Origin of the sequence: Pseudoxanthomonas jiangsuensis (assembly GCF_010093185.1) — a bacterium.
Lineage (GTDB): Bacteria > Pseudomonadota > Gammaproteobacteria > Xanthomonadales > Xanthomonadaceae > Pseudoxanthomonas > Pseudoxanthomonas jiangsuensis.
Map to the genome: position 1 here is coordinate 1 of NZ_PDWL01000026.1, position 53817 is coordinate 53817.

The 53817-nt window shown below is 69.4% G+C and carries 53 protein-coding genes, 3 tRNA genes and 3 pseudogenes; 37 read left to right on the plus strand and 22 right to left on the minus strand.

What is annotated here, in order from left to right; all coding sequences use genetic code 11:
• Positions 1-2711 (plus strand): S8 family serine peptidase (locus CSC62_RS18215; RefSeq protein WP_343039611.1); only part of this gene is annotated, 2711 nt, incomplete at its 5' end.
• Between the two features lie 4 nt (positions 2712-2715).
• On the opposite strand, the gene CSC62_RS14340 is transcribed toward CSC62_RS18215, so the two are convergent.
• Together CSC62_RS14340 and CSC62_RS14345 are read right to left on the minus strand one after the other, a co-directional pair.
• The gene (locus CSC62_RS14340) at positions 2716-3900 is read right to left on the minus strand and encodes an isovaleryl-CoA dehydrogenase (RefSeq protein ID WP_425502034.1); all 1185 of its coding nucleotides are present in this window, start codon (positions 3898-3900) and stop codon (positions 2716-2718) included.
• A gap of 58 nt (positions 3901-3958) precedes the next feature.
• Entirely contained in the window at positions 3959-5059 is a 1101-nt protein-coding gene (locus CSC62_RS14345; protein WP_162407372.1) for a Glu/Leu/Phe/Val family dehydrogenase, read from the minus strand.
• 203 nt (positions 5060-5262) lie between these two features.
• Here CSC62_RS14345 and CSC62_RS14350 point away from each other — a divergent pair, with 203 nt between their 5' ends.
• The 5 genes from CSC62_RS14350 (at position 5263) to CSC62_RS14370 (ending at position 13999) form a co-directional block, all read left to right on the plus strand.
• Positions 5263-5895, plus strand: coding sequence for a TetR/AcrR family transcriptional regulator (locus tag CSC62_RS14350; RefSeq protein WP_162407373.1), 633 nt, complete (start codon positions 5263-5265; stop codon positions 5893-5895).
• Between the two features lie 17 nt (positions 5896-5912).
• Positions 5913-6851 (plus strand): alpha/beta hydrolase, encoded by a 939-nt coding sequence (locus CSC62_RS14355; RefSeq protein ID WP_162407374.1) that lies wholly within the window; start codon positions 5913-5915, stop codon positions 6849-6851.
• Positions 6852-7030: 179 nt separating this feature from the next.
• Complete coding sequence (locus CSC62_RS14360) at positions 7031-10732, plus strand: methylmalonyl-CoA mutase family protein (RefSeq protein ID WP_162407375.1); 3702 nt, start codon at positions 7031-7033, stop codon at positions 10730-10732.
• Between the two features lie 118 nt (positions 10733-10850).
• On the plus strand, positions 10851-12938 hold the full coding sequence (locus CSC62_RS14365; RefSeq protein WP_162407376.1) for a methyltransferase family protein: 2088 nt from the start codon (positions 10851-10853) through the stop codon (positions 12936-12938).
• 221 nt (positions 12939-13159) lie between these two features.
• Positions 13160-13999: a glycoside hydrolase family 11 protein gene (locus tag CSC62_RS14370; protein WP_246194464.1), complete on the plus strand. Its 840-nt coding sequence runs from the start codon at positions 13160-13162 to the stop codon at positions 13997-13999.
• 82 nt (positions 14000-14081) lie between these two features.
• Here the strand turns inward: CSC62_RS14370 and CSC62_RS14375 are convergent, their stop codons facing one another.
• The gene (locus CSC62_RS14375; protein WP_162407377.1) at positions 14082-14537 is read right to left on the minus strand and encodes a VOC family protein; all 456 of its coding nucleotides are present in this window, start codon (positions 14535-14537) and stop codon (positions 14082-14084) included.
• Between the two features lie 260 nt (positions 14538-14797).
• Here CSC62_RS14375 and CSC62_RS14380 point away from each other — a divergent pair, with 260 nt between their 5' ends.
• The 7 genes from CSC62_RS14380 to CSC62_RS14410 all read left to right on the plus strand — a co-directional run bounded on the left by CSC62_RS14380 (position 14798) and on the right by CSC62_RS14410 (position 21818).
• Positions 14798-16483 (plus strand): sensor domain-containing diguanylate cyclase, encoded by a 1686-nt coding sequence (locus tag CSC62_RS14380; protein ID WP_162407378.1) that lies wholly within the window; start codon positions 14798-14800, stop codon positions 16481-16483.
• Between the two features lie 61 nt (positions 16484-16544).
• The gene (locus CSC62_RS14385) at positions 16545-16895 is read left to right on the plus strand and encodes a hypothetical protein (protein ID WP_162407379.1); all 351 of its coding nucleotides are present in this window, start codon (positions 16545-16547) and stop codon (positions 16893-16895) included.
• Between the two features lie 401 nt (positions 16896-17296).
• Complete coding sequence (locus CSC62_RS14390; protein ID WP_162407380.1) at positions 17297-17794, plus strand: hypothetical protein; 498 nt, start codon at positions 17297-17299, stop codon at positions 17792-17794.
• An 88-nt stretch (positions 17795-17882) separates the two neighbouring features.
• Entirely contained in the window at positions 17883-18842 is a 960-nt protein-coding gene (locus CSC62_RS14395; protein WP_246194466.1) for a DUF4344 domain-containing metallopeptidase, read from the plus strand.
• Between the two features lie 87 nt (positions 18843-18929).
• Positions 18930-19781: a type II toxin-antitoxin system RelE/ParE family toxin gene (locus CSC62_RS14400; protein WP_162407381.1), complete on the plus strand. Its 852-nt coding sequence runs from the start codon at positions 18930-18932 to the stop codon at positions 19779-19781.
• Between the two features lie 121 nt (positions 19782-19902).
• Positions 19903-20649, plus strand: a complete 747-nt coding sequence (locus tag CSC62_RS14405; RefSeq protein ID WP_162407382.1) for a DUF72 domain-containing protein — start codon at positions 19903-19905, stop codon at positions 20647-20649.
• A 134-nt stretch (positions 20650-20783) separates the two neighbouring features.
• A complete protein-coding gene (locus CSC62_RS14410; RefSeq protein ID WP_162407383.1) occupies positions 20784-21818 on the plus strand; it encodes a glycoside hydrolase family 5 protein in 1035 nt (344 codons plus the stop codon).
• A 48-nt stretch (positions 21819-21866) separates the two neighbouring features.
• On the opposite strand, the gene CSC62_RS14415 is transcribed toward CSC62_RS14410, so the two are convergent.
• Positions 21867-22346: a VOC family protein gene (locus CSC62_RS14415; RefSeq protein ID WP_162407384.1), complete on the minus strand. Its 480-nt coding sequence runs from the start codon at positions 22344-22346 to the stop codon at positions 21867-21869.
• Positions 22347-22496: 150 nt separating this feature from the next.
• Between CSC62_RS14415 and CSC62_RS14420 the strand changes: the two genes are divergently transcribed.
• Positions 22497-23543: a S66 peptidase family protein gene (locus CSC62_RS14420; protein ID WP_162407385.1), complete on the plus strand. Its 1047-nt coding sequence runs from the start codon at positions 22497-22499 to the stop codon at positions 23541-23543.
• A 14-nt stretch (positions 23544-23557) separates the two neighbouring features.
• Here the strand turns inward: CSC62_RS14420 and CSC62_RS14425 are convergent, their stop codons facing one another.
• Complete coding sequence (locus CSC62_RS14425) at positions 23558-24628, minus strand: ROK family protein (protein WP_211369021.1); 1071 nt, start codon at positions 24626-24628, stop codon at positions 23558-23560.
• Positions 24629-24737: 109 nt separating this feature from the next.
• Here CSC62_RS14425 and CSC62_RS18110 point away from each other — a divergent pair.
• From CSC62_RS18110 to CSC62_RS14435, 3 genes and pseudogenes are all read left to right on the plus strand, one after another.
• Positions 24738-24800, plus strand: a pseudogene (locus tag CSC62_RS18110) (hypothetical protein); the annotation flags it as partial.
• Positions 24801-24903: 103 nt separating this feature from the next.
• On the plus strand, positions 24904-25434 hold the full coding sequence (locus CSC62_RS14430) for an ATP-binding protein (protein WP_246194468.1): 531 nt from the start codon (positions 24904-24906) through the stop codon (positions 25432-25434).
• Positions 25427-25792 carry a response regulator gene (locus tag CSC62_RS14435; protein WP_162407386.1) on the plus strand — a complete coding sequence of 122 codons (366 nt, stop codon included), beginning with the start codon at positions 25427-25429 and terminating at the stop codon, positions 25790-25792. Before CSC62_RS14430 ends, CSC62_RS14435 begins: the two co-directional genes overlap by 8 nt.
• Before the next feature lie 32 nt (positions 25793-25824).
• Here the strand turns inward: CSC62_RS14435 and CSC62_RS14440 are convergent, their stop codons facing one another.
• Positions 25825-26913 (minus strand): NAD(P)/FAD-dependent oxidoreductase, encoded by a 1089-nt coding sequence (locus CSC62_RS14440; protein WP_162407387.1) that lies wholly within the window; start codon positions 26911-26913, stop codon positions 25825-25827.
• A gap of 230 nt (positions 26914-27143) precedes the next feature.
• Here CSC62_RS14440 and CSC62_RS14445 point away from each other — a divergent pair, with 230 nt between their 5' ends.
• From CSC62_RS14445 to CSC62_RS14460, 4 genes are all read left to right on the plus strand, one after another.
• Positions 27144-27425, plus strand: coding sequence for a type II toxin-antitoxin system RelE/ParE family toxin (locus CSC62_RS14445; protein ID WP_162407388.1), 282 nt, complete (start codon positions 27144-27146; stop codon positions 27423-27425).
• A gap of 13 nt (positions 27426-27438) precedes the next feature.
• The gene (locus CSC62_RS14450; RefSeq protein ID WP_162407389.1) at positions 27439-27735 is read left to right on the plus strand and encodes a HigA family addiction module antitoxin; all 297 of its coding nucleotides are present in this window, start codon (positions 27439-27441) and stop codon (positions 27733-27735) included.
• Between the two features lie 107 nt (positions 27736-27842).
• Positions 27843-28745: an acyltransferase gene (locus tag CSC62_RS14455; protein WP_425502035.1), complete on the plus strand. Its 903-nt coding sequence runs from the start codon at positions 27843-27845 to the stop codon at positions 28743-28745.
• Positions 28738-29301, plus strand: coding sequence for a DUF2058 domain-containing protein (locus tag CSC62_RS14460; protein WP_162407390.1), 564 nt, complete (start codon positions 28738-28740; stop codon positions 29299-29301). The genes CSC62_RS14455 and CSC62_RS14460 overlap by 8 nt, the downstream gene beginning before the upstream one ends.
• On the opposite strand, the gene aga27 is transcribed toward CSC62_RS14460, so the two are convergent.
• On the minus strand, positions 29302-30513 hold the full coding sequence (gene aga27 / locus CSC62_RS14465; RefSeq protein ID WP_211369022.1) for an alpha-galactosidase Aga27: 1212 nt from the start codon (positions 30511-30513) through the stop codon (positions 29302-29304).
• Positions 30514-30757: 244 nt separating this feature from the next.
• Between aga27 and CSC62_RS14470 the strand changes: the two genes are divergently transcribed.
• Complete coding sequence (locus tag CSC62_RS14470; RefSeq protein WP_162407392.1) at positions 30758-31291, plus strand: riboflavin biosynthesis protein RibA; 534 nt, start codon at positions 30758-30760, stop codon at positions 31289-31291.
• An 86-nt stretch (positions 31292-31377) separates the two neighbouring features.
• On the opposite strand, the gene CSC62_RS14475 is transcribed toward CSC62_RS14470, so the two are convergent.
• Both CSC62_RS14475 and CSC62_RS14480 read right to left on the minus strand, forming a co-directional pair.
• Positions 31378-31599 (minus strand): hypothetical protein, encoded by a 222-nt coding sequence (locus tag CSC62_RS14475; RefSeq protein ID WP_162407393.1) that lies wholly within the window; start codon positions 31597-31599, stop codon positions 31378-31380.
• A 44-nt stretch (positions 31600-31643) separates the two neighbouring features.
• Positions 31644-31934: a YkgJ family cysteine cluster protein gene (locus CSC62_RS14480; RefSeq protein WP_162407394.1), complete on the minus strand. Its 291-nt coding sequence runs from the start codon at positions 31932-31934 to the stop codon at positions 31644-31646.
• A gap of 327 nt (positions 31935-32261) precedes the next feature.
• Here CSC62_RS14480 and CSC62_RS14485 point away from each other — a divergent pair, with 327 nt between their 5' ends.
• The 5 genes from CSC62_RS14485 (at position 32262) to CSC62_RS14505 (ending at position 39036) form a co-directional block, all read left to right on the plus strand.
• Entirely contained in the window at positions 32262-33185 is a 924-nt protein-coding gene (locus CSC62_RS14485) for a M14 family metallopeptidase (RefSeq protein ID WP_246194470.1), read from the plus strand.
• Positions 33186-33284: 99 nt separating this feature from the next.
• Positions 33285-34268, plus strand: coding sequence for an HDOD domain-containing protein (locus tag CSC62_RS14490; protein WP_246194472.1), 984 nt, complete (start codon positions 33285-33287; stop codon positions 34266-34268).
• A gap of 416 nt (positions 34269-34684) precedes the next feature.
• Positions 34685-37444: a TonB-dependent receptor gene (locus tag CSC62_RS14495; RefSeq protein ID WP_162407396.1), complete on the plus strand. Its 2760-nt coding sequence runs from the start codon at positions 34685-34687 to the stop codon at positions 37442-37444.
• A gap of 173 nt (positions 37445-37617) precedes the next feature.
• Positions 37618-38778: an NAD-dependent epimerase/dehydratase family protein gene (locus CSC62_RS14500; RefSeq protein WP_162407397.1), complete on the plus strand. Its 1161-nt coding sequence runs from the start codon at positions 37618-37620 to the stop codon at positions 38776-38778.
• A gap of 84 nt (positions 38779-38862) precedes the next feature.
• Positions 38863-39036: a DUF1328 domain-containing protein gene (locus tag CSC62_RS14505; RefSeq protein WP_162407398.1), complete on the plus strand. Its 174-nt coding sequence runs from the start codon at positions 38863-38865 to the stop codon at positions 39034-39036.
• An 18-nt stretch (positions 39037-39054) separates the two neighbouring features.
• On the opposite strand, the gene CSC62_RS14510 is transcribed toward CSC62_RS14505, so the two are convergent.
• On the minus strand, positions 39055-40026 hold the full coding sequence (locus CSC62_RS14510) for an SDR family NAD(P)-dependent oxidoreductase (protein WP_162407399.1): 972 nt from the start codon (positions 40024-40026) through the stop codon (positions 39055-39057).
• A 119-nt stretch (positions 40027-40145) separates the two neighbouring features.
• On the opposite strand from CSC62_RS14510, the gene CSC62_RS14515 reads away from it, so the two are divergent.
• On the plus strand, positions 40146-40718 hold the full coding sequence (locus CSC62_RS14515) for a lipocalin family protein (RefSeq protein ID WP_162407400.1): 573 nt from the start codon (positions 40146-40148) through the stop codon (positions 40716-40718).
• Between the two features lie 71 nt (positions 40719-40789).
• Positions 40790-41128: a zinc ribbon domain-containing protein YjdM gene (locus CSC62_RS14520; RefSeq protein ID WP_162407401.1), complete on the plus strand. Its 339-nt coding sequence runs from the start codon at positions 40790-40792 to the stop codon at positions 41126-41128.
• A gap of 10 nt (positions 41129-41138) precedes the next feature.
• On the opposite strand, the gene CSC62_RS14525 is transcribed toward CSC62_RS14520, so the two are convergent.
• Positions 41139-41378: a DUF2789 domain-containing protein gene (locus CSC62_RS14525; protein ID WP_162407402.1), complete on the minus strand. Its 240-nt coding sequence runs from the start codon at positions 41376-41378 to the stop codon at positions 41139-41141.
• A 135-nt stretch (positions 41379-41513) separates the two neighbouring features.
• Between CSC62_RS14525 and CSC62_RS14530 the strand changes: the two genes are divergently transcribed.
• Complete coding sequence (locus CSC62_RS14530) at positions 41514-41777, plus strand: DksA/TraR family C4-type zinc finger protein (RefSeq protein WP_162407403.1); 264 nt, start codon at positions 41514-41516, stop codon at positions 41775-41777.
• A 53-nt stretch (positions 41778-41830) separates the two neighbouring features.
• Here CSC62_RS14530 and CSC62_RS14535 read toward each other — a convergent pair whose 3' ends face one another.
• The 6 genes from CSC62_RS14535 to motA form a co-directional block, all read right to left on the minus strand.
• Positions 41831-42451, minus strand: coding sequence for a mechanosensitive ion channel domain-containing protein (locus CSC62_RS14535; protein WP_162407404.1), 621 nt, complete (start codon positions 42449-42451; stop codon positions 41831-41833).
• A gap of 124 nt (positions 42452-42575) precedes the next feature.
• Positions 42576-42722 (minus strand): hypothetical protein, encoded by a 147-nt coding sequence (locus tag CSC62_RS14540; RefSeq protein WP_162407405.1) that lies wholly within the window; start codon positions 42720-42722, stop codon positions 42576-42578.
• A gap of 16 nt (positions 42723-42738) precedes the next feature.
• A complete protein-coding gene (locus CSC62_RS14545; RefSeq protein ID WP_162407406.1) occupies positions 42739-42957 on the minus strand; it encodes an RNA-binding S4 domain-containing protein in 219 nt (72 codons plus the stop codon).
• Positions 42958-42966: 9 nt separating this feature from the next.
• Entirely contained in the window at positions 42967-44118 is a 1152-nt protein-coding gene (locus CSC62_RS14550; RefSeq protein ID WP_162407407.1) for a tetratricopeptide repeat protein, read from the minus strand.
• 51 nt (positions 44119-44169) lie between these two features.
• Positions 44170-45240 carry a flagellar motor protein MotB gene (gene motB, locus CSC62_RS14555; RefSeq protein ID WP_162407408.1) on the minus strand — a complete coding sequence of 357 codons (1071 nt, stop codon included), beginning with the start codon at positions 45238-45240 and terminating at the stop codon, positions 44170-44172.
• A 9-nt stretch (positions 45241-45249) separates the two neighbouring features.
• A complete protein-coding gene (motA, locus tag CSC62_RS14560; protein WP_162407409.1) occupies positions 45250-46104 on the minus strand; it encodes a flagellar motor stator protein MotA in 855 nt (284 codons plus the stop codon).
• A 199-nt stretch (positions 46105-46303) separates the two neighbouring features.
• On the opposite strand from motA, the gene CSC62_RS14565 reads away from it, so the two are divergent.
• Both CSC62_RS14565 and CSC62_RS14570 read left to right on the plus strand, forming a co-directional pair.
• Complete coding sequence (locus CSC62_RS14565; RefSeq protein ID WP_162407410.1) at positions 46304-46648, plus strand: RidA family protein; 345 nt, start codon at positions 46304-46306, stop codon at positions 46646-46648.
• Positions 46649-46689: 41 nt separating this feature from the next.
• Positions 46690-47277 carry a 2'-5' RNA ligase family protein gene (locus CSC62_RS14570; protein ID WP_162407411.1) on the plus strand — a complete coding sequence of 196 codons (588 nt, stop codon included), beginning with the start codon at positions 46690-46692 and terminating at the stop codon, positions 47275-47277.
• Positions 47278-47374: 97 nt separating this feature from the next.
• On the opposite strand, the gene CSC62_RS14575 is transcribed toward CSC62_RS14570, so the two are convergent.
• Positions 47375-48616 carry a TIGR03862 family flavoprotein gene (locus tag CSC62_RS14575; RefSeq protein ID WP_162407412.1) on the minus strand — a complete coding sequence of 414 codons (1242 nt, stop codon included), beginning with the start codon at positions 48614-48616 and terminating at the stop codon, positions 47375-47377.
• Positions 48617-48620: 4 nt separating this feature from the next.
• A complete protein-coding gene (locus CSC62_RS14580; protein WP_162407413.1) occupies positions 48621-49073 on the minus strand; it encodes an FKBP-type peptidyl-prolyl cis-trans isomerase in 453 nt (150 codons plus the stop codon).
• Between the two features lie 94 nt (positions 49074-49167).
• Here CSC62_RS14580 and CSC62_RS14585 point away from each other — a divergent pair, with 94 nt between their 5' ends.
• From CSC62_RS14585 to CSC62_RS14605, 5 genes are all read left to right on the plus strand, one after another.
• On the plus strand, positions 49168-49524 hold the full coding sequence (locus tag CSC62_RS14585) for a DUF6164 family protein (protein WP_162407414.1): 357 nt from the start codon (positions 49168-49170) through the stop codon (positions 49522-49524).
• Positions 49521-50315: a sulfurtransferase gene (locus CSC62_RS14590; RefSeq protein WP_162407415.1), complete on the plus strand. Its 795-nt coding sequence runs from the start codon at positions 49521-49523 to the stop codon at positions 50313-50315. The genes CSC62_RS14585 and CSC62_RS14590 overlap by 4 nt, the downstream gene beginning before the upstream one ends.
• Before the next feature lie 23 nt (positions 50316-50338).
• A tRNA-Ala gene (locus tag CSC62_RS14595) sits at positions 50339-50414 on the plus strand.
• Between the two features lie 35 nt (positions 50415-50449).
• A tRNA-Glu gene (locus tag CSC62_RS14600) sits at positions 50450-50525 on the plus strand.
• 49 nt (positions 50526-50574) lie between these two features.
• Positions 50575-50650 (plus strand) — tRNA-Ala (locus CSC62_RS14605).
• Positions 50651-50733: 83 nt separating this feature from the next.
• Here the strand turns inward: CSC62_RS14605 and CSC62_RS14610 are convergent.
• From CSC62_RS14610 to CSC62_RS14620, 3 genes and pseudogenes are all read right to left on the minus strand, one after another.
• On the minus strand, positions 50734-50901 hold the full coding sequence (locus CSC62_RS14610; protein WP_162407416.1) for a hypothetical protein: 168 nt from the start codon (positions 50899-50901) through the stop codon (positions 50734-50736).
• A gap of 148 nt (positions 50902-51049) precedes the next feature.
• Positions 51050-51997: pseudogene (locus tag CSC62_RS14615) on the minus strand (HAD-IC family P-type ATPase); the annotation flags it as partial.
• A gap of 141 nt (positions 51998-52138) precedes the next feature.
• A pseudogene (locus CSC62_RS14620) lies at positions 52139-53689 on the minus strand (Tn3 family transposase); the annotation flags it as partial.
• Positions 53690-53817: the final 128 nt, after the last annotated feature.

Consider the following 53817-nt stretch of genomic DNA (forward strand, 5'->3'; position numbering starts at 1 on the left):
GGTCAGCACCAGGTGCGCGTTGGCCGCCGCCTCCGACCCCGCAGCCGGCGGCCAACGCGCACCTGGTGCTGACCCACGCCACCGTCGCCGAGCGCCAGGGCTACACCGGCGCCGGCTACCGGATCGGGGTGATCGACACCGGCGTCAACCGCAACCACCCGGCGCTGGCCGGGCGGGTGGCGGCCAACCTCACCTATGTCTCCTCCAGCGGCAACAACCTCGCCGTCGACGACGTGGTCGGCCACGGCACCACCGTGGCCCAGCTCGCGGCGGGCGCGGCGGGGGGCGGCCGGCCGGGCGGCGGGGCCCCGGGCGCCACGATCCTCTCGGCGCGGATCATCAACGACGAGGAGCCCGACGACGACGGCTCGGGGCAGGGCAACGAGGTCACCGGCGCGATCGGGATCAAGGCGATCAACCAGGCATTGGCCGACCGCGGCATGCGGATCATGAACAACTCCTGGGGCGGCCTGTACTGGAACCAGGCCTCGGCCACCGCGGCGATCGCCGACGAGTACCGGTTCTTCATTCGCGACCATGACGGCCTGGTGGTGTTCGCCACCGGCAACGAGAGCCGTGCCGACCCGACCGACATGGCCGCCCTGCCGAGCCAGCCCGGCGCCAACGGCAGCCTGCCGGCGGCCGACCTGGCGCGCGGCTGGCTGGCGGTGGCGGCGCTGGACACCAGCAACCCGACCCAGCTGGCCTACTACTCCAACGCCTGCGGCATCGCCCGCGACTATTGCCTGGTCGCGCCGGGCACGGCGGTGTTCACCGGCCACGACGACACCGCCGGCAACCCCAGCTACTGGTACGGCAGCGGCACCTCGTACGCGGCGCCGCTGGTGTCGGGCGCGGCGGCGGTGGTCTGGGAGAAGTTCCCGTACTTCGACAACGCCCTGGTGCGGCAGACCCTGCTGGGCACGGCCACCGACCTGGGCGACCCGGGCGTGGACGCGGTGTTCGGCCACGGCCTGCTGAACCTGGGCAGGGCCCTGGGCGGGCCGGCGAGGTTCGACTGGGGCGATGTCGGCGTCGGCTTCGACGGCAGTTCGACCTGGAGCAACGCGATCGGCGGCGCCGGCGGCCTGGTCAAGCGCGGCCAGGGCACCCTGGCCATCGGCGACGGCGGCGTGGCGCTCGACTATCTCGGCGACACCCGGATCCAGGGCGGCACCCTTGAGATCCGCGGCGCCTTGTCGGCCTCGGACGTGTACGTGGACGCGGGCGGACGCCTGGCCGGGACCCGCCACCTGGGCGCGGACCTGGTCAACGCCGGCGTGGTCGAGATCGGCGCGGCGCAGGCGGCCGGGACCGGCCTGACCGTGGCCGGCGACTACCTGCAGCAGGACGGCGGCCGGCTGGCGATGACCCTGGGCTACGGCGCCCTGCAGGTGCAGGGCAAGGCCACGATCGAGGGCGGCGACGTGCACGTGCTGGGCGTGCGCGACGGCTACGTCACCCAGGTGCGCGAGGACGTGATCAGCGCGGCGGGCGGATTGAGCGGGCGCTTCGACGGCCTGACCAGCGCCGCGGGCGTGTTCCTGGATGCCTCGCTGCTGTACACCAGCACCCAGGCCTGGCTCGATGTGCGCCGCCTGGACGTCGGTGCGGCGGCGGCGAGCCTGCAGGGCATCACCCCGGCGGCGCTGGCCGCGGCGCAGCGGGTGGAGGCGGCGTTCGACCAGGTCGATGCGCAGCAGGCCGGGGAGGGCGGCACGATCGCCGAAGGTTTCGTGCGGGTCGCCGGGCAGTTCCAGCGCACCGCCGATGCCGGCGCCGCGGCCGCCTCGCTGCGCAGCCTGTCCGGCGAGGCGCACGCCGCGGCCGCGGCGGCCACCTTCGACAGCCTGGACCTGGGCCGGCGGGCGCTGTCGGCGCGTTTCGGCGAACTGGCCGGTGGTGACGCCATCGCCGGCGGCTGGGCGCAGGCGCTGGATGCGGCAGGCCCGGTGCAGGCCGGCATGGCCTCGCAGCTGGACGGCTGGATGATCGGCCAGGACCTGCGCAGCGGTGGCGCTGCCGTCGCCGGCCTGGCCTTCGGCGAGAGCCGCAGCGACGCGCGCAGCCAGGGCCTGGCCGACCGCAGCCGCGAACGCCAGACCCGCGCCCAGGCCTACCTGGGCACGCACTGGGACCGCGCCTACCTGCTGGGCCAGTTCGGCGCCGGCCAGTGGCAACGGCAGATCGACCGCGAGCTGCGGCTGGGCGAGGTGCGCTACGGCGTGCACAGCGATTACGCCGGCGACTTCGCCGTGGCCGGGCTGGAAGCGGGCTGGCGGCTGCCGGCCGGGGCCGGCGCGCTCGTGCCCTACCTGGCGTTCGAGCACGCACGGGTGGCCAGCGACGGTTTCCACGAGGCGGGCGCGGAGGGCTTCGGCCTGCGCAGCGACGGCAGCGTCGCCCGGCGCAGCCAGGCCATCGCCGGCCTGCGCGCGCAAGGCGAATGGGGATGGCTGCGTTTGCACGGTTACGCCGAGTGGCAGCAGACACTGGCCAGCGACGGGCTGGAGATCCAGGCCAGCTTCGTCGGCGTGGACACGTGGTCGCCTCTGTCCGGCCAGGATCCGGCGCGCTCGGGCGGACTGTTCGGGCTCTCGGCCCAGGCCTGGCTGTCGCCGCGCGCGAACCTGTCCCTGGCCTGGGACCAGCGCTTCGGCCCGCGCGGGGACGCGAGCCTGGTGTCGCTGCGCTACGCGTTCGGGTTCTGACCGCTCAGCCGCGGCCTTCGAACAGCTCGCGCCCGATCAGCATGCGCCGGATCTCGTTGGTGCCGGCGCCGATCGCGTACAGCTTGGCGTCGCGCAGCAGGCGGCCGGTGGCGAATTCGTTGATGTAGCCGTTGCCGCCCAGCGCCTGGATCGCCTCCAGCGCCACCTGGACCGCGGCCTCGGAGGCGTGCAGCAGGCAGCTGGCCGCGGCCGCGCGCGAGGCGTGGCCGCCGTCGTAGTCGCGCGCGACCTGGTAGGCGAAGGCGCGCGAGGACTGTAGCGCGGTGTACATGTCGGCCAGCTTGCCCTGCATCAGGCCGAAGCTGCCGATCGGCGCGTCGAACTGGCAGCGCTCGCGCACGTAGGGCAGGGCGATGTCGAGCGCGGCCTGCATCAGCCCGATCGGCCCGCCCGATAGCACCAGGCGCTCGGTGTTCAGGCCGCTCATCAGCACCCGCACGCCGTGGTTCACTTCGCCGAGCACGTTCTCCTGCGGGATCGCGCAGTCCTCGAACACCAGCTCGCAGGTGTTGGAGCCGCGCATGCCCAGCTTGTCCAGCTTCTGCGCGGTGGAGAAGCCCGGCATCCCGCGCTCGACGATGAAGGCGGTCATGCAGCGGCTGCCGGCGTCCTTGCCGGCGGTGCGCATGTACACCACCAGCACGTCGGCTTCCGGGCCGTTGGTGATCCACATCTTGTTGCCGTTGGCGATCCAGACGCCGTCCTTCAGCTCGGCCGAGCAGCGCATCGAGCCGACCACGTCCGAGCCGGCGCCCGGCTCGCTCATCGCCAGCGCGCCCTTCCATTGCCCGCTGCACAGCTTCGGAAGGTACTTCTCCCTCTGCGCGTCGCTGCCGTTGAGGAACAGGTTGGACACGCACAGGTTGGAATGGGCGCCGTAGCTCAGGCCGACCGAGCCGGAGGCGCGCGAGATCTCCTCCATCGCCACCAGGTGGGCCAGGTAGCCCATGCCGCTGCCGCCGTATTGCGGGTCCACGGTCATGCCCAGCAGGCCCAGTTCGCCCAGCTTGGGCCACAGGTCCTGGGGGAAGGCGTTGTCGTGGTCGATCCGTGCGGCGCGTGGTGCGATCTCGGCCTCGGCGAAGCGGCGTACCGCCTCGCGCAGCGCGTCGATGTCCTCCCCCAGCTGGAACATGCGGATCGGGCCCCTCCGCCCGGATGGTTTCATTTGAACCAGTCTAGTGGCGCGGCCGTCGCCGCACACGTGCGGGTGCAGCAATGGGGGCTCAGTGCTCCCCGCGCAGGTGCCGCATCCGCGGCTGGGCCCGGCCCATCGGCAGCTTGAGCCGGCCGATCGACTCCAGCCGCGCCTCGGCGATGCGGTCGGCCGCGTACTGCGGGCTGATGCCCTCGCGCTCGGACAGGTCGTAGATCCTGGAGACGTTGTGGTAGATGCTGCGGATCAGGCGCATCGCCCGCTCGCGGTTGTAGCCGTCGATCTCCAGCGAGACGTTCATCACCCCGCCGGCATTGACCGCGTAGTCGGGGGCGAACAGGATCCCGCGCCGGTGCAGCTCGTCGCCGATGGCGTGGCTGGCCAGCTGGTTGTTGGCCGAGCCGCAGACGATCTTCACCTTCAGCCGCTCCAGGGTCTGGGCGTCGATCGCCCCTTCCATGGCGCAGGGCGCGAACACGTCGGCGGCCACGTCGTAGATCTCGTCCGGGGCGACCGCCTCGGCGCCGTACTCGGCCACCGCGCGCTCGACCTTGGCCGGGTCCAGGTCGGAGACGAACAGCTTGGCGCCGCGCTCCTTGAGCAGCTTCACCAGCTCCATGCCGATGTGGCCCAGGCCCTGCACCGCGATGCTGGTCTTGGCCACCTCCTCGTGGCCCAGCTTGCGCTGCAGCGAGGCCATCAGCCCCTGCAGGGTGCCGTAGGCGGTGAACGGGGCCGGGTCGCCGGAGCCGCCGTGGACCTGGTGTACGCCGGTGACGAACTCGGTCTCCAGGTACAGCAGCTCCATGTCGTTGACGTCGGTGCCCACGTCCTCGGCGGTGATGTAGCGGCCGCCCAGGGCCTCGACCGCGCGGCCGAACGCGCGCAGCAGGGCCTCGCTCTTGTCGGCCTTGGGGTCGCCCAGGATCACCGCCTTGCCGCCGCCCACGTTCAGCCCGGCCAGGGCGTTCTTGTAGGTCATGGTCCGGCTCAGGCGCAGCACGTCGCGCACGGCGTCGGCCTCGTTGGCGTAGGGACGCATGCGCACGCCGCCCAGGGCCGGGCCGAGCACGGTGTTGTGCACGGCGATGATCGCCTTCAGGCCGGCGTCGGGGTTGTTGCAGAAAACGACCTGCTCGTGGCCGGAAGTGGCGAGGGTTTCGAAAAGCATGTCTGGCTCCGCGTCGTGTCGCATGCGGTGGCGGGCAGTGGCGACGTGGCCGGGTGGCGGTGGGCTGGGACCGGTCGGAAACAAAAAAGCGACACCGGGCCGGGGGAGGGGGCGTGGGTCGCGGTGCGCATTCTACCCCTGCCTTTGCGGCAGGTTCGCGGCACCGCTTGAATGAAACGAACGGTCGTGCTATTCAAGCCGCCATGAATCCGCCTCCCGCCACCGCCGCCACCCCCAAGGGCGCCAGCACCCGCGGCATGCTCCTGGACCGCGCCGCCGACATGGCCTCGCGGGTCGGCCTGGAGGGCGTGACCATCGGCGAGCTGGCGGCCATGGCCGGCATGTCCAAGAGCGGCGTGTTCGCCCATTTCGGCTCGCGCGAGGACCTGGTCCGGCAGACTTTGGACTGGGTGGCGGGGCAGTTCGTGGACGCGGTGTTCCTGCCGTCCCTGCGGCAGCCGCGCGGCCTGCCGCGGCTGCAGGCGATCGTCGAGGCCTGGATTGGCTGGATCGACGCGCATCCGGAAGGCTGCGTGTTCCTCGGCGCTGCGTTGGAGTACGACGGCCGCCCCGGGCCGATGCGCGAGCACGTGGCCGCGCTGACCGGGCGCTGGCACCAGGCCCTGGAGCAGGCGACCGCGATGGCGGTGGAGCAGGGCCACCTCGCCGCTGCCACCGATCCGGCCCTGGTCGCGTTCCAGCTGCAGGCGCTGATGGACGGCCTGCACCACGCCCGCCTGTACCGCCCGGCGGATGCGACCGCCCTGGCCCGGCGCGCGGTCGCCGACCTGCTGGCGCGCCACGCCGCCACCGCCGCGCCTTCCACCGCTTCCTGATCCTTGGAGAACCCGCCATGTCCACGGCCGCATCCCTGGCTTCGCCGAAGAAAAGCACGACCGTTCGATCCTCGGCCGCGTCGCGCCTGCTTCGCTGGGGCTTCGCCCTGGGCGGCTGGCTGATGCCGGAGGCCACCGTGCGCCAGGCCTCGCGCCTGTTCGGCACGCCTGCGCCGTCCTCGCGCAGCCGCGCCCAGGCGGCGGACTGCGGGGATGCTGTGCTGGGCGAGGTACGCAGCGAAGGCGAGGCGGTCGCCACCTACGTCTGGGGCGATCCAGCCCGGCAGCCGTATGTGCTGTTCGCCCACGGGTGGTCCAGCTTCGGCCTGCGCTGCCGGCCGTGGGTGCAACCACTGCGCGAGGCCGGCTACGCGGTGGTCGCGTTCGACCAGCCGGCGCACGGGCGCAACAGCGGCGGCCGGCCGTTCCTGCCGGCGTTCGCCGCCGCCTTGGCCGCGGTGGCGCGCCGGCATGGCCCGCCGGCCGCGGTGGTCGCCCATTCGATGGGCGGCGCCTCGACCCTGCTGGCGCTGGCCGCCGGCGTGCGCACCGATCGCGTGGTCCTGCTCGCCCCGGCCGCCGACCTGCGCGCAGCCGGCGGCCGCTTCGGCCAGGCGGTGGGCCTGGCGCCGGCGCTGGTGGCGCGGATGTTCGAGCGCTTCGAGCGCCAGGTCGGCGCCCCGGTCGACAGCTTCGCCGCGCACCTGCACGCACCGGCGATGGGCGTGCCGGCGCTGGTGGTGCACGACCTCGAGGACCCGGACGTGCCGTGGGAGGAGGGCGAGCGCTACGCGCGGCTGTGGCCCGGTGCGCGCCTGCTCAGCACCCGCGGCCTGGGCCACCACCGCATCGCCGGCGACCCGCAGGTGATCGAGGCGGCATTGCGCTTCCTGCGCGGCGAGACGGTGGGCGAGCGGGTGGTGTCGTCGCCGAACCTGCGCTTCGGCTTCGCCTAGGACGGCGGCGCCGCGGGCAGGCCCGCTTCCCGGTGGACGATCTCCCCAAGGCGTCCACGGCACGGGGAGCGGGCCTGCCCGCGGCGCTGCGAGGTTCCATGGGCCTACGCTGCACCGCACCCATCGGTTTCCCGTGCAAGTAATAGACTCGGGCCATCACGGTCCGGGACATCGCACGCATGAGCACGCCCGCCAGCCACCTTTCCGGTGCCCGCCCGGACGCCGGCGCCGCGACCTCGCCGCTGCGCTTCGTCACCGCCGCCAGCCTTTTCGACGGCCACGACGCGGCGATCAACATCATGCGCCGGCTGATCCAGGCGCAGGGCGTGGAGGTGATCCACCTAGGCCACAACCGCAGCGTCGAGGACGTGGTCCGCGCCGCCCTGCAGGAGGACGCCGACGCCATCGCCCTGTCCAGCTACCAGGGCGGCCACGTCGAGTACTTCAGGTACATGGTCGACATGCTGCGCGAGCGCGGCGCCGGCCACGTCCGCGTGTTCGGCGGCGGCGGCGGCACGATCACGCCGGAGGAGATCCGCGAACTGGAAGCCTACGGCGTCGAGCGCATCTACCACCCCAACGACGGCATGAAGATGGGCCTGGTGGAGATGATCGAGGACGTGGTTGCGCGCGCGGCGCGCAATCGTGATTCGTCATTGGTGATTGGTGATTTGAAAGGGCACTCGCATCCAGCCATCGATGACGAAATCGCGATCGGCCGCATGATGTCCGCCATCGAGGACGGCGCCATTTCCGAAGCCGAGCTGGCCCTCTTGCGAAAAGGCTGGACGAAGCCGCGCCCTTCCGAATCACCAGGCACCAATCACCAATCACCTCCGCCCACGCCAGTGGTCGGAATCACAGGCACCGGCGGCGCCGGCAAGTCCTCGGTCACCGACGAACTGCTCAACCGCTTCCTGGCCTGCTTCCCGGCCATGCGCATCGCCGTTGTCTCGGTCGACCCGACCCGCCGCCGCAGCGGGGGTGCCCTGCTGGGCGACCGCATCCGCATGAACGCCCTGCGCAGCCACCGCGTCTACATGCGCTCGATGGCCACCCGCCGCCAGAACGTGGCCACCAACGCGGTGCTCAAGGACTGTATTGCTTATCTCAAGTCCCTGGGCTTCGACCTGGTGATCGTGGAGACCGCCGGCATCGGCCAGTCCGACTCGGAGATCGTGGACCTGGTCGACCTGCCGGTGTACGTGATGACCTCCGACTACGGCGCGGCCAGCCAGCTGGAGAAGATCGACATGCTCGATTTCGCCGATCTGGTCGTGCTCAACAAGTACGACCGCCGCGGCGCCGAGGATGCCCTGCGCGACGTGCGCAAGCAGTGGAAGCGCAACCGCCAGGCGTTCCAGGCCCGGGACGAGGACATCCCGGTCTATCCGACCATCGCCAGCCAGTTCAACGACCCCGGCATCGGCTGGATGTTCGCCAACCTGTGCCGGCTGCTGCGCGACAAGACCGGTGCGGGCGAGGGCGGACGCTGCGACTTCCGGCCGGAGATCGACACCACGCTGAAGGAACCGCGCGCCACCGTGCTGATCCCCGGCAACCGCGCGCGCTACCTGGCCGAGATCGCCGAACAGGGCAGGGCGATCAACCGCCGCATCGAAACCGAGGCCGGGACCGCCAGCCGCGCGCAGTCGTACTGGGAATCGCTGCGCGAGCTGGGCGACGAACTGCTGCCTGCTCCCTTGGACCTGTACGCCCCCGACGCCCTGCTCCCCTCTCCCGTCGGGAGAGGGGCCTGGGGAGAGGGTACGCCGGCCGACGTATCCCGCAGTACTCCGAACCCTCACCCCAACCCCTCTCCCGAGGGGAGAGGGGCTCAAGTGACTGCGGACTACACCTTGCTGACTTTGCGCCAACGCTACAACGACGCCCTCCAGTCCCTCTCCAGCGAATCCCTGCGCCTGCTGCGCGAATGGCCCGCGCGCCTGAAGTCCATCACCGACGAGGCCACCGAATACCAGGTCCGCGGCAAGCCCATCCGGGTCGAGAACTACCGCGAATCCCTCAGCCACCAGAAGGTCCCCAAGATCGCCGCCCCCACCTACCGGAGCTGGGGCGAACTACTGACCTTCCTCGGCAAGGAGAACCTCCCCGGCAGCTATCCCTACACCGGCGGCGTCTCCCCCTACCGCCGCACCGGCGAAGACCCGATCCGCATGTTCGCCGGCGAGGGCACGCCCGAGCGCACCAACCGCCGCTTCCACTACCTGTCCGCCGGCCAGCCGGCCGCGCGCCTGTCCACCGCGTTCGACTCGGTCACCCTCTACGGCGAGGACCCGGCGCCGCGCCCGGACATCTACGGCAAGATCGGCAACTCCGGGGTCAACGTGCCCACCCTGGACGACATGAAGAAGCTGTACTCCGGCTTCGACCTGTGCGCCCCGACCACCAGCGTGTCGATGACCATCAACGGCCCGGCGCCGATCATCCTGGCGATGTTCATGAACACCGCCATCGACCAGCAGGTGGAGAAACACCTCAAGGCCGACCCGCAGCGCTGGGCGCAGGCGCAGAAGAAGATCGACGCGTTCTTCCAAGGCAGGGAGCGCCCGCGCTACCACGGCGACCTGCCGCCCGGCAGCGACGGCCTCGGCCTGGCCCTGCTCGGCCTCACCGGCGACCAGCTGCTCGACCCGGAGACCTACGCCCGGATCAAGGCGCAGACCCTGAAGACCGTGCGCGGCACCGTCCAGGCCGACATCCTCAAGGAGGACCAGGCCCAGAACACCTGCATCTTCAGCACCGAGTTCGCCCTGCGGATGATGGGCGACATCCAGCAGTACTTCGTCGACCACCAGGTCCGCAACTTCTACTCGGTGTCCATCTCCGGCTACCACATCGCCGAGGCCGGGGCGAACCCGATCAGCCAGCTCGCCTTTACCCTCTCCAACGGCTTCACCATCGTCGAGTACTACCTCGCGCGCGGCATGCACATCGACGACTTTGCGCCCAACCTGAGCTTCTTCTTCAGCAACGGCATGGACCCCGAGTACACCGTCATCGGCCGCGTCGCCCGCCGCATCTGGGCCCGCGCCATGCGCGAGCGCTATGGCGGCAACGAGCGCAGCCAGATGATGAAGTACCACATCCAGACCTCCGGCCGCTCCCTGCACGCCCAGGAGATCCAGTTCAACGACATCCGCACCACCCTGCAGGCCCTGTACGCCCTGTTCGACAACTGCAACAGCCTGCACACCAACGCCTACGACGAGGCCATCACCACGCCCACCGAAGAGAGCGTGCGCCGCGCGGTGGCCATCCAGATGATCATCAACAAGGAGCTGGGGCTGAACTTCTGCGAGAACCCTTGGCAGGGCAGCTTCGCGGTGGAGTACCTGACCGACCTGGTCGAGGAAGCGGTCTACAAGGAGTTCGAGGCCATCAGCGAGCGCGGCGGCGTGCTTGGCGCCATGGACACCATGTACCAGCGCGGCAAGATCCAGGAAGAGTCGATGTACTACGAGCACAAGAAGCACGACGGCTCGCTGCCGCTGGTGGGCGTCAACACCTTCCTGCCCAGGGAACACGCCGGCGAAGTCGCCACCGAGATCGAGCTGATCCGCTCCACCGAGGGCGAGAAGGCGCAGCAGATCGAGAACGTGCGGGGCTGGCAGGCCAACCGCAATCGCCTGGCCCCGGAAGGGGAGACCGCCACCGGCCATATCGCCGGGGCCGACGAATCAGGCAGCGGGCTGGCTGAACATGTTCACGACGGCCACGGCCTGGCGTATCTTCAGGACACGGCGCGCAGGCGGGGGAACGTCTTTGCGGCGCTGGTGGAAGCGGTCAAGACCCACAGCCTGGGGCAGATCAGCCATGCGCTGTATGGCTTGGGCGGGGAGTATCGGAGAAATATGTAATGCCGCCCGGGCCTTGAGTTGCGGGGCATCGTGGCAGCCGTCCTGGCAGCCGGTGCGAAGCCCAGCTGGATTCACCGTTGGGTGGCGTAAAAGATAACTAACTAGAGAGTCGCAGGATATGGATTCGGTTGTCATAGAAGGCTTCAGAAAGGTCTGTCAGTCACTGAAGCTCGCTCGTCGAGCCGAATTGGTAGATCCCGACAGTAACGATCTTTTGATCGACTCGCTGTATGTGGATCCGTTGCCTGGAAACGGTGTGCTCCAAAGTGCATTGGATCCACACACCACCTTTTTCATCGGAAGAAAGGGGTGTGGTAAGTCCACGGTATTCCAGAAGCTGCAGAGCGAAATACAGCAGAAGAGCGCGATCACGTCTGCGTACATAGATATTAAAACTGTGTTCGAGTCCTGCCAGATCGATCCGGCCCTTGCTCTGAAGTTAGCGGCAGCACCAGATGCTTTGCCCCCGGATGCTGTGGAGCGTCTTTTGCTTCAGCGAGCATTCCTCGAGTCATTGGTTTCTGAGCTTAGGGTTCAGCTAAAACGTAAATTCTCAGGCTCGCTCTGGGGAAGGTTGAAGGGGCTGTTTGGGTCGCACTCGGAGCTTGATGCTCAGTTAGATGAGCTTGTCAGGTCTCTTGAAATCCCGAGCTTTGACAACGTTGTGGCGTTACACAGGCCTAAGGTGGCCGTAAGTTCAGAGCACTCGAAGAAGGAGCAAGCTGAGATCGGGGCAAAAGTAAGTGCAACGAGCCCGGTGATCTCTTTCGGTGTTTCCGATGAATTCGTCAAATCGGGGGCGTCAGCAGAGGAATATACGCAAATATTTCTCCGTACGATGAATGTCAAGGCATTCATTGCAAGATTGCGCGAGTTTCTTGAGCGTGCGGGTTATACACGCCTTTATGTGCTCATCGATGATTTTTCAGAGCTCCCTCAGGAGAGCATGAAGTTCGTAGTTGATGTTCTATTGGCGCCATTGAATAACTGGTCGGAAGAGCTGGTAAAGTTCAAGATTGCGGCTTATCCAGGGCGTATTTATTTCGGTGACATAGATAAGACAAAGATTGACGAAGTTTATCTAGATCTGTTTAAGTTATATGGGAGTAGCGATGTTGGAACGATGGAAGAATCTGCCATCGATTTCACGCGGCGACTCGTCGAAGTTCGTTTCGATAAATTTCTAAAGAACCGGCTCGGCGAAGTGTTTGCCTTGGAGGATGGGGAAGTGTGGCGTCACCTCTTCTATGCGAGCATGGCAAACCCTAGAGTGCTCGGGTACGTACTGCATTTCTGCGCGGATCTCGCGCTTATTAAGGGCAAGAAAATTTCTGTTTCTGTCATTCAAGACGCCGCACAGAAATATTATGAAGAGAAAGTGGAGGAGTATTTTAGGCTTGGCAAATTTCTTCATGACACATTTGCAGAGAGATTGTCTCTATATAGCTTAAAAGAGCTTCTCGAGGATATCGTCAAGCGCAGTAAAGATCTTCGGCAGCATTCATCGGAGGTCTTTGCGACGTTCTCGGGCAATCCTTTCACGAGCCACTTTCATGTGCCAACAGAAATGGAGCAGCTCCTTCGGACGTTGGAGCTCAATTTCTTTGTGACGAAGTATTTCGAAATGTCCGATCGTTCGGGCCGAAAAGTTTCGATCTTTGCTCTCAATTATGGGCTTTGTAACAAGTACTCGATTCGCTTCGGTCGGCCGATTGGAAAGAGGGAGTGGCGCCTTTATCCCGTAGAGAGGGTGTTTGATTATTCTCCCATCGTTCTTGCCTTTCTTAATCGAAACCAAGAAATAAGTTGCGCTTCTTGTGGTGCAAAGTTTCCAGTTGAGATGCTCGAAGCAATTAAGATGTTCAAGATGCGTTGTCCGGAATGTGTGAGTGGTACTGTCTCCGTGGTCAATCTTTCAAAGAAGTACGCGAGAGATGTGGAGGCGATCTCGGGCGAGGTTCTACTGGATAAGTTGGAGCTCGGGATTCTAGCGGTCCTCAATTCGGAGGGTGATCAGATGAAGCCGGGTGATATTGCTATGGAGCTCGATTGTTCTCATCAGTTGGTTGGTAGGAGGGCAAGGACTTTGGCTGAGAGATCTTTAATTGATCGGCCTTATCAAGGTGCTCAGCGTGTCTATAGCCTTAGAGATCTGGCAAGGTCGGCGTATTTCTCGAGATCGTCCGCAGATGATCTGGACGTCTGATCTAGAAGCAAAGGTTGGAATGCGCTTTCGACGGAACCGGTGTCAGAGCGCACTTTCACTTGAGTTGGGTGCAACCTGAGATCGGAATGCGCTTTCTCGCGGGGTCGGGGTCGGCACCGCGGAATGCCATGGGACGCATGCCACTGGGGAAGGTCACACCAATGCGTGAACATAGCCGTGGTGGATGCTACGGTCGGTCTCTCCGTACAGAAATCCAAGGATTGCGACGTCCCCTCATGGCCTGCCGCCTCACCGCCTCGATCCTGACTTCCGCCCTGATCCTCGGCATCGCCAGCTGTGCGGCGCCCTCGGCGTCCGATGCGCCGCCTCCCCAATCTGCTGCTGCGGACCAAGGCAAGCCTCCGATCACCAAGTTCAAGGCCTACACCCAGCGCTTTGCCGGCGAGACGTTGCTCACCCAGAGCCATGCGACCGGCCACGTGGGCGACCTGTTCTTCACCCACTGGAAGGATGGAGGCGAAGCCTCGTTCAAGCTGGACGAGCAGGGCAACTTCAAGATCGACTGGATTGGCGGCAACTACAACTATGTCGGTGGCCCGGGCTGGGAAAGCGGCGACCGCAACCGTGTGATCGGCTACCGCCTCAACGAGGACGCCGGCGCGAGCTACGTGACCCTCTATGGCTGGGGCTACGAGAAGGCGATGGATCCGGCCGATCCCGCCCACCTGGTCGAGTACTACATCATCCAGCGCTGGGTCCGCACGCCAGCCCAGGGTGGTGAGCAGGGCATTTCCTTCGTCAGCGACGGAGTGGAGTACACCACCTGGCGCACCGTGCGCAGGGAAAAGCCCTCGATCAACAACACCGCCACGTTCTACCAGTACTGGAGCAAGCCCAAGGAGCAGATGCCGCTCGGGGTCGACCACAAGATCGTCTTTGCCGACCACGTGAAGGCCTGGGAAGCCAACGGCTGGAAGCTGCCCGACATGGACAACTTCGACGCCAGCGACGACCCCACCTACCAGGTCTTCGCGGTCGAGGTCTTCCTGGTGGAAAAAAGCGGCACCGCTTCAGGGCGGGTCTGGGATGCGGGCAGGTAATCGCTGCAGCGCCGGCCGCGCCCAAGGGCGCGCTCCGGCCGAACACTTCCTCGTGCTGGGGTGATGTCCGTGGAGGCCGTCGTCAGCCCGCATCCCCCTGCGACGGCTTCCACTCCGGCCCCGCATTGGTATTGACCATCCACGGGATCCCGAAGCGATCCACCAGCGAGCCGAACCCGGGCGACCAGAAAGTCTCGGCGAACGGCATGACCTGCTTGCCGCCGGCCGACAGCGCCTCGAACCAGCGCCTGGCCTCGTCGATGTCGTCGGTGTGCAGGGTGACGTCGAAGCCGTTCTTGGGCTTGTCGATGTTCGGCGCCCAAGCCAGGTCCATGTCCGCGCCCATCAGCGACTGGTCGCCGACCTCCAGCCAGGCATGCATCAGCCATTCCTTGTGCCTGGGGTCGGTGATCTCCATGCCGGGCATGCCGTCGCCGTAGGGGAAGGCGGCGGTGATGCGCCCGCCCAACACCTGGGCGTAGAACTCGAACGCTTCCCGGCATTGGCCCTGGAAGCTGAGGCTGGTGACGATCTTCATGTGCGCTCCTTGTGGTCGGTGTGGCCGGGGGCCGGCGATGGGCCGCGGTGCGTGGATGTCCCGGATTCAACCAGGCGACGGGCAGGCACGGCGTGGATCGACAGTGGTGCAGCGCCGTCGCCTGGGACGGGATGCCGATGACCGCCATCGTGCCCGGGCTGCCCGGGGCGGTAGGCCGTTGTCGCCGGCACCCACCTGGCGTTGCTGCGGCATGCTCCGTGGCGCTGGACTGGCCGCTCGTGCTTCGGTGACCATACCGCATGCCCACCTCCACCCCATCCGCGCACCTGCTGCAACTGCTGCCCGAGGCGGTGGTGCAGACCGATGCGCTGTGGGAAATCGCTTACCTGAACCCGGCTTGGCACACGCTCACCGGGCATCCGGTGGAGGCGGCGCTCGGCCGTTCCCTGCTCGAGTTCGTGCATCCCGACGATACCGGCACCTTGCGCTCGGGCATGCCGGTGTTCCGGCTGCGCTTCGCCGATGCGGGCTATCGCTGGATGCGCCTGCAGCTGCATCCGGAGACGGATGCGGCCGGCCGGGTGCTCAGCCGCCAGGGCGTGCTGATCGAGATCACCGAGGTCACCGAGCAGGTGCTGGTGGAAGTGCGCCAGCGCTTCCTGCGGCTGCTGGAAACCATCGATGGCGTGGTCTGGGAAGCCGAGATCGGGGTGGGCAACACCTTCCTGAGCCCCCAGGTCGAGCGGCTGTTCGGCTACACCGTGGAGGAGTGGCGCTCGGACCCGGGCTTCTGGCGGGCGCATGTGCACCCGGACGACCTGGCCGAGGCGCTGGTCATCGACGATGCCGCCTACAACGCCACCCACAGCCATGCCTACGAGATGAGCTACCGGCTGATCGCCAAGTGCGGCAAGGTCGTGTGGGTGCGCGACCTGTGCCGTGCGGTGGTCGAGCCGGGGCGGCCGAACCGGATGATCGGCCTGATGATCGACGTGACCCGGCAGAAGAACACGGAACTGGAGTTGCTGCGCTCGGACACCCGCTATGCGCTGGCCACCCGCGGTTCCAACGACGGCATCTGGGACTGGGACCTGCGGACGGACGCCCTGCACGTGTCCGGGCGCTTCCAGGAGATCGTCGGGCTGGGCGGCACCGATCGCGTGCATGACGGTGGCTGGGATTTCCTGCAACAGCTGATCGACCCCGATGACCGCGAGCGGGTGCAGGCGGCCTTCCGCCGGCACCTGTCGGGGGACAGCGCAAACTTCTCGGTCGATTTCCGCGCGTTCCACGGCTCGGGGCGGCGGGTGTGGGTCAACTGGCGCGGGGTGGCCCGGTTCGAGGACGGTGCGGCCGTGCGCATGGCCGGCTCGCTGAGCGACCTGGCCGAGCGCGGCAGTTCCTACGACGCCCTGACCAACCTGCCGGGCCGGCCGTTGTTCCGCGATCGCCTCGCGCATGCCATTGCGCTGCACCGGAACGAGGCGGAAGAAGAGGATGCCGCGTCGGCAACAGGCAGGAACACGATGTTCGCCGTGCTGCTGCTGGACCTCAACCGGTTCAAGGCGGTCAATGACACCCTCGGGCACCACGCGGGCGACCAATTGTTGCAGCAGGTGGCGCGCCGGCTCGAATCCTGCGTGCGCAGCGGCGACCTGGTCGCGCGCATGAGCGGCGATGAGTTCAACGTGCTGCTGGAATCCATCGAACCGGCCGAAGCCGCCGAACGTGCCCGGCAGATTGCCGTCGCCCTGCAAGAACCCTACGTGATCGAGGCGCACACCGTGGCCGGCGGCGCGAGCATCGGCCTGGTCTGCAGCGGCTCCGGCCTGACGACGGCCGATGACTACCTGCGGGCCGCGGACGCTGCCATGTACAGGGCCAAGAGCCAGGCGTCGGGCGTGTGCGTTTTTGTCGCGGAAGGGCGAAAAGACGCCAGGGACATTTTCCCTGAAACGGAGTGGGGTGATGCAAGGGCCGAGTAACGTAGCACGCGTGAAGGCGGTGGGCCCATTTGCGGCCAGTCAGCGTCGGTGGTGTGATTCGATGCGACTGGCGAAACTTGGGGTGCGAATGTTTAAGTACATGGTGCTCTGCGGCTTTCTGGTCGTTGGGTTCGTCCTCGTTCTTGATCCGTGGCCTCGTTACCTCGGACGCGTCCACGGCGAGGTGGTCAAAGTAGAAGGAGGAGGACGATTCTCGGGACCCTCCACCAACATCCAGGTGCGATTGAAAGAAGGCGCGATCATTCCTGTGACGATCGCAGACGCCGACGTAAAGAAGGGAGATGTGGTGGTACTTCTGGCATACGAGAGTCGCATCTTCACGCGGCGCAGCTATGACGTATCAATGGAAGGACTTGCGCGAAATACGGTCGATGGTGCGCCGAGGAAGTAGTTGATCTCGTGAGATCGGGAACGTGCATCAGCCAATCCTTGTGCCTGGGTCGGCGATCTCCATGCCCGGCATGTCGTCGCTGTAGGGGAAGGCAGCGGTGATGCGCCGCCAAACCTGGGCGTAGAACTCGAAGGCTTCGCGGCATTGGTCCTGGAGGCTGAGGCTTGGTGGCGATCTTCATGTGCGCTCCTCGTGCTCGGTATGGCGGGGAACCGACGATGTGCTGGGTGCGTGAATTGCCCCCGATTCAACCAGGCAACGGCGAGTACGGCGTGGATCGACAGTGGCGCAGCGCCGTCGCACAGGGTGCAATCGCCATCGCGCCAAGGCTGCCTCGGGGCGGCATGCCCGCGGCGCTATGATCCGGCCGGACCCGCCGCTCTTCCCGAAGGAGACGCACCATGAGGTTCCTGCAAGCCGCAGCTCTTGCCGGCGGGCTCGTCTTGGCCGCGCCTGCGAACGCCGGGGACCCGGCGCCGCCCTCGCTGGCCGGGCGCTGGGCACTGGAGGTGGACCGCATGAGCCAGCCGCCGGAAGCGCGCCCCAGGAGCGTGACCATCACTTTCAAGGACATCGGCCCGGCTTGGCGCATGGACGTGGCGATCACCGACCCGGCCGGCGCCGTCCTGCGCATGGGCACCGACCTGCCCGAGGACGGCGGTCCCGTCACCTTCGAGCGCAATCCGGAGGCCGACAGCGCCTCCATGCGCATGCCGTCGCCCGGGGTGATGGTGCTGGGCCTGGCCCGCGACGGTATCCCGGCCTCGACCCGCGTCTACAGCGTGTCCGCCGACGGCGCTGCCATGACCGAGGTCGCCTCCTACCTGGATGCGGCACGCAGGCCGTTCCTGCGCGTGAACCATTTCGTCCGTGTGCCGGAGGGCGAGGGGACGCGCTAGCCCGTCGACAGGCATGGTCGCGGCGTATCACGCGCGGCGTCCGATTCACCTACGCTTGTGCACCTCTGTCTGCCACCGCGGCGATCCGATGTCTCCCACCCCCTGCGTCGCCGCCTTGATGATGGCCCTGGCAGTGGCCTTCGCCGGCCGCGCCGGCGCTTCGCCGCCGGTGCCGGTCCGCGACGGACAGGTCGTGCTGCCGCAGGAGCAGGACGGGGCGATGCCGCGTTCGGTGGTCCAGCCCAGCGGGCAGGGCACGAAGGTGGGCGCACCTGCCTTCGAATACGACTACCTGCCGCCGGCCTCGCCCGGGCTGCAGGAGATCCACGAGCGCGTGCTCGAGGCCGACCTGTGGCGGCAGGTGCCGGAGGTGCAGGCGATCGACGGCATGTTCGCGCTGCCGCGCCGCCTGCGTTTCCTCACCGCCGAGTGCGGCGGGGCCGACGTCTTCTATCACCCGGACCGGGCCGAGATCGTGCTGTGCTACGAGACCCTGCGCGCGCTCTATGAGCAGGGGCAGGCGCACCAGTTGGCCATGGGGCTGGGCGAGGATCACCCGCTGCACTACGTGCGCGCCAACGTGCGCTTCATGGTGCTGCACGAGACCGGCCACGCCCTGGTGGAACTGCTGGACCTGCCCGTCACCGGCCGCCAGGAGGACGCGGTGGACCAGCTGGCGGCGATCCTGATGCTGCGCTTCGCCGGCCTGGACGAGACCCCGGCGCAGGTGATCGACCACCTGCGCCTGGCGGCGAACTGGATGCTCTCGCGCAGCACCGGCGCCTACGACCTGGACGCGTACGCCGACGAGCACGCGCTGGGTGAGCAGCGCTTCTTCAACCTGCAGTGCCTGATCTACGGCACCGACCCGGAAGGCTTCGCCGGCATGGTCGACGCCGGCGACCTGACCGCCGCGCGTGCCGCCAGCTGCCCCCGCGAGACCCGCAGCGCCAGCCGTGCCTGGGTGCGCCTGCTGGTGCCGCACCTGGCGCCGGGATACGAGGCGTACGGGGAGGAAGCCGCGCGCTATCTGGGGCGTGGCGGTTGAGGCGCCCGCGACCGGTTACGATGCCGTTCCCCCGCTTTGCCTTACCGACCCCATGAGGGCCCGCTTCCCCCACGCCCCCCGGGCGGCATGAGCCGCACCCCGGACCGCCCGCACGCCGGGCCCGAATCGCGCAGCGAACGCCTGCAGCCGTGGACCTCGGCGCTGCTGAGCGCCGTGCTGCACACGCTCCTGCTGGCGGTGCTGCTGTACGCCGCCAAGCCGGTCGTGACCGCCCCGCAGGGCGCGGCCAGCGGCGGCCGGGTGCGCGTGGACTTCGTCGGCAATCCGTCCGGGGAGACTCAGCCGGCGCCGGTGCAGCCGCGGCCCTCGCCGGAGCAGGCGCGCAAGCCGCCGTCCAAGGCCGTGGCGCGGGAGCGGGTGGAGCCGCGCAAGCCGGTGTTGCAGGCGCAGTTCGTCGAGCCGCCGCCGGCGCCGCAGCCCGAGTCCCAGCCCAGCCCGGACACGGCCGCGGAGCGGCCGGCGCAGGCGCCCGCCGCCAGCTCGCCGGCGCCTGCCCAGCGCCGGCCGGAGACCTGGACTGGGCGGCCGCCGGGCCTGCTGGAGGAGGACGTCGCCGACGACGACGGGCGCTCGCGCGGGCCGGTCAATACCGGCGGCTACTTCCGGGACATGGCCGCCGGCGAGCCGAGCATGCAGGTGGGCGGCTACCAGATCATCTACGACCTGCTCGCCGAGGCGCGGCTGCGGGCATGGATGGAGCATGGCATGAAGGAGCTGTCCATCCCTTTGCCGGGCACCCGCTACTACATGGTCTGCCCGGCGGAGGTGGCGCAGCGGCGCGAGTCGAGCAAGTGCCGGTTGCTCGATCCGGGCGACCCGGAGATGCAGGCCATCGGCGACGCGCGCCAGGTCGTGGCGATCATGGCGGTGTACAAGCAGGGCGAACTGGTCTGGCGCGGGCCGGGGCCGTACCGGTAAGCGCACGTGGCGGTGCGGTACGCGGCGAGGGTAGGCAGCCTTCGCGCTGCAGTCCTGCGCCTTCGCCCGGGTCTCACGCTGCCGCGCCGAAACTCGCCGGCAGTCGGCAGGCGGAGCAGGCATGACGGTCGGAACGGTCCGGATCGGCTGCGCGGGATGGTCGATCCCGCGCCAGCATGCGCACCTGTTCGGCGAGGGCGAGAGCGTGCTCGCCCGCTATGCGACGCGGTTCGACGCGGTCGAGGTGAACTCCTCCTTCTACCGGCCGCACCAGGCCAGGACCTACGAGCGCTGGGCGGCGAGCGTCCCGCGCGGCTTCCGGTTCTCGGTCAAGGTGCCCAAGGCGATCTCGCACGAGCTGCGGCTGCGGGCGGCCGGCGATGCGCTGGACCGCTTCCTGGGCGAGGCCGGGTCCCTGGGCGGAAAGCTGGGCGGCTACCTGCTGCAGCTGCCGCCCAGCCTGGCGCTGGATGCGCGCACGGCCTCGGCGTTCTTCCGCGCATTCCGCCGCCGGTGCCAGGCACCCCTGGCCTGCGAGCCGCGCCATGCCAGCTGGTTCACCGCCCAGGCCGAGGCGTTGCTTGTCCGGTATGCGGTCTCGCGGGTGGCGGCCGATCCGGCCCCGGTGTCGGAGGCGGCCACGCCGGCGGCGGACCCGGCCTGGCGCTACTGGCGATGGCATGGCTCGCCGCGGATGTACTACAGCGCCTACTCCGACGCGGCCCTGCGCGAACTGGCGCAACGCGCGATGCCGGGCAGGCGCGCTGCGACCTGGGTGATCTTCGACAACACCGCACAGGGATTCGCGGTGGCCGATGCCGCGAGGCTGCAGGCACTGCTCGATGGGGCTCTTCGCGGTAACGGCTGACCGCGTGGCCGACACCCGCAACAGGCAGGGCGACGTGCAGCCGGGCTGAAGCGATACCGGCAGGTTGTGGTCGCCCGACGCTGCGGCTAACGTTACCTCATTGGCCACAGGGGGCCGTGGAAGGGGACGCGTCGATGCTCAGGTCTGCGGTGTTGCTCGGGATGTGCCTGCTGCTGTGGGGCTTCGCGCCCGGCGTGGCGGCGCAGGAACGGTTCGTGGCGATCCCCGCCGCCGAGCAGGTCGCGCGGATGGGTACCGGGGTCAACATCCTCGGCTACGACCCGTACTGGCGCGAGGGCGGGCAGGGCAACTACCGCGAGGAACACTTCAAGGCCATCCACGACGCCGGGTTCCGCACGGTGCGGGTGGTGCTGTTCACCTTCCGTCACCTGGACGCGGGCGGCACGCTGGACCCGGCCTGGCTGGAAAAGCTCGACTGGGTGGTGGCGATGGGCCGCAAGCACGGCCTGGTCGTCATTCTCGACGTGCACGATTTCGACGATTGCGCCAAGGACATGGCCAACTGCGCGCCACGCCTGGAGCAGGTCTGGTCGCAGCTGGCCGCCCGCTATGCCGACCAGCCCGCCTCGCTGGTGTTCGAACTGCTCAACGAGCCGCACGGCCAGCTCGACGCGGCCGCCTGGAACGCGCTGTTCCCGCGGCTGCTGAAGGTCGTGCGTGCGAGCAACCCCACCCGCAACGTCGTGGTCGGGCCGGTGAACTGGAACAACTTCCGCGCGCTCGAGCAACTGGAGCTGCCCGCGGACGACCGCCACCTGATCGTCACCTTCCACTACTACGAGCCGTTCGACTTCACCCATCAGGGCGCGAGCTGGGTCGAGGAGCAGTTCTCGCGGCTGAAGGACGTGCCGTTCGGCACGCCGGAACAGGTCGCCCAGGTCGGCCGGGATTTCGACGCGGTCAAGGCCTGGTCGCTCGCCCACGACCGGCCGATCCTGCTGGGCGAGTTCGGCGCCTACGACAAGGCGCCGATGGACAGCCGCGTGCGCTGGACGGCGACGGTGGCCCGGGCCGCGGAGGCGCGCGGCTTCGCCCGGCTGTACTGGCAGTTCTCCAGCGACTTCCTGCTGTACGACTTCGGCCGCCAGGCCTGGGTCGAGCCGATCCTGCGCGCGGTGCTGCCCGATTCGCCGGAGCTGGAGCGCTGAGGCGCCGGGTCGGCCTGTTCCGGTCGCGCCGCTGCGGCCGCGCCGCCTTCAGCCCCGCCGCGCCGCCTCGATCGCGGCGACGTCGATCTTGCGCATCGTCATCATCGCTTCGAAGGCGCGCCGGGCGACTTCCGGGTCCGGATCGGCGATGGCCTCGGTCAGCACCCGCGGGGTGATCTGCCAGGACAGGCCCCAGCGGTCCTTGCACCAGCCGCAGTCGCTCTCCTGGCCGCCGTTGCCGACGATGGCGTTCCAGTAGCGGTCGGTCTCGGCCTGGTCCGCGGTGGCGACCTGGAAGGAGAACGCCTCGCTGTGGCGGAAGGCGGGGCCGCCGTTGAGGCCCAGGCAGGGGATGCCGAGCACGGTGAACTGCACCGTCAGCACATCGCCCTGCTTGCCGGCGGGGTAGTCGGAAGGCGCGCGGAAGATCGCGCCGACCGCGCTGTCGGGAAAGGTCCGGGCGTAGAAGGTGGCGGCGTCCAGCGCGGTGCCGTCGAACCAGAGGCAGATGGTGTTCCTGGCGATCATGGATTTTCCTGGGATGGATTGGACGGGGCCAGCGTAGGGCGCGGCGGTCGACGGCAGGTCAAGCCGCCGCCGGCCGATTGCGCGCCGCCGGGTTGTTGCGTTCCGGGCCGGCCATTACCTTGTCGATCCACGAAGCCGCGGATCGACATGATGCACAGGCGACAGTTCCTCGGAAGCACCGCCCTGGCCGCCGCCGCGCTGGCCTTGCCGCTGGCCCGCAACGGCCAGGCGCAGGCGGCGACGCCGTCGCGGATCCTGCCGCCGCCGCTGCAGCCGGGCGACACCATCGGCCTGGTCAGCCCATCGGCGGCCACCGACGACCCTTTTGACCTGCAGCTGGCGCGGGAGGCGATGGAGGCGCTGGGCCTGGAGGTGAAAGCCGCGCCGCACCTGGACGCGCGCCGCGGCCATCTCGCCGGCACCGATGCCGAACGCGCCGGCGACCTCAACGCGATGTTCGCCGACCGCCGGGTCAAGGCGATCGTCTGCGCCCGCGGCGGTTCCGGCGCCGCGCGCCTGCTGCCGCTGCTGGACTACCCGCTGATCCGGCGCAATCCCAAGGCGCTGCTCGGCTATTCGGACATCACGGCCTTGCACAACGCCCTGCTGTCGCAGGCCGGACTGGTCAGCTTCCACGGCCCGATCGGCTCGGGCAGCTGGAACACGTTCAATGCCGATCAGTTCCGGCGGGTGTTCTTCGGCCGCGAGCTGATGCAGTACCGCAACCTCTCCGAGCCGGGCGACGAACTGGTGCCGCGCCGCAACCGCACGGTCACCCTCACCGGCGGCACCGCCCGCGGCGAGCTGGTCGGCGGCAACCTCAGCGTGCTGGTCGCGCTGGCCGGCTCGCGCTACCTGCCGGATTTCCGCGGGAAGATCCTGTTCCTGGAGGACGTGGGCGAGGCGCCGTACCGGGTCGACCGCATGTTCAGCACGCTGCGGCTGATGGGCGCGCTGGAGCAGGTGGCCGGAGTGGTCTTCGGCGAATGCACCGAATGCGATCCCGGCGACGGCTACGGCTCGTTGACCGTGCCGCAGATCCTGGACGACTACCTCCGGCCGCTGGGCGTGCCCGCCTACCGCGGCGCGATGATCGGCCACATCCGCCAGCAGTTCATCCTGCCGGTGGGCGGCAAGGTGGAGCTGGATGCCGACGCCGGAACCCTGCGAATGCTGGAGCCGGTGTTCCAGGCCTGAGGCGTCCGCCGCGTTCATCGGTTGCTGTAGCTCGCGTTCCCCAGCCCGGTGCCGATGGTCAGCGCCGCCCAGCGCCGGGCCTTGCGCATCTTCCGGCGCTCGCTCAGGCCCTGGACCACGGCGTCGTTGTGCAGGACCACGCGCGGCGGAGTGCCGGCGATGGGGTCCAGGTGCGCGGCCAGCGCTTCGGCCAGGTGGAACGGCCGTTCCCAGTTGCCGGGCAGGTTCTGCGCGCCCTGCGAGATGCCGCCATCGGCCTCGATCCGGCCGGGACAGGCGATGCCGACGAAGGGTGCCAGCGGCAGGTCCAGGGTGCGCGCCTGCGCGGCCAGGCCGTTGAGCATCGCCGCCAGCCGGGCGACGGCCTCGGCGCGGTCCGGGCCATGGTCGGCGTGGCGCCACTTCAGGCGCTCGAGCACGCGCGCCTTGTGTCCGTCCGGCGCCTGCTCCAGGCGGTGCTCGACGATGCCGCAGCGGATGTTGGTGCCGCCCACGTCCACCGCCAGGAAGGCGCGATGGCGGTGTTCGGACTGCGGCAGCAGGGCGGTCCAGCCCAGCAATCCGCCCTCGTCGGCGTGGTGGCCGAGCAGTTGCAGCCGCGCTTCCACCTTGGCTAGTTCCAGTAGCCGCATCGCCCGGCGCACGGCCAGGCCGCCGGCGTCGTGCTCGGGGAAGCCGCCGCCCAGCACGATCCTTTCCACGCCTTCCCATTCCGGCTGGGCCAGGAACACCTGGATCACGTGCGCCAGGCGGCGGGCATGGTCCTCCACGGCCAGGTGCACCAGGTGCGCGGCGTCGGGATCGCTGCGGCGCAGGACCCGGTCGATGGCCTTCTTCTTCAGGTCTGCCGTGGGCACGTCGCCGAACGGATCCTTGCCGGTGCGATGGCGCTGGCGGGCGGCCTGCAGCAGGTCGCGGAACGCGCCCTGGCTGGCGCGGTCGCCGAGGAAGTCTTCCTGTCCCTCGGGATCGCGGACCAGCAGGTTGTAGTGGTCGATGTCCAGGCCGGGCAGGCGCATGGCGCCATGTTCCCCGCGCATGTCCGGGGCGGTGGACTTGCCGGTCTTGCCGGGTCGATCGGCCATGGGGGCGCCTGCGTGGATTTGGGCCTGCAGGCTAGGACCGGGCCGGTGAGCGCCGGGTGTCGGCAGGCGGGGTCGGCTGCTGCAGGGCGTCACCGACTACGCCATCTACATGCTCGACCCCGCCGGCCACATCCTCAGCTGGAACACCGGCGGCGAGCGGATCAAGGGCTATACCGACGCGGAGGTGATCGGCCAGCATTTCTCGCGCTTCTATCCGCCCGAGGACGTGGCCCTGGGCCTGCCGGGCGAGGGCCTCGCGATCGCCGCGCGCGAAGGTGCTGGCCTTCGCCCGCGGCCAGGATCTGGAGCCGGCCCTGCACGACGTCAACGCGCTGATCCGCGGCGCCGAGGAGGTCTACCGCCGCGCCGCCGGCCCAATCACGCAATGCACACTGGACCTGGCCGATGCTGACAGCCGGGTCATGGTCGATGCCGAACAGCTTGAGGCCCCCCTGGTGCACCTGGTGGCCAACGCCCGCGACGCCATGGACCATCCCGGCAGCATCCGCATCGCCACCCGCATCGCCCGCCCCAGCCTGCACCTGCACCCGGAAGCCATGCCAGAACGCGAGTATCTCTACGTGACCGTCGCCGACGACGGACCCGGCATGGTGGAGGACGTGAGGCTGCGGGCCATGGAGCCGTTCTTCACCACCAAGGACGTGGGCCGCGGCAGTGGGCTGGGGCTGAGCCAGGTATTCGGCTTCGCCAGCCAGTCCGGCGGATACGCCTTCATCGAGAGCGAGCCGGCGGAGGGCACCTGCGTGACCATGGCGATCCCGCTGCCGGAGGCGCCCGGTGCCTAGGCTGCTGTACGTGGAGGACGACAGCCTGCTGCGCACGGTGACCAGCATGGCCCTGGAGGATGCCGGCTACGAGGTGGTCGAGGCCCACGACGGCCACCAGGCGCGGCAGCTGCTGGAGGCGCACGGCGGCTTCGACTACGTGATCAGCGACATCAGCATGCCCGGCGGGATGAGCGGGCTGGAGGTGGCCCGCGCCGCGCTGGAGGCCCGGCCCGGGTGCCGGACGGTGCTGGTCTCCGGCTACGCCAGCGCGCAGCTGCCGTCGCTGCCGGCGTCGGTGGTCTACTTGGGCAAGCCGTTCCGGGTGAAGCAGCTGATCGGGATCCTGACCGACGAGGCCGCCTGGCCAGAGTCGTGATCCTGGGGAGGCCGCCGCGCCGCGCGCGGCCATCAGCTTGCGCGCTTGTGGAAGTACACCCGTTCGGCCGCCCAGCGCAGCGGCGGCGAATGCAGCAGAAGGTCGAACGGCCAGTCGAACTGGATGCGGTCGTAGGCCCAGCGCAAGGCGCGCTTGAAGCGGAAGCGCGGCGCGGCGGCGATCGCCACCTGCTCGGGCGGTGGGCCGCCGTCGCGCAGGTGGGCGGCGATCGCGCGGCCCACCGCCCAGCCATGCTCCCAGGCCGAGTGGATGCCGCCGGCGGTGACCGGCGAGACCACGCCGGCGGCGTCGCCGACCAGGATGGCGCGGTCGCGGGCCAGGTCGGGCACCGGGCCGCTGCAGGGGATCAGGCCGGCGCGTGTGGGCCCGGGCCGCAGGTGCCGCGGCAGCCCGCCGGCCAGGCCCACGCGCAGCAGGAAGCTGTCGATGTCGGGCAGCCGCGCGCGCGCCGGGTCGTGGCGCAGGGCCAGGCCGGCCTGGATGCCGGTGGGGTTCTGCGCGATCCAGCCGATGTAGCCGGGGGCGTAGCGCTTGCTGATGAAGCAGTGCAGGGCGTCGGGCTCGCCGAGCATCGCCCCGGGGAACTCGTACTCGATGCCGTACAGGAACTGGCGCACCTGGCCCAGGCCGCAGGCGCGGGCGACCCGCGAGCGCGCGCCGTCGGCGCCGACCAGGTAGCCGGTGGCGCCGAGGCCGTCGATCCGCCAGCCGCCGCCGTCGCGCTGGCAGCCGGTGAAGGCCTGGCCCAGGCGCAGGTCCACGCCGTGTTCGCGCATCTGCGCGGCCAGCCAGCGCATCACCCCCGGCGTGTCGGTGGTGAGGAAGTAGTAGCCGGGCGCGGCCAGGGCGACCTGCTTCAGGCTCGGCGCGTACAGGCGCACCTGGCCGATGCGCCGGGTCAGCGCCGGCGGCAGGCGTTCGAGCAGGGTCTGCTCGGCCGCTTCCTTGACGATGATCCCGGTGGTGTGCAGCTTCTCGCCGGGATCGCGTTTGCGCTCGAGCACGCACACGTGCAGCCCGCGCTGGGCCGCGGCGATCGCGCACGCGGCGCCGGCGAAGCTGGCGCCGACCACGACCAGGTCGGGACGGGAGGAGGACATCGGTGTTCCTGCGGCGGTGCGGGAGGCCGATGCTGGGACGGCGATGCGGGCCGACGGCGAAGCGGAGGTGAAGCGGGCGTGGGCGCCCGCCGGGCCGGCCGGGCGCCGACGCGGTGGCCTGGCCGCGGGCGGTGACCGGTAGAACCTGGCGATCGACGGCGGGCGGGTGAAGGATCGAGTTTCCTCCATGACGGATTGCGTTATATGACGGAATCCGTTATGGTCGGGCCGTGATCCGGAGCTTCATCGACAGGGAAGCCGAAAAGGTCTGGGAGGGCACGCCTTCCCGGAGGCTGCCCGGCGATATCCAGGCGGTGGCGCGGCGCAAGCTGCGCATGCTCCACAACGCCGCCACCCTGGACGACCTGCGGATTCCACCCGCCAATCGCCTGGAGGCCTTGAAGGGCGACCGCAAGGGGCGGCACAGCATCCGGATCAACGACCAGTGGCGGCTGTGCTTCCGTTGGGAGGCGGGAGACGCCTTCGAGGTCGGAATCGTCGATTACCACTGAGGAGTCTGCCGCGATGGCCAACCGGAAGCTGCCCAACATCCATCCTGGCGAGGTCCTGCTCGAGGAGTTCCTGCTGCCGCTGGGCATCAGCCAGAATGCACTGGCGCGTGCCGCGGGGGTGCCTCCGCGGCGGATCAACGAGATCGTGCTGGGCAAGCGCGGTGTGAGCGCCGATACCGCCGTGCGGTTGGCGGCCGCGCTCGGAACCAGCGAGCGGTTCTGGCTGGGCCTGCAGGCCGATTACGACCTGGAGGAGGCCCATCGCGCCCTGGGCGACGCGGTGGCCAGGATCGAACGCCTGGCGGCGTAGCGGGGCAGGGCACAGGCTGCGGCCATTGGCCGCGCACCGCAGGTTCGGGCCGTCGCCAGCGCCGATTTGCTACCCTGCGCCGCCCCGACCTTCTGGAAGTTCCGCCGGTGTCCCTCCTGCTGTGGCTGCGCATCGCCCTGGTCCTGCTGCTGATCGTGCTCAACACCCTGGTCCACGCGCTGCCGTTGCTGGCCGTGGGCGTGGTCAAGGCGGTGCTGCCCCTGGGTGCCGTGCGGCGGGCGTGCAATCCAGTGCTGACCGGGCTGGCGGAGAACTGGATCGCGGTCAACACCGCCATGATCGGCGCGTTCACCCGTACCCGCTTCGCCATCGAGGGCCTGGACGGCCTGCAGCGCGACGGCCATTACCTGGTGCTGGCCAACCACCAGAGCTGGGTCGACATCGTGGTCCTGCAGAAGGTGTTCAATCGCAGGATCCCTTTGCTGCGCTTCTTCCTCAAGCGCCAGCTGTTCTGGGTGCCGGTGCTGGGGCTGGCGTGGTGGGCGCTGGATTTCCCGTTCATGGGCCGCTACACCCGCAAGCAGATCGCGCGCAACCCGGAGCTGGGCCGGCGCGACATGGAGGCCACCCGCCGCGCCTGCGCCAAGTTCCGCGACATCCCGGTGTCGGTGATGAACTTCGTCGAGGGCACCCGCTTCACCCCGGCCAAGCATGACGGCCAGGCATCGCCGTACCGGCACCTGCTCAAGCCCAAGTCCGGCGGCGTGGCCTTCGTCCTGGACGCGATGGGCGATGGCCTGCAGGCGGTGCTGGACGTGAGCATCGCCTATCCGGGCGGACGCCCGACCCTGGTCGAGCTGATGGCCGATCGCGTCCCCGAGGTGCGGGTGAAAGTGCGGCAGAGGCCGATCCCCCCCGAGCTGGTGGCCGGCAACTATCAGGAGGACCGCGCCTTCCGCGCCCGCTTCCAGCAGTGGATGAACGCGGTGTGGCAGGAGAAGGACGCCGACCTGGCGCGGCTGCTGGAGAGGGAGCAGAGCCATGCGTAACGCCCTGCAGGAACAGCTGCTCAAGGCCGGCCTGGCGAAGAAGTCCAAGGTCGATCAGGTCGCGCGCGAGCAGGCGAAGCAGCGCCAGGGCAAGGCGCCGAAACCCGACGCCACGGCCGATGCGGACGCCGGTGTCGACATGGCGGCCGAGGCCGAGCGCCAGCGCCAGGCGAGGGTGGAGCGCGACCGCGCCCTGGCCGCCGAGCGCAACGCCCAGGCGCGCGCGGCCGAGCAGCGCGCCCAGGCCCGGCAGATCATCGAGCAGGGCCGGCTGCCGCCGGGCGGGGAAATCGAGTACCGCTTCACCGACGGCAAGGCGATCCGCAGCGTGCTGGTCACCTCCCAGGTGCGTGCGCAGCTGGCCAAGGGCGCGCTGGTGATCGTGCGTCTGGATCAGGGCTATGCCGTGGTGCCGCGCGCGGTCGCCGAGAAGGTCGAGGCCCGCGATGCCTCGCTGGTCGTGGTCGACCATGCCCGCACCCCGGAGCCGGCCGCCGATGCGGCCGACGACGCCTACTACAGCCGTTTCCAGGTGCCCGACGACCTGGTCTGGTGATCAGCGCGGCGCCAGCCGCAGGACCACCACGCCATGCGCCGGCAGGGTGGCGGTGAAGGCCTGCGCGGTACTGCCTTCGCCGCCGTGCCAGACGTCGCGCCAGGCGAAGCGCTGGTGGCCGAAGTCGATCTCGCGCTTGCTGATGTCGTCCTTCATGTAGTGGAAGGCCCAGTCCAGGGTGTATTCGCGCGCCGCATCGCCGCGGTTGAGGAACAGCAGCGCGTACTCGCCCTTGTCCAGCGGCTTGAGGTAGAGCTCGACCTCGCCCTCGTCGATCCACTTCATCGCCTGGATCCCGAGCCGGTCCTGGTTGATCGCGATCATGCCACGGTGGGTGAGGATGCGGCGGGTGGCCTCGCTCATCGAGCGCAGGTCGTTGCCGGCGATCAGCGGCGAGGCGAGCATGGCCCACAGCGAGAAGTGGGCGCGGTCCTCTTCCTCGGTCATGCCGTTGCCCACCTCCATCATGTCCATGTCGTTCCAGCGGCCGGGGCCTGCGTACTTGCGCAGCCCGGCCTGCTTGTCGAGGATCGGCAGTACCCCCAGCGACGACCACGAGCCGTGGTTGTGCTCGCAGCTCCAGCACGGATAGATGTCGCCGGTGGTGCGCCAGGAATGGCCGACGTCCAGCGCCCATTCCCAGGGCTTGTTGTCGCCCCACTCGCAGATGCTGAACAGCATCGGCCGGCCGGTCCTGGCGATCGCGTCGCGCATCGTGGCGTAGGCCGAGGCCGGGTTGATGTCCTTGGTGTCGCACCAGTCGTACTTGACGTAGTCGATGCCCCAGCGGGCGTAGGCCAGCGCGTCCTGGTACTCGTGGCCGCGGCTGCCGGGACGGCCGGCGCAGGTGGTGTTGCCGGCGTCGGAGTAGATGCCCAGCTTCAGGCCCCTGGCGTGCACGTAATCGGCCAGCGCCTTCATGCCCGACGGGAAGGTCTTCGGGTCGGGCCGGATGTTGCCGTCGGCATCGCGGGTGCCGTGCCAGCAGTCGTCGATGTTGATGTACTCGTAGCCGGCGTCCTTCATCCCGGAGGCGACCATGGCGTCGGCCATTTCCCGGATCATCCGCTCGTCGACGTTGCAGCCGAAGGTGTTCCAGCTGTTCCAGCCCATCTGCGGGGTGCGCGCCACCTGGTCGGACTTCTGCGCCGACGCCGGGAGCGGAATGCACAACGCGAGGGCGAGGAGGAGGAAGCGGAACGGCACGCGCATGGTCTGCATCCGGAATGGGAAGGTCCACCGCGGACTTTGCGAGCCAGGCGCGTACCGGGCAATCCCGGAATCGTTATAGGAGGTATCTCCACGCGGCGCGCACAGGAGATTCACAACCCGAACAGGAGGGTTAACGCGACCCCGCCAACCGCTGGACATGCGCAGCCGCACGCGTGGAAATCACGCCTGCTTGCCGCCGGGCTCCCTAGCGTCGCTGCATGGCCAGCACTCCAGGAGAACCGACGTGAACACCTTGTCCGCCCTGACCGGCGAGCGTTCCGACAGCAAGGTCGCCGCCGTATTCGAACGTGAATCCACCGCACGCGCGGTCGCGCGCCGGCTGCGCGAGCGCCTGGGCCTGCAGGCCTCCCAGGTGCAGTTGGTCACGCCCGCCGACAGCCATCCGGGACGCAAGCTGGAACCGGAAGGACATGGCATCTTCCGCACGATCATCGTGGCCCACTACAAGCTGGGGTTGGCCGGGCTGGCGGTGGGCGCGATGGTGTATGCGGCGATGTACTTGATCGGCCTGGACGGGGTGACCCGATCCCCGTGGCTGGCTGCGGCGCTGGTGATCGGCTACGGCGGTGTGTTCGGGCTGATGGCCGGCGGCCTGGTATCGCTCCGTCCGGACCATGATCCCTACATCGGCAAGGTGCAGGGCGCGCTCGAGGCAGGGCGCTGCGCGGTGGTGGTGCATGCCTTCGACAGCGGCCAGCGCGACCGCGCGGTCGAGGAACTGGCCGGGCAGGGCGGCGAACCGGTGAGGACGCTGTAGCGGCACGTAGTCGCATGCATGCCGCCGCCAGCCCTATGGTCCGCTGAAAAGACGCGGGCGCGGCGATCCGCCTCCCGCGTTTGCCGTCAGGCGCTCTTGCGGCGCTTGCCGTCGGTCTCGGGTGCGGTCGAGGGCGTGGCGATCCGGGTCAGCACAGGGGTGTTGCCCAGCACCTCGATCCGGCCGCCGGCCTTGCGGAAGGCGGCCAGGTCGTGGGAGATGCGCTCGCTGGTGAGCACGCCGGAGGACTTGCCGGTATCGGCGAGCTTGCGGGGATGCGGCATGGCTGCGTTCTTGCGGGCGGTCATGGATCTTCTCCTTTGCTCCTTGGGGGATCGGGACGCGGGCGTTCTCAGGCCAGGGACGACACGAGGTCGTCCAGCCTGCGCTCGCGGTAGGCGGTACGTACGTCCAGGCAGGCCGGGCCGCCCATCTCGAACTGGCGGCAGATCGCCGGCCTCTGCGGGTAGATCGTGCAGCGCAGGTGCAGCGGGTCGATCGCCGCGCACCAGCCGTCCTCGTCCTGGGCCATCACTTCCAGCCCGGAGGGATCGCGGTCGACCAGGTGCGGCGGCACCCGGTCGCCCGGCAGCAGCAGCACCGGCAGGCGGCAGCAGACCGCATCGCAGCGGGTGCAGGCCACGTCGGCGCAGGTCGCGCTCAGCGCGGCGCTCCCGTGGCGGGCAGGGGACGGATGCGGACGGGGCGGCGTGGGCGCCGCGATGGAGCGGAAATCCGGATGGCGATGCCTGGCGGAGGGCCCGCGGGAGCCGGCGCTGGTGCGGCCCGGGGCGCTGGGACATGCCGGAGTCCGGCATGCGGGAATGCGGAATGTGCCGGGATTTTACCCCGGATCGGGATGCGCCGCTGCCGCCGCCGTTCAGGTGGCCCAGGGCCTTGCGGGGCGCAGGATTCAGGCGGCTGCCGGGCGCTGCTAGAGTCCGCCATCCCGTCCCGGCAGGAGAATCCCGTGGTCGCCATCGAACGCTTCCATCCCATCGGCATCCCCGGCCAGGCCTGGGGCGAGGCCGAGCGCGCGCAGTGGCGCGCGGCCCAGGTGCGCCGCCGACGCCATGCCGACGGGGTGCTGGCGCCGGTCGAGGCGCTGCGCGGCGGCTGGGACGTGGTCGAGTACGGGGTGCTCGATTACCCGCCGCAGCGCTACCCTTTGCTCGCCCTGCGCAGCCGCGACTGGAACGACGCCCTGCCGGTGGCGCTGGTGACCGGCGGCGTGCACGGCTATGAGACCAGCGGCGTGCAGGGTGCATTGCAGTTTGCCCGCGACCACGGGCGCGATTACGACGGGCGCCTGAACCTGCTGGTGGTGCCCTGCGTCAGCCCGTGGGGCTACGAGCACGTCCAGCGCTGGAACCCGCAGGCCGTGGACCCGAACCGCTCGTTCCGCCAGCCCAGCCCGGCGCCGGAATCGGCCGCGCTGATGGCGTTGCTCGCGCCGCTGCGCGGGCGGGTGCTGGTGCACGTCGACCTGCACGAGACCACCGACAGCGACGAGAGCGAATTCCGCCCGGCGCTGGCCGCGCGCGACGGCAAGCCGTTCGAGCCCGGCGGCATTCCCGACGGCTTCTACCTGGTCGGCGACAGCGAAAACCCGCAGCCGGAATTCCAGCAGGCGGTCATCGCCGCGGTGGAGGAGGTCACCCATATCGCACCTGCCGATGCGGAGGGCCGCATGATCGGCTCGCCGGTGGTGGCCCGCGGCGTCATCAACTATCCGGTGCGGGAACTGGGCCTGTGCGCCGGGATCTCCGACGCGAAGTACGTCACCACCACCGAGGTCTATCCGGACAGTCCGCGGGCCACGCCGCAGCAGTGCGACGACGCCCAGGTCGCGGCGGTACGGGCGGCCCTCGACTACGCCCTCGCGCATCGCTGAGGGATCACGGCGGCGCCCTCGATATGCCTGGAACCCCGGCCGCCCGGTTACCATTGGCGTCTGGATCGGGCAAGCGGCGCAGTGCGCCAGCGGAGTCTCATGGCGGCATGGGGAGCGATGGCGCTGCTGGCGGCAGTGATGGCGCTGGCCGCCGGTGCGATGGCATGGTCGCGGCGCCGGCGCGGGGCAGAAACCAAGCCGGTGCATGAGCTCGATCCCGCGCCTGCCCCCCGGACGGCAACGGAGAAGGCCGCGGACGGAATCCACGGCGACTGGTATCTGGCCTTGGTCGAACTGGCGGCAGTGGCGCGCTCCGACGGGACGGATCGGGAAGGCGCCGCGCCGACCGAGGCGGTGGCTGCTACTGCACGGGCGTTGTCGCACTTCGATTCCGATCCGCAGCGCCTGCCGCGCAGGCCGCAGCTGTTGCCGCAACTGCTCGGCACGCTCAACGACGACGAGGCCGGCGGTCGCGAGATCGCGATGGTGATCGCGCGCGATCCGGTGCTGGCGGCGAACCTGCTGAAGCTGGCCAACAGTTCTGTTTACCGGGTGCAGTCCGAGCCGGTGGAAAGCCTGGATCGGGCGGTGGCCCTGATCGGCAGCCAGGGCCTGCGCCAGCTGGTGGCGGTGGCGCTGATGCAGCCGGTGATGCGCGCCAGCGGCAGCGCGCTGGGCCGCCTGCCCGACCTGGTCTGGGAACACACCCAGCATGCCAGCGCGGCTGCGGCGCGGTTCGCGCGCACGGTCGAGCGCGAGGATGCCTTTGCCGCGCAGCTCCTGGCACTGCTGCAGGGCCTGGGCATGATCGTGGTCTTGCAGGCGCTGGCGGGCGAATGCGCGCGCCTGTCGGCCCCGCCGCCGGATGCGGATGCGACCGCGGGCCTGCTGCGGCGATGGTCGGTGCGGATCGCCCGGCGGGTGGCCGAGGAATGGCAGTTGTCGGCACGCATGCTCCAGGCGCTGGACGAACAGGCCGGAACCGAGCTGGCACGGATGGGCGGATTGGGCCGTGCGCTTGCCGTTTCCGGCCCGGCGGCACTCGAGTCGCTGCGCCAGGCGCAGGCACCGCGCGGCGACTGACCAAGGTCGGCATCCCGGCCGCGCTGCTGCATCCATTCGCGCGATGGCCGCACAGGATGCGCGCATCGTTCGCGGTGCAGGATGCGACGCATGGCGCGGAAGTGCACGGCGGCATGGATGGCGTCGATCATTCTGCAACCTGCGATCCGCGACGTTTCTGACTTGCGCTGTCATCCCGGCCATTGGCAGACGGGCGGCCAATGGTGCATTGCATCGACAAGCGGACGGAGTTGCGCAGCGCCCAGGACCGGCCGTGGCGAAGCGCAATGAATACGTATGCAGAAGAACGCGCATCGCGTTTTGCGCCACTACCATTGCCGCACGTTCCGGGGTGACTTGCCCTGGCGTAGCAGGATCGGGCGATCGCGATGCGACGCACCCGGCCCACCGCATACAACGTCCTTGGAGAGGGGAACATGGTGCATCACAAGCGCAACCTGCTGAGCGCGGCGCTGGCGTCCGCCATCGCGCTGACCGCGACCGGCGTGCAAGCCCAGAACGCGGAAACCAACGAGAACCCGCAGGCGGTCGACCTGGATACGGTCACCGTCACCGGCATCCGCCGCGGCATCGAGAGCGCGATCTCGGTCAAGCGCGACGCCACCTCGATCGTCGAGGCGATCTCGGCCGAGGACATCGGCAAGCTGCCCGACGTGAGCATCGCCGAATCGATCGCCCGCCTGCCGGGCCTGGCCGCCCAGCGCGTGGCCGGCCGCGCCCAGGTGATCAGCGTGCGCGGCCTGTCGCCCGACTTCGCCACCACCACCCTCAACGGCCGCGAGATGGTTTCCACCGGCGACAACCGCAGCGTGGAGTTCGACCAGTACCCGTCCGAGCTGATCAGCGGCGTGACCGTGTACAAGACCCCCGACGCCGGCCTGGTCGGCCAGGGCCTGTCGGGCACGCTGGACATGCAGACCGTGCGCCCGCTCAGCTACAACGACCGGGTGATCGCCGTCAGCGGCCGCTACCAGAAGAACTCGCTGGGCGAGGCCGGCGGCGTGGACCCGTACGGCAACCGCTTCAACGTCAGCTACATCGACCAGTTCGCCGACCGCACGATCGGCCTGGCCATCGGCTACTCGCGTTCGGACATGGCCAAGCAGGAGAACCAGGTCGGCCTGTACGAGCCGTGGGAGGCCGTCGGTGACGGCTGGCGTCCCGGCGTGGATGCGGGCACCTACTACTCCAACGGCATCAAGGCCCTGCGCCGCACCGGCAACGCCAAGCGCGACGGCGTGATGGCGACCCTGCAGTTCCGTCCGGGCAACGGCTGGACCAGCACCCTGGACGGCTTCTACACCAAGGCCAAGGAATACGACACCGCCAACCAGTTCGAGGTGGGCCTGGGCGACTACAACGGCGGCTACGGGCGCCTGGACGTCACCGACGTGACCGTCAACGGCAACGGCAGTTTCGTCAGCGGCACCGCCAACAACGTCTATCCGCTGGTCCGCGGCATGTACAACTACCGTGAGGACGAGATCAAGGCGCTGGGCTGGAACAACGAGTTCAACGTCGGCGCGGTGAAGCTGGTGGCCGACGTCAGCTGGTCCAAGACCGAGCGCGACGAGACCAACCTGGAGAACAACCTGCAGCTGCTGCCGGCGCCGCAGCTGGATTCGGTGGTCCTGAACTACGGTGGCGGCGGCGATTTCGCCCAGCTGAATCCTGGCCTGGACTATTCCGACTACACCCAGCTGTACCTGGCCAACACCATCTACGGCTCCGGCTACGGCAAGACTCCGCACGTGGACGACGAGCTGAAGGGCTACAAGCTGGTCGCCAGCTTCCCGGCGCCGGAGGCGCTGGGCTGGTTCTCCGACATCGACGTCGGCATCAACTACGCCGAACGCGAGAAGAACAAGAGCCAGCCAGAAGGCAACATCACCCTCGGCGCGCAGGGCGAGACCACCATCGCCCCGGACCTGCAGTACGGCCTGGTCGACCTGCGCTTCGCCGGCGTCGGCTACATCCCCAGCTGGAACGTGCCCGAGGCCGTGGCCCGCTACATGGTGTTCAACCCGACCACCGCCGAGTCCTACCTGATCCCGAAGCAGTGGTCGGTGGAAGAGCAGATCACCACCACCTGGATCCGCGCCAACATCGACGCCGAGATCGGTTCGGTCGCGGTGCGCGGCAACGTCGGCGTCCAGGCCCAGAGCGTGGACCAGTCCTCGGCTTCCAACTACTGGGACGGCTCGCAGCCGGTCGGCAGCCAGGTGATCCCGATCGAGAAGGGCAAGAGCTACACCGACTACCTGCCCAGCCTGAACCTGGCGTTCGAGCTGCCGGCCGAGCAGACCGTCCGTTTCGCCCTGGCCCGCCAGGTCGCGCGTCCGCGCGTGGACGAGCTGCGCGCTTCGATGGAATTCGGCGTGGATACCAGTACCGGCCTGCCGGGCGCCAGCGGCGGCAACGCGGAACTGGATCCCTGGTCGGCCAACTCCATCGACCTGTCCTACGAGAAGTACTTCGGCACCAAGGCCTACGTCGCCGCCGCGGTCTTCTACAAGGACCTGCGCACCTACATCTATACCGAGAAGCGTGACGGCTACGACTTCACCGAGCAGGTGGAGAACTGGCTGGCGGCCAACGGCCAGACCCTGCCGGACGACGTGGAAGTCGAGATGACCGGCTTCTACACCGCCCCGGTCAACGGCAAGGGCGGCTCCATGCGCGGCGCCGAGCTCACCGCCTCGTTGCCGCTGGACATGTTCACCGAGGCCCTGCGTGGCTTCGGCATAGTCGCCAGCGCCAGCTTCAACGACAGCAACATCACCATCCCGCCGGATCCGGGCACCACTTCCAGCGTCGGCAGCGATCCGATCATGCTCCCGGGCCTGTCCAAGCGCGTGTACAACTTCACCGCCTACTACGAGAACAACGGCTTCGAAGTGCGCCTGAACCAGCGCAAGCGCTCGGACTTCATCGGCGAGATCGGCAACTTCGCCGGCAACCGCACCCTGCGCTACGTCGAGGGCGAGGACGTGCTCGACGCCCAGGTCAGCTACAGCTTCGGCGACGGCAGCGCGCTCAGCGGCCTGAGCCTGTACCTGCAGGGCAGCAACCTGACCAACTCCAAGTACCACACCTACGCCGAGACCAAGGACCGTCCGCTCGAGACCATCGAGTGGGGCAAGTCCTGGCAGGTGGGGCTGAGCTACCGCTTCTGATCGAACCTCCCGCTGCAACCTTCATGGCCCGCCGGCGCCCTGCCGGCGGGCTTCTTTTTGCCCCGGAAGTGGGGGCAGGGCATAGGCGGAAGGTCATGCCCACTTCCCGCAGGGGCCGGCGTGCCGGGGCGGTGCTATCAAGCGCCATCGCCCGCACCGGACCGGAGCCCGCCATGACCTTCACCCGCCGCGACCTGCTCAGGCTGGGCACGCTCGCCGCCGCCGGCCTGGCCCTGCCCGCGCTGGCCACGAACGCCGCCCCGGCCGGAATAGGGCGCGCAACGCGGCCCCTGCGCATCCTGATCCTCGGCGGCACTGGCTTCACCGGTCCGTTCCAGGTCAACTACGCTCTGGCACGCGGCCACAAGGTGACCCTGTTCAACCGCGGCAAGCGGCCTTCGCCCGAATGGCCGGGTGAGGTGGAGCAGCTGCACGGCGACCGCAACCAGGGCGACCTGGCGGCGCTCAAGGGCCGGCAGTGGGACGTGTGCATCGACAATCCCACCAGCCTGCCGTTCTGGGTGCGCGATGCGGCCCAGGTGCTGGCCGGCAACGTCGGCCATTACCTGTTCGTCTCCACGATCTCGGTGTATGCCGATGGCAGCCGCGCCGGCATCGACGAGGACGACGCGCTGGCCGACTACACCGGCGCCGATCCCATGGCCGAGACCCAGCAGACGCTGATGGCCGACGTGGAGCGGCTGTATGGGCCTTTGAAGGCACTGAGCGAGGCCGAGGCGCGGCGCCGGTTCGGCGAGCGGGTGACCATCGTCCGCCCCGGCTACATCGTCGGTCCGCGCGACGAGACCGACCGCTTCACCTATTGGCCGCACCGGGTGGCGCAAGGCGGCGAGATCCTGGTGCCCGGCGATGGCCTGGACCCGGTGCAGTTCATCGATGGCCGCGACCTGGGCGAATGGATGGTGCGCCTGGCCGAGGCCGGCACCTACGGCACCTTCAACGCGGTCGGCCCGGCGCAGGCGCTGACCCTGGACGGCCTGCTGCACGGCTGCCGGGCCGCTACCAGAACCCGCGAGCTGCAGCTGACTCACGTGAGCCCAGCATTCGTCGAACGCCAGCAGCTGGAGTTCCCGATCTGGGTGCCGCGCGGCAGCGGCCCGTATGCGGGCTACGGCCAGGTGGACAACGCCCGCGCCATCGCCGCCGGGTTGCAATTCCGGCCGTTGCAGGAAACGGTGGTCGACCTGCTGGCCTGGTTCCGCAACCTGCCGCCGGAACGGCAGGCCAAACTGCGTGCCGGCATCAGCCGCGAGCGCGAGGCCGAGGCGCTCGCGGCCTGGCATGCGCAGGCCGCGGGGCAGGCGCCCGCCTGACCGGTCGCGCCGGCCCCGCGCCGTTCACGCATGGCCGACGCCGGCCTGCGTAAGGTCGCGCCATCATCGGATGCGGAGTGCGACATGATCAAGTGGGCCATCATCTTCCTGGTCATCGGCCTCATTGCCGGCGCCCTCGGCCTGGGCGGCGTGGCGGGTGTGTCGATGGGAATCGCCAAGTTTCTGTTCATCGGCGCCTTGCTGATCGCCGTGGTGCTGTTCGTGCTGGGGCTGACCGTGTTCCGCAAGGTCACCTGAGGACCACGAACTCAACCGCTACGACCGCACCAGGTCGGCCGACACCCTCCACAGCCGCGCGGCCATTGCCGCGTCGCGCTGCTCGGCGCTCTGCTCGCCGGCGCGGAAATCGGCCAGGTACTGGCCGTTGACCCCGGCCAACGCTGGATGCACCGCCGCATAGCAGGGTGTGGCGGCGCCCTGGGTGGGCGTGCGGGCGTCGTCGCGGTAGTCGTTGCCGGTGCTGCGCAGGATCGCGGTACGGGTATGGCCCGGAGTGACGCAGTTGCTGGTGGCGCCGGTGCCCTGCAGGCGCCGGGCCAGTTCCAGCGAGAACAGGCCGTTGGCCAGCTTGGAGTGGGCGTAGCCGCGGGCGTTCCAGCCCTCGCCGGACAGGCGTCCGAACTGGATCCCGCCGGCCGGCGCCTGGCGGTGGCTGCCGCTGCCGACCACCACGACCCGGCCGCGGGCGGCGACCACCGTATCCAGCAACTGTTCGACCAGCAGGTAGTGGCCGAGGTGGTTGACCACGAACTGGCGCTCGATGCCGTTCACCCGCTGCCAGTCGCCCAGCACGATGCCGGCGTTGCAGACCAGCGCGTCCAGGCGCGGCGCCAGCTGCCGTACCTGTGCGGCGCAGGCGCGGACCGAGGCGAAGTCGGCCAGGTCCAGAACCACTGGCGTGGCCCGGCCGGTCACGGCGGCGCAAGCCTCGCGACCCTTGTCCGGCGAGCGCGCGGTGCCGATCACGTGCGCTCCGCGCAAGGCCAGCACCCGCATCGTTTCCAGGCCGATGCCGGAGTTGCAGCCGGTGACCAGCACCGTGCGTCCGCGCAGGTCCAGGCCGGCGGTGGCGCGTTCGGAGCTGGCGCCGGCGACCAGTCCGGGCGGCGGGGGCGGCACCGCCGAGGCGGCGAGGGCGGTTCGCGCCGTCAGCAAGGGAGCCATCGACAGCAAGGGGACGGACGCGCCGATCCGCAGCAGGCGACGCCGGTTGAGATTGAAGGACATGCGTGGACCGCTCCAGGCCGGGCTGGGCAGTATGCAAGGCGCATGCATCCGACGACAGCCACGCCATGCTCACGCCGCCACTGCCACCCTGCGCGCACTGCAACCGAGGGATCCTGCGCATGCGCGCGACATCACTGCTGCTGATCGCTTGCGGGATACTGGCGGCGCAGGCCGCCAGCGCCCAGCCCGAGGTGCCCAACAAGCCCGTGCCGGTGCTGGACCTGGAACGCTACGCCGGCACCTGGCACCAGATCGCGCACCTGCCGATGCGCCACCAGCGCAAGTGCGAGCGCGACACCACCGCCACCTACACGCCCCAGGCCGACGGCCGCATCCTGGTGCGCAACGCCTGCATCGACCGCGACGGCGAGCTGCGGGTCGCGACCGGCGTGGCCAAGACCGTCCCGGGAGCGCCGGGCTCGCTGCAGGTGCGCTTCGCCCCGGACTGGATGTCCTGGCTGCCGTTCGCCTGGGCGCCGTACTGGGTGATCGCGGTGGATCCGGACTACCGCTGGGCGATGGTCGGTGGCCCGGACCGCGAATACCTGTGGATCCTCGCCCGCGAGCCGGTCATGGCGCCGGAGCGCTACGCCGAACTGGTGTCGCAGGCGCGCGCCGCCGGCTATCCGGTCGACGGACTGATCCGCGAGCCGGCCGCATCGACGCCGCCGCCGGACGAGTCCGGGCGTTGACCGGCGGCGGCGCGGCGGCCGCCATGGGAGCCAGCGGCTAGAATGCGCACCCCCGTTCGCCGAGAGCCGCCATGCCCGCCAATCCCAGATGCCCGCAGTGCGGCCTGGACAACACCTATCCCGATGGCGCGCTGTGGGTCTGCGCCGACTGCGGGCACGAGTGGAGCGGGGAAGCCGCCGCCACCAGCGATGCGGTGGTGGTCCGCGACAGCAACGGCAACGTGCTGTCCGCCGGCGACACGGTGGTGGTGATCAAGGACCTCAAGGTCAAGGGTTCCTCGATCCCGCTCAAGCAGGGCACGGTGATCCGCAACATCCGCCTGGTCGAGGACGACGCCGAGCACATCGAGGGCCACTCGGACAAGATCAAGGGCCTGGTGCTGAAGACCCAGTTCCTGCGCAAGGCCTGAGCCGCGCGCCTTAGGCCGGCGCGCGCAGGGCCAGGTTGAGGCGGTCGACCACGATCGCCCAGTCGGCGTCGTCGATCCGCTCCTCACGCAGCAGCTGCGCCTGGGCCGGTGTCCAGAACGGCGCCTCCTCCAGCCGCACGTCCTCCGCCAGCGGCGCATGGCGGGCGATGAATGCCTGGATGCTCGGGGTGTCGCTGGGCAGGCCGAGCTGGGCGAACAGCTCGGAGAAGTGGTGCACGCTCGGTTCCATGGTCGCTCCGTGGGTGGGGTGGGCGCCAGCCTGCGCCGTCGCGCGTCAAGGCCGGGTCTGCACCGGCGCGCGCTATTCACGGCGGCGCCCGATGGGTGGAGAGTATCCTGCGGCCAAAGCGTGGAGGACAGTGCCATGGCCACCGGTTGGGCGGGCGACAACGCGGTCAACGAGCAGATCGAGGCGACGGTGAAGGAGGCGGTCGAGCGCGCCCGCCTGCGCCTGCCGCAGGGCCCCGGACTGGAGCGCTGCGAGGAGTGCGACGCCCCGATCCCGGAGGCGCGGCGCAAGGCCGTGCCCGGGGTGCGCCTGTGCGTGGCCTGCCAGGCCGCGCACGACGAGGAAGCCGGTTTCAGCGCCTACAACCGCCGCGGCAGCAAGGACAGCCAGCTGCGGTGAGGCCGCGCCCGGGCCTGCCGCGCGCGCCGTAAGGGGGCGCGCGACGACAGGCCCTAGCGCCGTTCCTGCGGGACCGGTTCCGGGTCTCGCACCGGCGGCGCCAGCCAGCGCGCCGGCACCTCGCTGCCGCGCCAGCGCCGGACCACCCGCTGGAAGAACAGGCTGTTGGGCACCTGCAGCACGCTGCCGCCGTCGCCGTTCTCCGGATCCACTTCCTGCAGGGTGGTGTAGATCAGGTTGAGGTCGACCACCCGGCCCTTGAGCCCGGGCTTGTCGCCGTTCTCCAGCAGTTCGATGTGGTCCTGCAGGCGGAACGGCCGGGTGGTGAAGATCAGGACCGTGCAGAAGATGTTGGACAGCACGCTCCAGGCGGCGAAGAAGGCCACCGCGCCGACCGCGGCGAAGCTGGTGAACGCGGTCCACAGCACCGTGCCCGACACCCCCAGCCGATCCAGCACCAGCAGCAGGGTGGCCACGGTCAGCAGGGTGGCCGAGACCCGGCGCAGCACCGAGGCCATCTCCGGCGGCAGGCCGCGGCGCAGGACCAGCCGGCGCACCAGCGCCCGGACCATGCGCTGCAGCAGCCAGGCGGTCAGCAGGATCAGCAGCACCTGGCCGATCGGCACGATCGTGCCCAGCCAGTCCTGCACCCAGGCGGGCAGGTGTTCCTTCATCGGTCCGGGATTCCTCGCATGCGCCGCATGCGTGCGGCCCCGCCATTCTATCCAGCCGATACCGCGAAGCCGCCGTGGTGGGCCCAAGCCGTTCACGATCGCGGATCTCTGCCGCTGCCGGCCCTCAGCCGCTGGCCACCTGGTTGCGCCCGGCGTGCCCCGGTGCCAGGTGCGGGCAGGGCAGGGCAGTCCCGGCCCACAGCGTCCACATCGGCCAGCCGGCGTCCTGCTCGCGCAGTACCGCGGCGACGGCGATCCCGCCCAGGCCCATGCCCGGGATCCGCAGGTCAGCCGGCCAGCACCCGGATCCGGGCGCCTTCCAGTTCCACCACCTGGCCGGCGCGGACCTTGCAGGTCTTGCGCAGTTCGACCACGCCGTCGACCCGGACCAGGCCCTCGGCGACGATCGCCTTGCCGGCGCCGCCGCTGTCGCACAGGCCGGCCAGCTTGAGCAGCTGGTTGAGTTCGACGTAGTCGCCGTCCAGCTCGAAATCGATGTCTTCCATCGCCACAGTCTAGCCGCGGGGGGCGGCGTGCGCGGCGGTGGCCTCGCGCCAGTGCCGCAGGTGCTCGAGCTTGCGCAGGTAGACCTGGCGCACCTGGGACGTGGTGCCCAGCTCGTGGGCGCGGACCAGCTCGCGGCGGGCGCGCTGCAGGTCGCCGGCGAGGAAATAGGCCCGGGCCAGGCCGAAATGGAACTGGTGCTGGCCGTCCTGGATGCGGATGGCGGTGCGGTAGTGGCGGATGGCGCAGGCGTAGTCGCCCCCGTTCTCGCAACGCACCGCGAGCATGAACTGGTGGAAGGGGTCGTTGCGCTGCACCCGCTCCTGGCGGCGGGCATAGCTGCGGGCCTTGCCGTCCTGGCCGCTGCGCCGGTACAGCGCGACCAGGTTGCTGAGCGCGGCCCCGTAGAACGGGCGCAGATCCAGGGCGGTGAGGAAGGCCTGCTCGGCGCCGCGCAGGTCCTCCTGGCGCTGCAGCAGCACGCCCAGGTTGTTCCAGGCGGCGACGAACCCGGCGTCGTCGGCCAGGGAGGCACGCAAAGCAGCCAGCGCCGCGGCCTCGTCGCCAGCCGCCAGCAGCTCGGCGCCACGGTTGTTGTGGTAATGGGCCATGGCCCGGGTGTCGCTGACGATGTGCGGGCGCTCGCGGCTGACCAGCACGTTGCGGTCCAGGTCGACGATCTTGGTCTGGCTGCCGACCCGCACGCCGACGTTGACGTGGTCGGCGTTGTAGACGATGCCCTGGTCCTCGTACCAGGCCAGGACCTCGCCGACCTCCTGCACATCCGCGTCCAGGCCGGCCTCGCGCGCCAGGGCCACGAACAGCAGGGAGAAGGACAGGCAGTTGGCGCGGCGGTCGCGCCAGGTCTCGGCGACGGTGCGGGTGGTCTGGTAGTCGTACTCCAGGGCCATGCCCCGTTCGCCGAAGATCAGCTCGACCAGCCGCTCCAGACGTGCGGTCGGTCCCGGGCCGGGCGCGACCACCCGCGCGTGCACCAGGGCGCGCAGCTCGTCGGGAATGCGCATCACCTCGGCCTGGGTCGGCGTCGCCGGAACCGCTGCGGCCGCGGGAACTGGGTCCGGGCTCAGGGGAGCGGCGAGGACCGGCAGGCCCGCTGCGGCCAAGGCCAGGAACAGGGTGGTGGCAAGTGTCCGCTGCAGCATGATCGCCCCTCCGCGTCTGCCATGCCGGGGCAGTGTATGCCTGTCGGGCCGCTACCGCGCCGGGGCCGGGCGCATGGCCACGCTGGACGAATCGACCGGGGCCGGCCCGACCGTGGGCGCCACCACCGGGCGGCTGCCGGCCACGGCAGGGGTGTTGCCGGTGGCGGTGGAAGCCGGGGCCAGGACCGGTGCGTCGCCTGGACCGGCATCCCTGCCGCTGCCGGGCGCCGCGGCCAGCGCGTCGGCAATGGCGTCGGATTCGCGGTTGAGCACCACCAGGCTTATCCGGCGGTTGGTCGGCGCGCGCGGGTCGGTGCGGTCGAACGGCACCGAGGACGCCAGGCCGACCACGCGCGCGATCCGGGCCTCCTGCAGGCCGCCTTCCAGCAGGGCGCGGCGGGCGGCGTTGGCGCGCTCGCTGGACAGCTCCCAGTTGCCGTAGCCGTGCGGGGCGTGGAACGGGGTCTCGTCGGTGTGCCCGGCCAGGGCGATCTGGTGGCTGTCCGACTCGGCCAGCAGCTTGCCCAGCTCGTGCATCACCTCGACCGTGTAGTCCTTCATCCGCGAGCCGCCCAGGTCGAACATCGGCCGGTTCAGGCGGTCGACGATCTGGATCCGCAGGCCCTCGGGAGTCAGGTCGATCAGCAGCTGGTCCTTGAACGGCGCCAGTGCCAGGCTCTTCTCGATCGCTTCCTCCAGGCCCTTGCGCAGTTCCTCCAGCTGGCGCCGATCCTCGGCCTTGGCCGCGGCGCGTGCGGCCGCGTCGGCCTCCGCCTTCGACTGCGGCCTCTGCGCCTGGCCCGGATCGCCCGGGCGCGGGCCGATGCCGCCGGGGATGGACAGGGCGTTGGCGGTGGGGATCAGCTTGTCCGAAGCGCCGCCCGGACCGAGCGAGCTGGAGCCGGGGATGGCCGCGGTGCCTTCCACCGCGCTGGGGTTCTTGAAGTATTCGGAGACGGCCGCCTTCTGCTCCTTGCTGGCGATGCCGACCAGCCACATCACCAGGAAGAACGCCATCATCGCGGTCACGAAGTCGGCGTAGGCGACCTTCCAGGCGCCGCCGTGGTGGCCGCCGGCGACCTTCTTGACCCGGCGGATGATGATCGGCTGCTTGGCTTCCATGGCGCCGGCTCAGCGGCTGCCGCGCAGGTGGGCTTCCAGGTCGGCGAAGGCCGGACGCACGTCGGAGAACAGCAGCTTGCGGGCGAACTCCACCGCCACCGTCGGCGGGTAGCCGCGCAGGCTGGAGACCAGGGCCATCTTGATGATCTCGAAGGCCTTGCCTTCCTCGTGGGCGCGGTGGCCCATGGCCGAGGCCAGCGGGCCGACGAAGCCGTAGCCCAGCAGGATGCCGAGGAAGGTGCCGACCAGCGCGGCGGCGACGTGGTGGCCGATCTCGGCGACCTCGCCGCCGATGGCGGCCATGGTGATGACGATGCCCAGCACCGCGGCGACGATGCCGAAGCCGGGCAGGGAGTCGGCCAGCACCTGCAGGGCGTGGGCCGGTTCGTGCGCCTCCTGGTGGTGGGTCTCGACCTCGACCTCCAGCAACTGCTCCAGCTCGTGCGGCTCCATGTTGCCGCTGACCATCAGCCGCAGGCAGTCGGTGGTGAACTCCATCAGGTGGTGGTCGGCCAGCAGCTTGGGGTACTTGGAGAACACCGCGCTGGAGCCCGGATTGTCGATGTCCTTCTCGATCCCGATCATGCCTTCCTTGCGCGCCTTGACCAGCACGTCGTAGACCATCGACAGGATGTCGATGTAGTCGGCGCGCTTGTAGCGGGCGCCCTTGAGGGTGCCGGGGATGCCCTTGAGCACCGCCTTGACCACCTTCATCGGGTTGGCGACCAGGAACGCGCCGAACGCCGCGCCGCCGATGATCAGCACCTCGTAGGGCTGCCAGAGCGCGGCGATGTTGCCGTGCGACAGCACGTACCCGCCGACCACGCTGAGGATGACGACGATGAAGCCGATGATGATGAGCATGAAGGCGGGCGCGCGCGGGGTTGACACCGTATCGGCAGTGGCCGGGCGAAATTGAGAGCGTCCGGAAAAGGCCCTGGAGACCGCCGGCCGGGCCTGGCGCGCGGCCGCGGTTCCGGCTGAAACCGTGTCGGGGCGGGCGGGCGCAGGTGTATCCTGCGCCGCCGCCGGAACGGCGCCCCCCACTGCCAGGAGTCCCCGCATGATCCAGCGTTTCGAAGTCGGTCCGCGCATGTCCGAGCTCGCCGTCCACAACGGCGTGGCCTATCTCGCCGGGCAGGTGCCCGAGGACGCCTCGCAGGACATCACCGGCCAGACCCGGCAGGTGCTGGAGGCGATCGACGCCCTGCTGGCCCAGGCCGGCACCGACAAGACCCGGATCCTGCGCGCGCAGATCTTCCTGGCCGACGTGGCCGACTTCGCCGGCATGAACCAGGCCTGGGACGCCTGGGTCGTGGCCGGCCACACCCCGCCGCGCGCCACCGTGCAGGCGGTCCTGGCCAAGCCGGAATGGAAGGTCGAGATCGTGGTCACCGCCGCGGTCTGAGCCGCGGCGTCGCCATCCCGGGTCGGCGGGGAGGCGTGGCGATGAGCGCCGCTGCCGGCGGCGACCTGTTCGCCGCGCCCGCCGGGCTCCACAGCCTGTTCTTCGCCCTGTTGCCGGATCCGGCGACGGTGGCCGCGCTGGGCTTGGCGCGGACGGCGCTGGAAGCCACGCTGCCGCCGCAGCGTGGCGCAGGTATCCCCGAGGCGCGGCTGCACCTGACCCTGCACTGGCTGGGCGAGTGGTCGCAGCTGCCGCCGCAGGCGGTCGCCGCGGCCAGGCAGGCGGCCGTGTTGGTGCAGGGAGAAGCCTTCACCCTGCGCCTGGACCAGGCCGACTGCTTCGGCCACGCCGAGGCGATCTGGGTGCTGCGGCCGTCCGCATCGCCGGCCGCGCTGTCGGCGCTGCACCGCGACCTGGCCGCCGCGCTGGCGCGGCAGCGCCTCCGCCTGCCGGGCGGTCCGGCCTTCGCTCCGCACGTGAGCCTGCGCCGGCGCGCCACCGCGCGCTTCGCGGCCCGGTCGCTGCCGCCGGTGGAGTGGCCGGTGGACGGCTTCGCCCTGGTCCACAGCGAGCGTGAGGCCGGGCGCACCGCCTACCACCTCATCGACCGCTGGCCGCTTCCTTTGTAGGAGCCGGTCTTGCCGGCGACCGTGGAGGCGGACGCATCAATGGCATCCGGTTTCATGCAAACGCTTCGGCCATGGCGGTCGCCGGCAAGACCGGCTCCTACATGGATTGCAGATGAGCGGCCGCGGCCAGGCCGGCCCGGCGGCCGCTGGCGAAGCAGGCGGTGAGCAGGTAGCCGCCGGTCGGCGCTTCCCAGTCCAGCATCTCGCCGGCGAAGAACACGCCGGGCAAGGTGGTGCCCATCAGCGCGCTGTCCAGCGCTTCCAGGCGCACGCCGCCGCCGCTGCTGATCGCCTCGGCGATCGGCCGCGGGCGCAGCAGCCGCAAGGGCAGGCGCTTGAGCGTGGCGGCGATCCGGTCCATGTCGGCCAGCTCGCCGGGCCCGAGCACCTCGCGCAGCAGCGCGGCCTTGACCCCGCCCACCCCGGCCTGGCGGCGCAGATGCTCGCTCAGGCTGCGGCCCTGGCGGGGCTTGCCCAGCTCGCTGCGCAGGCGTTCCAGGCTGCGGCCGGGCACCAGGTCCAGCCACAGGGTGGCGTGGCCGTCGCGGGCGATAGCCTCGCGCAGGGGCCCCGACAGCGCATAGACCAGGCTGCCTTCGACGCCGTCGGCGCTGACCACGCATTCGCCCTGCAGGGAATGCTCGCCGCCGGCGGCGTCGCGCCAGTGCGCGACCACCGGCTTCAGCGGCGCGCCGGCGTGGCGTTCGGCGAAATGCGCGCTCCAGCCGGCGTCGAAGCCGCAGTTGGAGGGCAGCAGGGGCGCCACGTCCACGCCACGGGCGGCTACCGCCTCGACCCAGGCGCCGTCCGAGCCCAGCTGCGGCCAGCTGCCGCCGCCGAGCGCGAGCACGGTAGCCGCGGCGCGGATCCGGCGTTCGCCTTCGGGCGTGGCCAGGCGCAGCGCGCCGTCCGCGTCCCAGCCCTGCCAGCGGTGCTGGACGTGGAAACGCACGCCCTGGTCCTTCAGCCGCCGCACCCAGCCGCGCAGCAAAGGTGCGGCCTTGCGGTCCAGCGGGAACACCCGGTCGGAGCTGCCGACATAGGTCTCCACGCCCAGTCCGCGCGCCCACTGGCGCAGGTCGTCGGCGCCGAAGTCGCGCAGCCAGGCGGCGACCTCGGCCTGGCGCGCGCCGTAGCGGGCGGCGAAGCCGGGCATCGGTTCGGCATGGGTGAGGTTGAGGCCGCCCTTGCCGGCGATCAGGAACTTGCGCCCGACCGAGCCCTTGGCCTCGAACAGGTCGACCTCGCAGCCGGCCGCGCGCGCGGCCTCGGCGGCCATCAGGCCGGCCGGCCCGCCGCCGATGATGGCCAGGCCGGGAAGGGTGTCGGGTACGGACATGGCCTCAGTGCGGCGTCGCGCCCAGCAGTTCGACCTCGAACACCAGCGAGGCATGCGGCGGAATGACGTTGCCGGCGCCGCGGCGGCCGTAGGCCTGCTCGGCCGGGATCAGCAGGGTGCGCCTGCCGCCCACCCGCATCCCGGCCACGCCCTCGTCCCAGCCGCGGATGACCTGGCCGGCGCCGAGCAGGAAGGTGAACGGCTGGCCGCGGTCGCGCGAGCTGTCGAACTTCGCGCCGCGGCGGTCGGCGTTGCGCTCGTCGTAGAGCCAGCCGGTGTAGTGCACGGTGACGTCCTGGCCGGCGCTGGCGGTCTCGCCGGTGCCGATGGCGTCGTCGATCCTCTGCAGCTCGGCGACGCTGCCGCCGGGCGGCGGGCCGGGTTCGGCGCAGGCCGCCAGCAGCAGCGCGCACAGCAGGGCCGGCAGGAGGAGGAGCGGGGCGGGGCGACGGAGCATGGCGGCGGGGGTGTGCAGGCGTTCGGGCGCGCAAGGGTAACCGACCGGCCGAGTCCCCGGCGGAGGCGGCCGGCGCACGGCTTATCATGCGCGCATGGCCAAGCTGCTGTTCAACCTGCGCAACGTGCCCGACGACGAGGCCGACGAGGTGCGTGCGCTGCTCGATGCGCACGCGCTGGACTGGTACGAGACCCGGCCCGGTCCGTGGGGCGTCTCCGCCGGCGGGCTGTGGCTGCGCGATGCCGGGGCCTACCCACGGGCCCGGCAACTTCTGGACGACTATCAGCGCGAACGCCGCTCGCGGGCACGCGAGGCTGAAGCGCACGAGGGTCGGCAGACGTTCCTCGAACTGCTGCGGACCCGTCCCGGGTTCGTGCTGCCGCGGCTGCTGGCGATCCTGGCGGTGATCGCGCTGACCCTGGCCCTGCCGTGGTGGTTGCTGCGCGTATGATCCTGAATGTCGCTGCCTACCATTTCACCCCGGTCGCCGAACCGCAGGCGCTGGCCGACTGGCTGCGCCTGCAGTGCGGGGAGGCCGGACTGCTCGGCACCGTGCTGGTGGCGCCGGAGGGCGTCAACCTGTTCCTGGCCGGCGACGAGGCCGGGTTGCGCGGCGTGCTCGAGCGCCTGCGCGGGTGGCCGGGGCTGGAACGCCTGCAGTGCAAGTTCAGCTACAGCCGCTCCCAGCCGTTCGCCCGGCTGAAGGTGAAGGTCAAGGCCGAGATCATCAGCTTCCGCCATTCGCAGGCCACGCCGCTGGCTGCCGGCGAACGCGCGCCGGCGGTCGATCCGCCGACCCTGGCGCGCTGGCTGGCCCAGGGCGGGCGCGACGACGCCGGCCGCCCGGTGGTGATGCTCGACACCCGCAACGTTCAGGAAGTCGGGCACGGCACCTTCGCCGGCGCGCTGACCCTGCCGATCAGCCGCTTCACCGAACTGCCGGCCGCGCTCGAGCCGCACCGGGAGGCTTTGAAGGACGCCACCGTGGTCAGCTTCTGCACCGGCGGCATCCGCTGCGAGAAGGCGGCGTTGTGGATGCGCCAGCACGGCATGGACAACGTGCTGCAGCTGGACGGCGGGATCCTCGGCTATTTCGAGCAGGTCGGCGGCCTGGGCTACGAGGGCGGCTGCTTCGTATTCGACGCGCGCGTGGCGCTGGATCCGCAGCTGCGCCCACTGGTCGATGAAGCAACCGGCGGCGATGCGGAGGAAACGCTTGCGCCCATCTTGGCGACTGGATAAGATGCGCGCCCTCAGCTTCATGTGGGGCCATAGCTCAGCTGGGAGAGCGCCTGCATGGCATGCAGGAGGTCGGCGGTTCGATCCCGCCTGGCTCCACCACTCCGGCGCAGGCCGGGCGAACTGAGATGCTTCAAGTCCCCATCGTCTAGAGGCCTAGGACATTACCCTTTCACGGTAGCGACCGGGGTTCGAATCCCCGTGGGGACGCCACCTTCCACGATCCGGCTGCATCAGGGCCGTCTCGTTTCCAGCTTCACGCGGGGCCATAGCTCAGCTGGGAGAGCGCCTGCATGGCATGCAGGAGGTCGGCGGTTCGATCCCGCCTGGCTCCACCAAGATGCAAACGACGGGCCCGCAATGCGGGCCCGTTCTTTTTGCACCCTAGCGGGGCGTCGGATGCAGTGGCGCCAATGTGGCGTCAGCGCTGCTGGCGGTGCTGCTCGTCCTGCGGTTTCTGCTGCGGGTCACGGCCCTTCTGCTGGTCGTTCTGGTCCCACTGTTGCTGCTGCTGGCGGTTCTGGTCCTGATCGCGCTGCGGGTTCGGGCTCTGGCGCTGCGGATCGTTCTGGTTCTTGTGGTTGGCCATGGTCGTGCTCCATCGCGCGGCCGATTTGACCGCACGCACAGGCTAGGTGCGGGCGGGTAAAACGGCGGTGGACAGTTCGCTAGCGTGGCGTGACGGGTTCACCTTCGTGCACGGGCGGGTGAAGCGTTCATGGCAGGTGCGAGCCGCCTCAGCCACTTGCCAGCCTCAGCCGCAGGGCGTTGCCGACCACCGACACCGAGCTCAGGCTCATCGCCAAGGCCGCCAGCATCGGCGACATCACCAGGCCGGTGAACGGATACAGCACGCCGGCGGCGATCGGCACGCCCAGCGCGTTGTAGAGCAGGGCGAAGCCCAGGTTCTGGCGCATGTTGCGCACGGCCGCGCCGGAGATGGCGATGGCCTGGGCGATCCCGCGCAGGTCGCCCTTGACCAGGGTCACCTGGGCCGAGGACATGGCCACGTCGGTGCCGGTGCCCATGGCGATGCCGACCTCGGCGGCAGCCAGCGCCGGCGCGTCGTTGATGCCGTCGCCGGCCATCGCCACGCGCCGGCCTTCGCCGTGCAGGCGCGCGACCAGTTCGACCTTGGCGTCCGGGGTCATCTCGCCGTGGACCTCGTCGATGCCCAGCTGCGCGGCCACCGCCTGCGCGGTGGCGCGGCCGTCGCCGCTGGCCATGACGATGCGCAGGCCGGCCGCGTGCAGGCGCGCGATCGCCTCGGGCGTGCCGGCCTTGACCGGATCGGCCACCGCCAGCAGCCCGGCGGCGAGGCCGTCGACGGCCAGGAATACCACGCTGGCGCCCTCCCGGCGCAAAGCCTCGGCGCGCGGTTCCAGCGTCGCGGTGTCGACCGCCTCGGCGCGCATCAGCGCCGGCGATCCCAGCAGCAGGGCATGGTCCTCGACCCGGCCGCGCACGCCGGTGCCTGTGCCGGACTCGAAATCCTCCGCCGGCGCCAGTGCGATTCCACGCCGGTGTGCCTCGGCGACGATGGCGCTGGCCAGCGGATGCTCGCTGCCCACGTCCAGGCTGGCGGCCAGCCGCAGCACCTGGTCGGCATCGGCGTGGGGCAGGGCGATGGTCTCGCGGAACAGCGGCCGGCCCTCGGTGAGGGTGCCGGTCTTGTCGACCACCACGAGGGTCGGCAGGGATTCGTGAGAAATACAGCCGAATCCGCTTTAAGTTTTTGATGTTGCGTGCTTTTCTTCTTCATACGCCGCTGAGGCCACGAAGTGGCCTATTAGCACTTCGCGTCGAAACTGAATAGACAGAGTCCGCTACCCTCTCGGCTCGGCGATCTGCGTCCAGTGGGGCTCCAAAACGATCTCGGTGAATTGGAGAGGCGCGACCTTACGTTCCAGGTCGAGCGTGTAGTCTCCGAACCGATTGATGTGGCTGGTCCGATACGGCGACAAGCCGCCCAGAACCTCGGGATTCAACTCCATCCCCTCCTCCTGCAGGCTGGCCAACGTGCGTGTCATCTGGTCTACGTTGTGCAGGATGATCATATTGGCCACGAGCTGGTTGTACTTCACGACCTTTCGCTGCTCATGAAGCACGTTCTCGGCAATGATCCCTTCTCCGCCGAAGAAAACCCATTTGACGAAGCCATTGAACTCTTCGCTTTTGTTGGTGGCCGCCTGGATAGTCCGACGCATGTCCACGTCATCGATGTAGCGCAGCAAGAACAGCGTGCGAATGACCTTCCCAAGCTCCCGGAAGGCGAAGTACAACTTGTTCTTCCGGCTGTAGGTTCCCAGCCGGCGAAGGATCGTCGAAGCGGTGATCTTGCCCAACTTGATCGACACCGTGACCCGCAGCATGTCGTGCAGATGCGTTTCGATCAGGCCCCAGTCGATGCTGTCGCCGAACAGCGCCTGGATGTTCTTGTACGGGCGACCCGCCTCCGCGCGGAAGAAGGTCAGATCCTTGATGTTGCGAATACGTGGCATCAACTGAATGCCCAACAGGTAGGACAAACCAAAGACCGGATAACTCTGGGCCTGGGTATCCCCATGCACGATTTCAGGCTGGATATCAGACGTGTTGGCCAGCAATCCGTCCAGAATGTAGATCGCTTCGTGCACACCGCACGGAATGAAGTGACTGAACAGCGCCACGTACTTGTCAGAGACGTGGTAGTAGCCGATGCCGCCATAACCACCGTAGCGGATGTGGTACTCCGAGAGCAGGTTCTGCTCGTACATGCTCCACTTGGTGCCATCGGCCGACGCACTCTTGCCCGAGCCCCAGTAGCCAGGCAGATCGAACTTGTTGAACGTATTGATCACCTGCACGATCGCCTTGTCCAACGTGTCTTCAGTGACGTACTTGAGGTTAAGCCAGGAAATCTGGCGCCGACTGAAGCCCTTGATTGAGCGCGCAGTCTGGGTCGGGCCCAGGTTGCACCCGTAGCAGAACAGCGTAGTGATCACCCGGCGCATGAGATCGTCCACGCGCGCATTGGTGCCCGCAATCGGCCGGAAATTACGGTGCAGCTTGAGCCATTGAGCCGCATCGATCAGCACGTCTACGATACTCATCGCCGGCAGCCTCTCGGTGATAAGAGCATCGACCGTGGCAATGGCGCTGGAGATCTCAGGCCGTTGCAGCTTCCGGAGCACCAGGCGCCCATCCACCACATCGGCGTGGACGTTCTCCGGAAAACGTGCATCCACCGTGTCGGCCAGTGAGCTCAGCTCTTGCTGCAAATGGCGCACGAACTCGCTGGCCTCGGTGGCCAGACCAGATACCTCACCGTAGGCCTCCAGTTCCTGGGCGAATGTGGCCTCATCCACCAGTTGCTCTCGGTAATCGTCGTAGCGCTCCCTGGACCGGCCAGAGTTCCGTAGACACTCAGTTGCCGCGTTGCGCGTAGCGCCGTTCGAACTCTACCGGTGACACCCCGCCAGCGGAACCATGCCGGCGGATCGGGTTGTAGAACATCTCGATGTAG

Excerpts from the sequence above, each read along its gene's own strand:
- CSC62_RS14340 (WP_425502034.1), bottom strand. The coding sequence starts at position 3,900 with ATGAAACCATCCGGGCGGAGGGGCCCGATCCGCATGTTCCAGCTGGGG.
- CSC62_RS14345 (WP_162407372.1), bottom strand. The coding sequence starts at position 5,059 with ATGCTTTTCGAAACCCTCGCCACTTCCGGCCACGAGCAGGTCGTTTTC.
- CSC62_RS14350 (WP_162407373.1), top strand. The coding sequence starts at position 5,263 with ATGAATCCGCCTCCCGCCACCGCCGCCACCCCCAAGGGCGCCAGCACC.
- CSC62_RS14355 (WP_162407374.1), top strand. The coding sequence starts at position 5,913 with ATGTCCACGGCCGCATCCCTGGCTTCGCCGAAGAAAAGCACGACCGTT.
- CSC62_RS14360 (WP_162407375.1), top strand. The coding sequence starts at position 7,031 with ATGAGCACGCCCGCCAGCCACCTTTCCGGTGCCCGCCCGGACGCCGGC.
- CSC62_RS14365 (WP_162407376.1), top strand. The coding sequence starts at position 10,851 with ATGGATTCGGTTGTCATAGAAGGCTTCAGAAAGGTCTGTCAGTCACTG.
- CSC62_RS14375 (WP_162407377.1), bottom strand. The coding sequence starts at position 14,537 with ATGAAGATCGTCACCAGCCTCAGCTTCCAGGGCCAATGCCGGGAAGCG.
- CSC62_RS14380 (WP_162407378.1), top strand. The coding sequence starts at position 14,798 with ATGCCCACCTCCACCCCATCCGCGCACCTGCTGCAACTGCTGCCCGAG.
- CSC62_RS14385 (WP_162407379.1), top strand. The coding sequence starts at position 16,545 with ATGCGACTGGCGAAACTTGGGGTGCGAATGTTTAAGTACATGGTGCTC.
- CSC62_RS14390 (WP_162407380.1), top strand. The coding sequence starts at position 17,297 with ATGAGGTTCCTGCAAGCCGCAGCTCTTGCCGGCGGGCTCGTCTTGGCC.
- CSC62_RS14395 (WP_246194466.1), top strand. The coding sequence starts at position 17,883 with ATGTCTCCCACCCCCTGCGTCGCCGCCTTGATGATGGCCCTGGCAGTG.
- CSC62_RS14400 (WP_162407381.1), top strand. The coding sequence starts at position 18,930 with ATGAGCCGCACCCCGGACCGCCCGCACGCCGGGCCCGAATCGCGCAGC.
- CSC62_RS14405 (WP_162407382.1), top strand. The coding sequence starts at position 19,903 with ATGACGGTCGGAACGGTCCGGATCGGCTGCGCGGGATGGTCGATCCCG.
- CSC62_RS14410 (WP_162407383.1), top strand. The coding sequence starts at position 20,784 with ATGCTCAGGTCTGCGGTGTTGCTCGGGATGTGCCTGCTGCTGTGGGGC.
- CSC62_RS14415 (WP_162407384.1), bottom strand. The coding sequence starts at position 22,346 with ATGATCGCCAGGAACACCATCTGCCTCTGGTTCGACGGCACCGCGCTG.
- CSC62_RS14420 (WP_162407385.1), top strand. The coding sequence starts at position 22,497 with ATGCACAGGCGACAGTTCCTCGGAAGCACCGCCCTGGCCGCCGCCGCG.
- CSC62_RS14425 (WP_211369021.1), bottom strand. The coding sequence starts at position 24,628 with ATGGCCGATCGACCCGGCAAGACCGGCAAGTCCACCGCCCCGGACATG.
- CSC62_RS14440 (WP_162407387.1), bottom strand. The coding sequence starts at position 26,913 with ATGTCCTCCTCCCGTCCCGACCTGGTCGTGGTCGGCGCCAGCTTCGCC.
- CSC62_RS14450 (WP_162407389.1), top strand. The coding sequence starts at position 27,439 with ATGGCCAACCGGAAGCTGCCCAACATCCATCCTGGCGAGGTCCTGCTC.
- CSC62_RS14460 (WP_162407390.1), top strand. The coding sequence starts at position 28,738 with ATGCGTAACGCCCTGCAGGAACAGCTGCTCAAGGCCGGCCTGGCGAAG.
- aga27 (WP_211369022.1), bottom strand. The coding sequence starts at position 30,513 with ATGCGCGTGCCGTTCCGCTTCCTCCTCCTCGCCCTCGCGTTGTGCATT.
- CSC62_RS14475 (WP_162407393.1), bottom strand. The coding sequence starts at position 31,599 with ATGACCGCCCGCAAGAACGCAGCCATGCCGCATCCCCGCAAGCTCGCC.
- CSC62_RS14490 (WP_246194472.1), top strand. The coding sequence starts at position 33,285 with ATGGCGGCATGGGGAGCGATGGCGCTGCTGGCGGCAGTGATGGCGCTG.
- CSC62_RS14495 (WP_162407396.1), top strand. The coding sequence starts at position 34,685 with ATGGTGCATCACAAGCGCAACCTGCTGAGCGCGGCGCTGGCGTCCGCC.
- CSC62_RS14500 (WP_162407397.1), top strand. The coding sequence starts at position 37,618 with ATGACCTTCACCCGCCGCGACCTGCTCAGGCTGGGCACGCTCGCCGCC.
- CSC62_RS14505 (WP_162407398.1), top strand. The coding sequence starts at position 38,863 with ATGATCAAGTGGGCCATCATCTTCCTGGTCATCGGCCTCATTGCCGGC.
- CSC62_RS14510 (WP_162407399.1), bottom strand. The coding sequence starts at position 40,026 with ATGTCCTTCAATCTCAACCGGCGTCGCCTGCTGCGGATCGGCGCGTCC.
- CSC62_RS14515 (WP_162407400.1), top strand. The coding sequence starts at position 40,146 with ATGCGCGCGACATCACTGCTGCTGATCGCTTGCGGGATACTGGCGGCG.
- CSC62_RS14520 (WP_162407401.1), top strand. The coding sequence starts at position 40,790 with ATGCCCGCCAATCCCAGATGCCCGCAGTGCGGCCTGGACAACACCTAT.
- CSC62_RS14525 (WP_162407402.1), bottom strand. The coding sequence starts at position 41,378 with ATGGAACCGAGCGTGCACCACTTCTCCGAGCTGTTCGCCCAGCTCGGC.
- CSC62_RS14530 (WP_162407403.1), top strand. The coding sequence starts at position 41,514 with ATGGCCACCGGTTGGGCGGGCGACAACGCGGTCAACGAGCAGATCGAG.
- CSC62_RS14535 (WP_162407404.1), bottom strand. The coding sequence starts at position 42,451 with ATGAAGGAACACCTGCCCGCCTGGGTGCAGGACTGGCTGGGCACGATC.
- CSC62_RS14540 (WP_162407405.1), bottom strand. The coding sequence starts at position 42,722 with ATGGGCCTGGGCGGGATCGCCGTCGCCGCGGTACTGCGCGAGCAGGAC.
- CSC62_RS14545 (WP_162407406.1), bottom strand. The coding sequence starts at position 42,957 with ATGGAAGACATCGATTTCGAGCTGGACGGCGACTACGTCGAACTCAAC.
- CSC62_RS14550 (WP_162407407.1), bottom strand. The coding sequence starts at position 44,118 with ATGCTGCAGCGGACACTTGCCACCACCCTGTTCCTGGCCTTGGCCGCA.
- motB (WP_162407408.1), bottom strand. The coding sequence starts at position 45,240 with ATGGAAGCCAAGCAGCCGATCATCATCCGCCGGGTCAAGAAGGTCGCC.
- motA (WP_162407409.1), bottom strand. The coding sequence starts at position 46,104 with ATGCTCATCATCATCGGCTTCATCGTCGTCATCCTCAGCGTGGTCGGC.
- CSC62_RS14565 (WP_162407410.1), top strand. The coding sequence starts at position 46,304 with ATGATCCAGCGTTTCGAAGTCGGTCCGCGCATGTCCGAGCTCGCCGTC.
- CSC62_RS14570 (WP_162407411.1), top strand. The coding sequence starts at position 46,690 with ATGAGCGCCGCTGCCGGCGGCGACCTGTTCGCCGCGCCCGCCGGGCTC.
- CSC62_RS14575 (WP_162407412.1), bottom strand. The coding sequence starts at position 48,616 with ATGTCCGTACCCGACACCCTTCCCGGCCTGGCCATCATCGGCGGCGGG.
- CSC62_RS14580 (WP_162407413.1), bottom strand. The coding sequence starts at position 49,073 with ATGCTCCGTCGCCCCGCCCCGCTCCTCCTCCTGCCGGCCCTGCTGTGC.
- CSC62_RS14585 (WP_162407414.1), top strand. The coding sequence starts at position 49,168 with ATGGCCAAGCTGCTGTTCAACCTGCGCAACGTGCCCGACGACGAGGCC.
- CSC62_RS14590 (WP_162407415.1), top strand. The coding sequence starts at position 49,521 with ATGATCCTGAATGTCGCTGCCTACCATTTCACCCCGGTCGCCGAACCG.
- CSC62_RS14610 (WP_162407416.1), bottom strand. The coding sequence starts at position 50,901 with ATGGCCAACCACAAGAACCAGAACGATCCGCAGCGCCAGAGCCCGAAC.